Below are 56,364 nucleotides of genomic sequence, written 5' to 3' on the forward strand. Positions count from 1 at the left end.
GAGTGGCGTTCCTAGACAGCTCGCACTTCACTCGGAGGTCTTCGTCATGTCACCACGCCACGCCGTCACCAACGTCCGTGGTCAGTACACCTAGTCCGCCTCCACCAGGCTGGCGATGATGTCGGCCGCCGGCCCGGCCTGGGCCTCTTTGAACGACGTTCCTGCCCACAGGGGTATGCCGTTGGGGTCCTCCAGGGCGGCGGCCGCCTCCCGGATCGGCGAGGTCATCTGGTTGACCTCCGGGTAGCCCAGCGGCGCCACGTTGTCGAGCAGTCGGGTGAAGTTGTTCTCCAGGCCGCGCGCGTACCGGCCCGAGAAGGCGCGCGTGACGACGGTGGTGCCGAAGACCGGATTCTTCAGGGCGGTGCGGTGCGCGGTGCTGGTGCCCGCCTCGTCGCTGAGCAGCAGCGCGGTGCCGACCTGGGCGGCCACCGCGCCCCGGTGCAGCACGGCGGCGACGTCCCGCGCGTTGCCCAGGCCACCGGCGGCCACGACCGGAACGTCATGCGCGTGGCGGATGCGGTCGATCAGGTGGTGTAGCGACTCGCCGCTAGGCTCCATGTCGGGCGCGAAGGTGCCCCGGTGCCCACCCGCGTCGGGACCCTGCGCGATCAGGCTGTCCGCGCCGGCGGCGACGGCCACCCCCGCCTCGTACGCCGAGGTCACCGTGACCATCACCAGCAGGCCCAGCGCCCCCAGGCGCCGGATGACATCGGGCGGCGGGACGCCGAAGGTGAACGACACCAGCTCGGGCCGCATGTCGGCCACCACCTCGAGCTTGCGCTCCCAGTCGTCGTCGTCACCGTATTCCGGATGGCCGACCTCGACCTGGTAGTAGTCGGCGATCTCTTCGAGTTCTTCGGCGTAGTAGTCCAGCGCCACCCAGTCGGCGACGCTGGGTTGCGGGACGAACAGGTTGACGCCCAGCGGGCCGGTGGTCGCGGCGCGGGCGGCGGCGATGTCCTCGGCGAACCGCTCCGCGCTGCGGTGGCCGCCCGGGACGAAGCCCAGCCCACCCGCGTTGGACACCGCCGCGGCGAGCTCCGGCGTGCCCGGTCCGCCGGCCATCGGCGCACCCACGATGGGCACCATGATGTCCCAAAAGCCCAGTACCATCGGGCTAATTCGCTGACGGCGAGCGCCGGCACGGCGCGAGTGAGGAGGCGAACATGCGGGTTAAGATACCATCGCCCGAAGTTGTTGGGGCAGTGACCGTTTGGAGGCGTACGGGCCCAGCACGGCGGCGCCGTACGGCTGGCTGAGCAGCCGGCGGGCCACCGCGTTGACCTCCTCGACGGTCACCTGGTCGATCTGGCGCAGGGTGTGTTCGATGCTGCGGTGCTCGCCGTAGTTCAATTCGTTGCGGCCCAACCGGCTCATCCGGGAGCTGGAATCCTCCAGGCCCAGGACGAGCCCGCCCCTCAACGAACCCTTGGCGATGCGGCACTCCGCCTCGGTGATGCCGTCGCGGGCAACCGATTCGAGGACCTCGTTGGTCACCCGCATCACCTCGGCGAACCGCTCCGGCTGGCACGCGGCGTAGACGGACAGCGCGCCGCTGTCGGCAAAGATGTCCACCGTCGAGTAGACCGAGTAGGCCAGCCCGCGCAGCTCGCGAACCTCTTGGAACAGGCGGGAACTCAGGCCGCCGCCGAGTGCGCTGTGCAGCACCGACAGCGCCCAGCGATGCCGCCAGCTACGCCCCGGCGTGCGCACACCCAGTGAGAGATGCGTCTGCTCGGCGTCGCGATTGCCCAGCATCAGACGGGGCCGTCCGGTCACCCGCCCGGCACCCTTGCGCGGGGCGATCGGCCGGCGGCCGCGGACCAGGTGCGGCCTGAAGTGCTCGCGCACCAACGCGACCACCTCGTCGTGGTCGACGTTGCCGGCCACCGCGACCACCATGCGTTCGGGCGTGTAGCGCCGCACATGAAACGAGTGCAGCTGGGTCCGGGTCATCGCCGACACCGACCGCGCGGTGCCGATCACCGGCCGGCCCACCGGGTGGTCACCGAACATCGCGCCCAGGAACATGTCCCCCAGCGCGTCCTCGGGGTCGTCGTCGCGCATCGCGATCTCTTCGAGCACCACGTCGCGCTCCAGCTCGACGTCCTCGGCGGCGCACCGGCCGTTGAGCACCACATCGGCCACCAGGTCGACCGCCAGCTCGAGGTCGCTGTCGAGCACGTGCGCGTAGTAGCAGGTGTGCTCCTTGGCGGTGAAGGCGTTCAGCTCCCCGCCGACGGCGTCCATCGCCTGCGCGATGTCCACGGCGCTGCGGGTCGGCGTCGACTTGAACAGCAGATGCTCGAGGAAGTGCGCCGCCCCCGCCACGGTGGCGCCCTCGTCGCGCGATCCGACGCCTACCCACACCCCGACGGAGGCCGACCGCACCGCCGGCAGGTACTCGGTGACGACCCGCAGCCCGCCCGGAAGCGTGCTGCGCCGCAAGGCGGTCGAGGGTTGCGCCTCGAGGGTCTGCTCGCCGCGGCGCAGGGCCGCGGCGCGGTCAGCTGCTGGTGGTCGCGGCATCGGCAGGGGCGGCCGCCGGGGCATCGGCCGGGGCCGAGCTGTCTTCCTCCACCAACACCAGCGAGATCTTGCCCCGCTTGTCGATGTCGGCGATCTCGACCCGCAGTTTGTCGCCGACGTTCACCACGTCCTCGACCTTCGCGATGCGCTTGCCCTTGCCCAGCTTGGAGATGTGGACCAGGCCGTCGCGACCCGGCAGCAGCGACACGAACGCACCGAAATCCGTTGTCTTGACCACGGTTCCGAGGAACCGCTCGCCCACGGTCGGCAGCTGCGGGTTGGCGATGGCGTTGATCCGGTCGATCGCGGCCTGCGCCGACGGCCCGTCGGTGGCGCCGACGAACACGGTGCCGTCGTCCTCGATGGAGATCTGCGCGCCGGTCTCCTCGGTGATGGCGTTGATGACCTTGCCCTTGGGGCCGATGACCTCGCCGATCTTGTCCACCGGGACCTTGATCGTGGTGACCCGCGGCGCGTACGGGCTCATCTCGTCGGGCCCGTCGATCGCCTCGGCCATCACCTCGAGGATGGTCAGCCGCGCGTCCTTGGCCTGCGCGAGCGCGCCCGCGAGCACCTGCGAGGGAATGCCGTCGAGCTTGGTGTCCAGCTGCAGGGCGGTGACGTAGTCCTTGGTGCCGGCGCACTTGAAGTCCATGTCGCCGAACGCGTCCTCGGCGCCCAGGATGTCGGTCAGGGTGACGAAGCGGCGCTCGGTCTTGCCGTCCACCTCGACGTCGTCGGAGACCAGGCCCATCGCGATGCCGGCCACCGGCGCCTTGAGCGGCACGCCGGCGTTCAGCAGCGCCAGCGTGGAGGCGCACACCGAGCCCATCGACGTCGAGCCGTTGGAGCCCAACGCCTCGGACACCTGACGGATGGCGTAGGGGAACTCCTCGACGCTGGGCAGCACCGGGATCAGGGCCCGCTCGGCGAGCGCGCCGTGCCCGATCTCGCGCCGCTTGGGCGAACCGACCCGGCCGGTCTCGCCGGTGGAGAACGGCGGGAAGTTGTAGTGGTGCATGTAGCGCTTGGAGGTCTCGGGCCCCAGCGAGTCGATCTGCTGGGCCATCTTGACCATGTCGAGCGTGGTGACGCCCAGGATCTGGGTTTCGCCGCGCTCGAACAGCGCGCTGCCGTGCGCCCGCGGCACCACGGCGACCTCGGCGCTCAGCGCGCGGATGTCGGTGATGCCGCGGCCGTCGATGCGGAAGTGGTCGGTGAGGATGCGCTGGCGGACCAGCTTCTTGGTCAGCGAGCGGAACGCGGCGCTGACCTCTTTCTCGCGGCCCTCGTAGGTCTCGGCGAGCCGCTGGGCCACCTCGGCCTTCAGCTCGTCGGTGCGCGCGTCGCGCTCGGCCTTGCCGCCGATGGTCAGCGCCTTGGCCAGCTCGTCGGTGGCCACCGAGGCCACCGAGTAGTACACGTCGTCGCCGTAATCGGGGAACGTCGGGTAGTCGCTGGTGGGTTTGGCGGCCGCGCCGGCCAGCTCCTCCTGCGCGGTGCACAGGACGGCGATGAACGGCTTGGCGGCCTCCAGGCCTTCGGCCACAACGGTTTCCGTCGGCGCCTGGGCGCCGCCCTGGACCAGCTCGATGACCTTCTCGGTGGCCTCGGCCTCGACCATCATGATCGCGACGTCACCGTCGACCTTTCGGCCGGCGACCACCATGTCGAAGACGGCGCGCTCGAGCTGCTCGACGGTGGGGAACGCGACCCATTGGCCGTCGATCAGCGCGACCCGCACACCACCGACGGGGCCGGAGAACGGCAGGCCGGCCAGCTGCGTGGAGGCGGACGCGGCGTTGATCGCGACCACGTCGTACAGGTCGTTGGGGTCCAGGCTGAGGATCGTCACCACCACCTGGATCTCGTTGCGCAGCCCGTTGACGAACGACGGGCGCAGCGGCCGGTCGATGAGCCGGCAGGTCAGGATCGCGTCGGTGGAGGGCCGGCCCTCGCGACGGAAGAACGAGCCGGGGATGCGGCCCGCGGCGTACATCCGCTCCTCGACGTCCACGGTCAGCGGGAAGAAGTCGAAGTGTTCCTTGGGGTTCTTGCTGGCGGTGGTCGCCGACAGCAGCATGTTCTCGTCGTCGAGGTAGGCGACGACGGCGCCGGCGGCCTGCTGGGCCAGCCGGCCGGTCTCGAAGCGGATGGTGCGGGTGCCGAAGCTCCCGTTGTCGATGGTGGCGGTGGACTCGAAGACGCCTTCTTCAATTTCAGCGACAGACATAGGTGTCCGTACAGCCTCTCTGGGTATTCAGCTTTTTCGCGTCGTCACGCGCAGGTAACCCGAGAGCTTCCTAAGAGCGGAAAGAGCCTGAATGCGGCTACGGCCATCGATCGAAGCGGCCGAGAAGCCCCAGATCCGGAGAGCCCGGCAGCCACTACCGAAGACCGCCCGATACAGACTGGGCTGCTCCCGTGTGACGTGCACAATGACACGCTGGAACGGCACACGCGGATCTGCGTAGCCGCACCGTTTGCTCGGGCCGAACCGGCCCAGAACGCTCCCACTCTACACTGGCGGGCTCAGCCCGCCAGCAGGGCGGAAGGATTGCGATTGCGGGCGTCAGCGGCGCAGGCCGAGGCGCTCGACCAGCGAGCGGTACCGCTCCACGTCGATCTGCGCGACGTACTTGAGCAGCCTGCGGCGGCGCCCGACCAGCAGGAGCAGCCCTCGCCGGGAGTGGTGATCGTGCTTGTGCACCTTGAGGTGCTCGGTCAGGTCGGCGATCCGCTTGGTCAGCAGCGCGACCTGCGCCTCCGGCGAACCGGTGTCGGTTTCATGCAGGCCGTACGTGCCCAGGATTTCTTTTTTCTGCTCGGCGGTCAGCGCCACGAAAACATCTCCATCAATCGGTGCCGCGAAAGGTGTCGAAACGAAAGGTGGCCGCCGCGGACTGCAGCACACGTCGGGCGAGTCTATCAGCGGCTGTCATGTCCGCTGAAATCGCAGGCCAGCGGCCGCCCGCTTGACAACATACAACCAATTGGTTGTATGTTGTCCCGGTGACCGTAGACGAGGAGGACCGGGTAGACGCCCTGTTTCACGCGCTCGCCGACCGAACCCGACGCGACATCATGCGCCGGACGCTGGCCGGGGAGCACTCGGTTTCCAGGCTCGCGTGCAAGTACGACATGAGTTTTGCGGCGGTCCAGAAGCACGTCGTCGTGCTCGAAAAGGCCGGCCTGATAACCAAACGCCGCAGCGGCCGCGAGCAGCTGGCCAGCGGTGACGTGGCCGCCGTGCGCTCGGTGGCGGCCATGCTCACCGAGCTCGAACTCGTGTGGCGCGGTCGCATCGCTCGCATCGACGAGCTCATCTCATCCGACCCCAATTCGTCCGAACCCAAGGAGGACTGAACCATGCCCGTGACCGGTGTCCAGCACGATCCCGAGAGCCTGACGCTGACCATCACCGCGGAGTTCGCCGCACCGGTGGAGCGCATCTGGCAGGTCTACGCCGATCCCCGCCAGCTGGAGAAGGTGTGGGGACCGCCGTCCTGCCCGGCGACCGTCGTCGACCACAGCCTCACGCCCGGAAGCCGCACGACGTACTTCATGACCGGCCCGGATGGCGAGAAATACGCCGGGTACTGGCAGATCACCGCCGTCGACGCGCCTAGGAGCTTCTCCTTCGACGACGGCTTCGCCGACTCGGACTTCAACCCGAACCCGGGGCTGCCGGTCTCCAAGCACGTGTACACCTTCGCCGCGCACAACGGCGGCACTCGCGCGACCTACGTGAGCACGTATGAGTCCGCCGAGGCGCTGCAGCAGGTGCTGGACATGGGCGTGGTCGAGGGCGCCACGTCGGCCATCAACCAGATCGACGATCTGGTCGCCGCCTGAGCCGCGGGTCAGTCGGCGAGCAGTCCGCGGGCGCGGTCGGTGTCCTTGCCCATCGCGTCGATCAGGTCCTTCACCGAGTCGAACCGCTTCTGCCCGCGGATGCGTGCGACGAAGTCCAGCGCAACGTATTGGCCGTACAGGTCGGCGTCGGTGTCCAGGACGAACGCCTCGACGGTGCGGGTGCGGCCGGAGAAGGTGGGGTTGGTGCCGACGGACACCGCGGCCTGGTAGCGCTCGCCGGGGACGACGGTGCCGGTCACCGGCCCGTGCCCGAGCAGGGTGAACCAGGCGGCGTACACGCCGTCGGCCGGGATGGCCGAGTACATCGGCGGCGCCACGTTGGCGGTCGGGAAGCCCAGCTCCATGCCCCGGCCCTCGCCCCGCACGACCACACCCTCGACGCGGTGCGGGCGGCCCAGCGCGTCGGCGGCCGCCACCACGTCGCCGGCGTCGACGCAGGACCGGATGTAGGTGGAGGAGAATGTCACCGTCTCGTTGCTGTGGTGTTCGGACAGCAGCGACATCGACTCCACGGCGAACCCGAAGCGTTCACCGGCGCGCCGCAGGGTCTCGACGTTGCCGGCGGCCTTCTTGCCGAAGGTGAAGTTCTCCCCCACCACCACTTCGACCACGTGCAGGTGCTCCACCAGCAGCTCGTGGACGTAGCGCTCCGGGGTGAGCTTCATGAAATCGCTGGTGAACGGCATCACCAGGAAGACGTCGATGCCCAGCTCCTCGACCAGCTCGGCGCGCCGCGTCAGCGTCGTCAGCTGCGCCGGGTGGCTGCCCGGGTAGACCACTTCCATCGGGTGCGGGTCGAACGTCATCAGCACGGTCGGCACGTTGCGCGCGCGGCCGGCCTTAACCGCATGCGCGATGAGCTCCGCGTGGCCCCGGTGCACGCCATCGAATACGCCGATGGTGAGCACGCATCTGCCCCAGTCCGTGGGAATCTCATCCTGGCCGCGCCACCGCTGCACGATGGTTAGCCTACGGCGCCCGGCGATCCGCCGGGAGATCCGTACGGACGAGGGTGGCGAGGAGCACACGACCAGGCCCGGGTTGCCTAAACTTTCTCGTTGTGAAGGCTGACGAAGAGCGTGGCGGTCTCACCGCGGTCGGCCAGGACTACCTCAAAGCGATCTGGAACGCCCAGGAGTGGTCGGTGGAGAAGGTCAGCACCAAGATGCTGGCCGAGAAGATCGGGGTGTCGGCCAGCACCGCGTCGGAGTCGATTCGCAAACTCGCCGAGCAGGGCCTGGTCGACCACGAGAAGTACGGCGCCGTGAGCCTGACCGAGGCCGGCCGGCGGGCGGCGCTGGCGATGGTGCGCCGGCATCGACTGCTGGAAACGTTCCTGGTCAACGAGCTCGGCTACGGCTGGGACGAGGTGCACGACGAGGCCGAGGTGCTCGAGCACGCGGTGTCCGACCGGCTGGTCGCCCGCATCGACGCCAAGCTGGGGTTCCCGCAACGCGACCCGCACGGCGACCCGATCCCGGCCTCGGACGGGCAGGTGCCCACGCCGCCGGCCCGCCAGCTGTGGGCGTGCGACGAGGGGGACGCCGGTACGGTCGCCCGCATCTCCGACGCCGACCCGCAGATGCTGCGCTACTTCGCCGACGTCGGGATCAACCTGGACTCGCGGCTACGGGTGCTGACCCGGCGCGAGTTCGCCGGGATGATCTCGGTGGCCATCTCCGCCGGCGACGGCGCGGAGACGACCGTCGATCTGGGCAGCCCGGCCGCGCGGGCGATCTGGGTGGTCTAGCTAGCGGCGATCGCAAGCGCGGCGAAGCCGGGCGCTGCGGGTCGCCGCCATTGGGCTAGCTCGTCAGCGGTCGGCGCGCTGATACGCGGTGACAACGGCCGCGCCGCCCAGCCCGATGTTGTGCTGCAGCGCGGCGTTGACGCCCTCGACCTGGCGCTTGTCGGCGGCGCCGCGCAGCTGCCACGTCAGCTCGGCGCACTGCGCCAGCCCGGTCGCGCCCAGCGGGTGACCCTTCGAGATCAAACCGCCCGAGGGGTTGACCACCCAGCGCCCGCCGTAGGTGGTGTCGCCGTTGTCGATCAGCTTGGGCGCCTCCCCCGGGGCGCACAGCCCCAGCGCCTCGTACAGCAGCAGCTCGTTGGCCGAGAAGCAGTCGTGCAGCTCGATCACTCCGAAGTCCTCGGGGCCCAGCCCGGATTGTTCGTAAACCTGTTGCGCGGCTTGGACATTCATGTCGTAGCCGATCAGGTTCTTGGCACTGCCGTCGAAGGTGGAGGCGAAGTCGGTGGTCATGGCCTGCCCGACGATCTCCACCGCGCGGCCGGCCAGCCCGTGGCGATCGACGAAGCCCTCCGAGGCCAGGATCGCCGCGCCGGAGCCGTCGGAGGTGGGCGAGCACTGCAGCTTGGTCAGCGGGTCGGAGATCATCCGCGCCGCCAGGATGTCGTCGAGCGTGTAGGACTCCTGGAACTGCGCGAACGGGTTGTTGACCGAGTGCTTGTGGTTCTTGTAGCCGATCTTGGCGAAATGCTCTGCGGTGCTGCCGTATTGGCGCATGTGCTCACGGCCGGCCGCGCCGAACATCCACGGCGCGACGGGCATGGCGAACTCGTCGATCTCGGCCATGGCCTTGACGTGGCGGCCCATCGGCGACTCGCGGTCCTGGGCGCCCCCGCTGAGCGGGCCGGGCTGCATCTTCTCGAAGCCGAGCGCGATGGCGCAGTCGACGATGCCGCCGCGGATGGCCTGCGCCGCCAGGAACAGCGCGGTCGAACCGGTCGAGCAATTGTTGTTGACGTTGACGATCGGGATGCCGGTCATGCCCAGCTCGTAGAGCGCCCGCTGCCCGGACGTGGAATCGCCGGCGACGTAGCCGACGTAGCCCTGCTGCACCTCGCGGTAATCGATCCCCGCGTCGGCCAGCGCGTTGGTGCCGGACTCGCGCGCCATGTCGGGGTAGTCCCAGCCTTCCCGGCGGCCCGGTTTCTCGAACTTCGTCATGCCGACGCCGACGACGTAAACCTTGTTAGACATCTTTGTCCCTTTCCACAGGCCGCGACTTCCGGTCAGCCTATTCCTCGAGCGTCGCCGGGCGGATCACCACCACCGACTTGGTCTTCGCACCCTCATCGCGCAGCAGCGCGATCACCTTGCCGTCGGCGTCGCAGGCGGCGTAGACGCCGGCGACGCCCGCCGGCGCGAGCGGCCGGCCGTTCGCCGTCGCCTCGGCCTCCTCGGCGGTCAGGTCGCGCCGCGGGAAGATCAGCAAGCACGCCTCGTCCAGCGTCAGGGACAGCCCGGGCGCCTCGGCCAGCTCGTCGAGCGTGCGGGCCCGCTCCAGGGTGAAGCGGCCGACCCGGGTGCGCCGCAACGCCGTCAGGTGCCCACCCACCCCGAGCGCGGCGCCGACGTCGCGGGCGAGCGCCCGAATGTAGGTGCCCGACGAGCAGTCGACCTCCACGTCGACGTCGACCAACCGACCGTCGGATCGGACGTCGCAGACCTCGAACCGGTCGATACGCACCGGCCGGGCCTCGAGTTCGACGGCCTGTCCCTCGCGCACCAGCCGGTAGGCGCGCCGGCCGGCCACCTTGATCGCGCTGACCGCCGACGGCACCTGCTCGATGTCACCGCGCAGGGCGGCGACCGCTTCGGTGATCGCCTCGCGCGTCAGGTGCGCGGCCGAAACACTCTGCAGCACTTCCCCTTCGGCGTCCTCGGTGGACGTGGTCTGGCCGAGCCGGATGGTGGCGGCATAGGACTTGGAGGCCGCCGTCAACAGGCCCAGGATCTTGGTGGCGCGGTCGACACCGACCACCAACACGCCGGTGGCCATCGGATCCAGCGTCCCCGCGTGGCCCACCCGGCGGGTGGCGAAGATGCGACGGCAGCGACCCACCACGTCGTGACTGGTCATCCCGGCCGGCTTGTCAACGACGACCAGCCCAGGACCGGGCGCCGGACCGCTCGGGCTCGGGGTCATAGCACGATGGCGGTCAGCACCAGTCCCCGCTCGACCGACCACCGGCCTCGCAGCGCGGTCAGCGGTTCGCCATCGAGGGCCTGGCCGTCGATCAAAATCTTGGACACGAACACCCCGGTGGTCGCGCCGTCGGGCGGGTCGAGGTCGAACACGATGTGGGCATCCTCGAAACCCAGCCAGCGCTTGGTCAACGGGAACCAGGCCTTGTACGTTGCCTCCTTGGCGCAGAACAGGATTCGATCCCAATGTAGGCCTACGGGCAACGACGCCAGCTCGTGGCGCTCCTCCGGCAGGCTGATCGCGTTCAGCACGCCGTCGGGCAACACGTCGTGCGGTTCGGCGTCGATGCCCACCGAGCGCACCGCTTCGGTGCGGCCCACGACCGCACCGCGGTAGCCGGTGCAATGGGTCAGGCTGCCCACCACTCCGTCGGGCCAGCACGGTTCGCCCTTCTCGCCCTTGAGGATCGGCACCGGCGGCAGGCCGAGCTCGCCCATCGCGACGCGTGCGCAGTGCCTGACGGTGATGAACTCGCTGCGCCGCTTGGCGACCGACCTGGCGATCAGCGGCTCCTCTTCGGGCAGCGGGGCCAGCTCGGGCGGATCGGAATACAGCTCGGAATAAGCCAATTCGTCCACGTCCGGGAGCACCGAGGAGACCAGCTTTTCCTCGGTCATCGGGATTGCCGCTGCCGCAACCGTTCCCGGAACTGCGCGGCCTGCTGCCGCATCTCGGGAGTGATCTCGAAGTGGCCGCCGAAGTCGTTGAGGTAACCCGGCGCGTATTGCGGGTCGGGCAGCACCTGGCGCAGCCAGCTGTGCGGCTTGCGGCGCCGCCACTCGCGCGGGTAGCCCACCGACACCTCCTCGAAGCGCACGTCGTCGTACCAGGTGGTGCGCGGGATGTGCAGATGACCGTAGACCGAGCAGACGGCGTTGTAACGGGTGTGCCAGTCGGCGGTCTTGGTGGTTCCGCACCACAGCGAGAACTCCGGGTAGAACAGCGCGTCGCAGGGCTCGCGGACCAACGGGAAATGGTTGACCAGGACGGTCGGCGTCATCCAGTCGAGTTGCTCGAGCCGGGCCCGCGTGCTGGCGAGCCGCTCCCGGCACCAGGCCTCCCGCGTCGGATAGGGCTCCGACGAGAGCAGGAATTCGTCGGTGGCCACCACGTTGCGCTCCCGCGCGATGGTCAGGCCCTCGGCTTTGCTGGTCGCCCCCTCGGGCAAGAAGCTGTAGTCGTAGAGCAAGAACATCGGCACGATCGTCGCCGGGCCGCCCCGCTCGGTCCACACCGGGAACGGATGCTCGGGCGTGACGACGCCCATCTCGTCGCACATGTGGACGAGGTAGTCGTAGCGGGCCTTGCCGAAGATCTGCACCGGGTCCCGCGTCGTGGTCCACAACTCGTGGTTGCCGGGCACCCAGATCACCTTGGCGAATCGCCGGCGCAGCAGGTCAAGGGCCCACCGGATCTCGTCGGTGCGTTCAGCGACGTCGCCGGCGACGATCAGCCAGTCGTCGGGCGAGGACGGGTGCAGCGATTCGGTGACCGGCTTGTTGCCCAGGTGGCCGGTGTGCAGGTCGGAGACGGCCCACAGCGTCGGTTGCCCCCCGTTGGGCGATTCGTGCCCCGCATTTTGACCAGCCACGATTAACCAGACTAATAACCCGCGACCGCGGGCCGGTCGGGACGGGGCCTTGCCCGCGGCATTAGAACGTGTTCTTGTTTCCCTGTGACCGTGCCAACCCGACTTGTACACTCCCGGCAAGGAGCGCCGAGCCGTCAGGGGGTGTCGTGTTCGCCAAGGTGCGTCTGATCGGGGCGGTCGGTGCCCTGATCGCAGCGGCCGTCGCAGGCACCGTGGGGTGGCACGGCGCCGCCCCGGCGAGCGGCGGGCCGGTCGAGCTGCGCTCGACCGCGGCTCCGATGGAAACCACGATGAAGAGCCCGATCGTGGCCACCACCGACCCGCGCCCCTTCGACGCGTGCGAGGACATCCCGTTCGATGCGCTGCAGCGGCTCGGGCTGGCGTTTACCCCGCCGGAACACGAAGACGGCCTGCGCTGCCACTTCGATGCGGGCAACTATCAGGTGGCGGTCGAACCCATCATCTGGCGCACCTACGAGGAGACGCTGCCCCCCGACGCCGTCGAGACCACCATCGCCGGCCACCGCGCCGCCCAGTACTGGGTGCTCAAGCCGACCTATCACAACAGCTACTGGTATTACTCCTGCATGGTCGTGTTCAAGACCAGCTACGGCGTGCTGCAGCAGGCGCTCTACTACTCGACCGTCTACTCCAACCCCGAGGTGGACTGCATGTCCACCAACCTGCAGCGCGCCAACGACCTGGCGCCGTACTACAAGTTCTGACGGCCGGCCGGGCCTTAGCCTGGGCACCGTGAGTATCACCTCGACGCGACCCGCCCAGCCCGCGCTGCACGCCCTGCGCCACGTCGGCGGCAAGGCCCTCGGCCGGCTGCTGGGCCTGCCGCCCGCCACGACCGACTACACCGTGCAACGCCTCCGGGTGCCCATGCGCGACGGGGTCGACCTGGTGGCCGACCACTACGCGCCGAACACCGCGTCGCCCGCCGGCACCCTGCTGGTCCGCGGGCCCTACGGACGCGCGTTCCCGTTCTCCCTGGTGTACGGCGCGCTGTACGCGGCGCGCGGCTACCACGTGGTGCTGCAGAGCGTGCGCGGCACGTTCGGATCGGGCGGGGAATTCGAGCCGATGGCCAACGAGGTCGCCGACGGCGCCGACACCGCGGCCTGGCTCCGCGAGCAGACCTGGTTCACCGGGCGCTTCGCCACCATCGGGCTGTCGTACCTCGGCTACACCCAGTGGGCGCTGCTGACCGATCCACCGCCGGAGCTGGCCGCGGCCGTCATCACCGTGGGGCCGCACGACTTCAACGAATCCACTTGGGGCACCGGCTCGTTCGCGATCAACGACTTCCTGGGCTGGAGCGACATGGTTGCCCACCAGGAGGACCCGGTGCGCGTCCGGTCGGCGCTGCGCCAGCTGCGCGTCCGGCGCGACGTGGCGCGGGCGGCCCTAGGGCTGCCGGTGGGCGAGTCGGCCCGGGCGCTGCTCGGGGCGGGTGCGCCGTGGTTCGAGTCGTGGCTCGAGCACACCGACCGCGACGATCCGTTCTGGGACGCGCTGCGCTGCGGCGACGCGCTGGACCGCGTCGACGTGCCGGTGCTGCTGATCAGCGGCTGGCAGGACATCTTCGTGCGGCAGACGCTGCAGCAGTACCGCCGGCTGCGGGCCCGCGGCGTGGACGTCGCGCTCACCATGGGCCCGTGGACCCACGCCCAGATGCTCACCAGCGGGCTGAGCACCGGCGCGCGGGAGACGCTCGATTGGCTGGGCACCCACCTGGGCGGGGCACCCGCCCGGCGCCCGAGCCGGGTGCATGTCTGTGTCACCGGCCAGGGTTGGCGCAACGTCGCCGACTGGCCGCCCGCCACCACCGAGCGCGCGCTTTACCTGCGGCCCGGCGGCCACCTGGGCGAGACGGCGCCGACGGGCCTGCCGCGGCTGGCGCCGGCGACCTTCCGCTACGACCCCGCCGACCCGACGCCCACCACGGGCGGCCCGTTGCTGTCGCCGGACGGCGGTTACCGCGACGACAGCCGGCTCGCGACGCGCGACGACGTGCTGGCCTTCACCAGCCTCACCCTCACCCACGACCTGTGCGTCTACGGCAGCCCGGTCGTCGAGCTGGTGCACGGCGCCGACACGCCCCACGTCGACCTGTTCGTCCGGGTGAGCGAGGTCGACGCCAACGGCCGGTCCAAGAACGTCAGCGAGGGCTACCGGCGGCTGGACAACGCCGTCAAGAGCTCGAAGAAATCCGTCCGGGTCGAACTCGACGGCACCGCCCACCGCTTCCGCGCCGGGTCGCGCATCCGCGTGCTGATCGCCGGTGCCTGGTTTCCCCGCTACACGCGCAACCTGGGCACCGACGAGCCGATCCTGACCGGCCGGCAGTCCAGGCCGGCCACCCACACCGTGCGCTACGGCCGTTCCCGGCTGCTGCTGCCCGTCGGCCCGCCGGACCTGTCAGCCAACGGCTCCGCGGACGCGGGCGGCGACCTCGGTTAGGGCCGCGCCGTCGCACACCGGCGGCGCCAGCGGCGGCCGCACCGGCAGCTCCACCCAGCTCTTGCAGCCGCCGTATTCGGGTGTGCGGGAGATCGTCACCGGCTCGGCGAAGGGGTGAACGGACACCACCAGCACGGCGAGCTTGTGCTTCGGGCGGAAGTCGAGCCGGTCGGCGCGCACCGATTCGGCCGTCCAGATGTGCAGGTCCTCTATCGAGCCAAGGCCGTCGGGCCGGTTAACCGCCACGGCCGCAACGACTTTCGCGGCCGCCCTGAGCACGAGACGATCCTCGGTGCTGTCGGCGGCGGCCGCCTCCAGCAGGTCGCGATGCTCGGGCCGCACCCGCTCGAAGTGGCTGTGCGCGACCGTCGGGAACAGCAGGAACTCGCTGGCGGCCAGTCCCCCGCGAGCGGGCGGTACCCCCACGAAGCGCTTCTCCCCGATTCCGCCCTTGCGCAGCAGCACCTTCTGGCGACCGTCCAGCAGGGCGTGCACGACGGCGCTCCACTCCTTGAGCGCGGGCGTCGTGGTTCCGGTGGTGGCCGTTCGGGTCATTGCGCCCCGGCCAGCCGGGCGATAACCTCCGGCCGGCGCAGCGGCGGAACGGTCTTCGGCGGCTGGCGCCGCGGGGGCAGCGCCGCCAACAACCGCGTCGTCGTCTCGGTGACCTCGGCGACGGCGGCCTCGAACGCTTCGGCGTTCGTCGCGGTGGGTCGGGTGATCCCGCTGACCTTGCGCACGTATTGGCGCGCGGCGGCCGCGATCTCCTCCGCGGTGGCCGCCGGATCCAGCCCGCGCAGCTCGGTGATGTTCCTGCACATGGGATCCACGATAGGCGCCGCGAGCCACCCTCTACGGTGAACGCATGACCGATGACATCCTGCTGATCGAAACCGACGAGCGGGTGCGCACGCTGACCCTGAACCGGCCGCAGGCCCGCAACGCGCTGTCCTCGGCGCTGCGGGACCGGTTCTTCGGGGCCCTGGCCGACGCGGAAACCGATGACGACGTCGACGTCGTCATCGTCACCGGCACAGATCCCGTGTTCTGCGCGGGACTGGATCTCAAGGAGCTGGGCGGGTCCTCGGCGCTGCCGGACATCTCCCCGCGGTGGCCACCGCTGAGCAAGCCGGTGATCGGTGCGATCAACGGCGCCGCGGTCACCGGCGGCCTGGAGCTGGCGCTCTACTGCGACATCCTGATCGCCTCGGAGAACGCCCGATTCGCCGACACGCACGCCCGCGTCGGCCTGTTGCCCACATGGGGGCTCAGCGTGCGGCTGCCCCAGAAGGTGGGCGTCGGCCTGGCCCGCCGGATGAGCATGACCGGGGACTACCTGTCCGCCGCCGACGCGCTGCGCGCCGGGCTGGTGACCGAGGTGGTGGCGCACGAGGCGCTGTTGAGCACGGCCCGCCAGGTGGCCGCCTCCATCGTCGGCAACAACCAGGACGCGGTGCGCGCGCTGTTGTCGTCCTATCACCGGATCGACGACGCGCAGACCAGCGGCGGGCTGTGGCTCGAGGCGATGGCCGCCCGCCAGTTCCGGACCAGCGGAGACGACATCGCGGCCAACCGCGAGGCGGTGCTGCAGCGCGGCCGGGCCCAGGTGCGTTGACCGGCCGAACCGATGACGCAATTCCCGCCGACCCAGCGGCGCGGACGAGCGACCGCGGACACCGTCGCGACCGTGCTGCTCTTCGTCGTGCAGCTGGTGGTCAGTGCCGGGGCATTCGCCTTGGCATTGTTGTCCTCGATGTGGTTGATGCTGCCGATATGCAGCGATAACTGCGACAGCCCCGGCGTCACCCACTTCGTCCACCGCACCTTCGCCGGGACGGTCGTCATCGTCGCCGGGATCGCCGTGGGGCTGGTTGCGTCATGCGTCGGGGCGCTGGTCGCGGGCGCTCGCCGGCGCCCCGGGATGTGGAAGTGGCCGGCATTAGGCCTGCTCACGGCCCTCGGGTCGGTTTTTATCGCCGCTGGTTTATGGGCGAACTGAGGGCAACCCATACGATCAGCTGATGCGTGCGGTCGTCGACGTCAGCGTGAGGGTCCTGGTGGGCGCTCTGGCGTTCGCGTTCGCGGCCGTGGGGCCGGCGTTGCCCCGCGCGGCCGCGCTGCCACCGCCGGGCTTTCCCAGCCTGGACGGTTTCGCCCCCGTCCCGGCGGACGGCTACGTGACCAGCTCCGGGCCGGACACCCCGCCCCGAATCAGCTTCTCCACCCCGTACTCCCTGGCCTGCGACTTCTATGGCGGGCCGGCGCCCGCGCCGCAGCCGTCGCAGGACATCAAGTGCAAGGGCGACATGCCCGGCATCGACGACATCCCGGTCCTCGGCGGGCGCCCGCACCCGGGCGATTGCCTGGTGGGCTCCGCCGACTTCAAGGGACCCGGCTACCAGCTGAGCCGCATGTCCTTCGGCGGCTGCGACGGCAACCCAACCGCGCTGGCGCCCGGCGGCAAGTTGCTCGGCGCCGGCCAGAAGTTGACCCACCTGAACGTCACGTGCGCCGTCGGGGCCGACAACCTGGTCGCCTGCCTGGACACCACCAGTGGGGACCACGGGTTCGTGCTGCAGCGCTCGGGCAGCTGGGCGTTCTAGCCCAGGGCAATCAGCCCAGCGCGCCGAGCAACGACGCCACCGCCTCGTCGATCGGGCCGCTCGTCGAGTAGCCGGCGGCCAGCCGGTGGCCGCCGCCGCCGAAGGCGGACGCGACCGCCGCCAGGTCCACGTCGGCCTTGGCACGCATCGACACCGACCACTGCTGCGGGTCGACCTCCTTGAACACCGCGGCCACCTCGGCCTGCTGCGTGGTGCGCACGATGTCGACGATGCTTTCCACTTCCTCGGCCCGCGAGGTGACCCAATCCTGGTGCCCCACAACGGCATACACCAGGCCGCGGCCGCCGACCGCGTCGGGCAGCAGGTGCGCCGAGCCCAGCACGCGGGACAGCAGCGGCAGCCAGGTGAACGGGTGGCTGTCCATCAGCGTTCGGCTGATCTCGGCGTTGTCGACGCCGGTATCCACCAGCCGGGCCGCCAGCCGAAGCGCGCGGGCGCTGGCCCAGCGGAAGGATCCGGTGTCGGTCGTCAGGCCGGCGTAGATGCAGTGCGCCACGTCCGGGTCGATCGGCTTGTCCCACGCGTCGAGGATGTCGGCGATCATCATCGTGGTCGAATCAGCCGACACGTCAACGAAGTTGGCGGTGCCGAACAGTTGGTTGCTGGCGTGGTGGTCGATCACCAGCACCTCGCGGCCGGGGCCGGCCAGATCGCTCAGCGCGCCCAACCGCTTGACGCTCGGAACGTCAACGGTGACAACCAGATCCACGTCGCGCCGCATCGCCTCCGCGCCGACCAGCAGCGAGCACCCGGGCAGGGACGCCAGGGAGTCGGGCAGCAGCGCGGGCTCGGCGAAACCGACCTCGACGCTCTTGCCGCACTTGTCCAGGACCAAAGCCAGGGCCAAACCCGCGCCGATGGTGTCGGCGTCGGGGTGCACGTGGGCGACCACCGCGACGGTCTCGGCGCCGGAGAGCAATTCGACCGCGCCGTGGGCGTCGACGCGTGCCCCGGCTCCCGCGGCGCGGGACAGCTCAGTCTTCGCGTCGGTCGTCGTCACCGTTGTCCTTATACACCTCGCTTGGCCCGCTGTCGCGGTATGGGTCGGCCTCCCCGGCCGGCTTGGCCCCCGAGCGAACCCGCGCCAGGTCGGCGTCCGCCGCGCGGGCGCGCGCCAGCAGCTCGTCCATCCGCTGCACGGTGTCCAGCGTGGTGTCGCGGGTGAAGGTCAGCGTGGGCGTGAAGCGCACACCGGTGCCCGCCCCCACCATCGTGCGCAGCGCACCCTTGGCGCGTTCCAGCGCAGCCGACGCGGCGGCGTAGTCCGGCTCGTCGTCCAGGGTGCGACCCATCACGGTGTAGAACACCGTCGCATCGTGCAGGTCCGCGGTGACCTTCGTGTCGACGATGGTCACCCCGTCCAGCCCGGGATCCTTGATCTCGAACTCGATCGCCGAGGCGACGATCGTGTTGATGCGTTTGGCCAGACGGCGCGCCCGGGCGGGGTCAGGCATGCCGACCGCCCATCAGGAGCGCTCCTTCTCGACGAGCTCGTAGGACTCGATGATGTCGCCTTCCTTGATGTCGGAATAGCCCAGCGTCATACCGCACTCGAAGCCCTCGCGGACCTCAGTCACGTCGTCCTTCTCCCGCCGCAGCGAGGTGATCGTCAAGTTGTCGGCGACCACGATGTTGTCCCGCAGCAGCCGGGCCTTCGCATTGCGGCGCACCACACCCGAGCTGATCATGCAGCCGGCGATGATGCCGACCTTCGAGGACCGGAAAATCGCGCGGATCTCGGCGCGCCCCAGCTGGCTCTCCTCGTAGATGGGCTTGAGCATGCCGCGCAGGGCCTTCTCGATGTCGTCGATCGCCTGGTAGATCACCGAGTAGTAGCGGATCTCGACACCCTCGCGGTTGGCCAGCTCCGTCGCCTTGCCCTCGGCGCGCACGTTGAAGCCGATGATCACCGCGTCCGACGCCGACGCCAGGTTGACGTTGGTTTCGGTGATGCCACCGACACCGCGGTCGATGACGCGCAGCTCCACCTCGTCGTCGACCTGGATGCCCATCAGGGCCTCCTCGAGCGCCTCGACCGTACCGGCGTTGTCGCCCTTGAGGATCAAGTTCAGCTGGCTGGTTTCCTTCAGCGCCGAGTCCAGGTCCTCCAGGCTGATCCGCTTGCGGGACCGGGCCGCCAGCGCGTTGCGCTTGCGGGCGCTGCGCCGGTCGGCGATCTGGCGGGCGATGCGGTCCTCGTCGACGACCAGGAAGTTGTCGCCGGCGCCGGGCACCGAGGTGAAGCCGATGACCTGCACCGGCCGCGACGGCAGCGCCTCCTCGACGTCTTCGCCGTGCTCGTCGACCATGCGGCGGACGCGGCCGTACGCGTCGCCGGCCACCACGGAGTCACCGACGCGCAGCGTGCCGCGCTGCACCAGCACGGTGGCCACCGGGCCGCGACCGCGGTCCAGGTGCGCCTCGATCGCCACACCCTGGGCCTCCATGTCGGGGTTGGCCCGCAGGTCGAGGGCGGCGTCGGCGGTCAGCAATACCGCCTCTTCGAGTGCGGAGATGTTGGTGCCCTCCTTGGCGGAGATGTCGACGAACATCGTGTCGCCACCGAAATCCTCTGCCACCAAACCGTATTCGGTGAGCTGGCCGCGGATCTTGGCCGGGTCGGCGCCCTCCTTGTCGATCTTGTTGACGGCCACCACGATCGGCACGTCGGCCGCCTGCGCGTGGTTGATGGCCTCCACCGTCTGCGGCATGACGCCGTCGTCGGCGGCGACCACCAGGATCGCGATGTCGGTGGCCTTCGCGCCGCGGGCACGCATGGCGGTGAACGCCTCGTGACCCGGGGTGTCGATGAAGGTGATCGGCCGCTCTTCGCCGTCGAGCTCGACCGACACCTGGTAGGCGCCGATGTGCTGGGTGATGCCACCCGCCTCGGCCTCGCGCACGCTGGCGTTCCGGATGGTGTCCAGCAGCCGGGTCTTACCGTGGTCGACGTGACCCATGACGGTCACCACCGGCGGCCGGGTCTGCAGGTCTTCCTCGGTGCCCTCGTCCTCGCCATAGGTGAGGTCGAAGGATTCCAGCAGCTCGCGGTCCTCGTCCTCCGGGCTGACGACCTGGACGACGTAGTTCATCTCGCTGCCCAGCAGCTCGAGCGTCTCGTCGCCGACCGACTGGGTGGCCGTCACCATCTCGCCGAGGTTGAACAGGGCCTGCACCAGCGAGGCCGGGTTGGCGTTGATCTTGTCGGCGAAGTCCGACAGCGACGCGCCGCGGGCCAGCCGGATGGTCTCGCCGTTGCCGTGCGGCAACCGCACGCCGCCGACAACCGGCGCCTGCATGTTCTCGTACTCGGCGCGTTTCGCCCGCTTGGACTTGCGCCCGCGCCGGGGCGCACCACCGGGACGGCCGAACGCGCCGGCCGCGCCGCCGCGCTGACCGGGACGGCCACCGCCGCCACCACCGCCGGGGCGACCGCGGAAACCGCCCGCACCGCCGCCGCCACCGGGCGGGGCCCCGACTCCACCGCCGCCGCGGTAGTTGCCGCCGCCGCCGTCACGACCGCCGGGCCCGCCGGGTCGGCCGCCGCCGGGCCGCGGGGCGCCGGGCCGGGCCGGGCGGCCCTGACCAGCGGCGCCGCCCGGACGGGGCGGCATGTTGCCGGGCGAGGCGCCCGGACGCGCGCCGCCGGGGCGGGGCGCCCCGGGGCGGGGCACCGGACGCGGGATCGGCCGGTCGACGGGCTGGGCGGAAGAGAACGGGTTGTTGCCGACGCGCGGGGTGCGCACGCCGGGCTTCGGCGCCGGGCCGGGCCGCGGACCGGGCGTCATGCCGGGCTGGGGGCCGGGCTGGGCGGCCGGCTGCCCGGGCGCGGGCGGCTTCGGCTGTCCGGGCGCGGGGCGTCCGGGGACCGGGCCGGGGCGCGCGGGGGCTTCCGTCGATCCGGACGGCGGCGCGGCGGCGGTCGCCGTCGCGGCGGGCGCGGCGGTCGCCTCGCCGTTACCGATGGCCTTGTCGAGCGCCTGGTCGAGCGATTTGTCCGGGCCCTTGGCGGGCGCCTTGGCCGCCTTGGCCGCGGTCTTCTCCGGGGCGGCCTTGCCGCCGCCGAAGGATTCGCGCAGCCGGCGAGCGACGGGGGCCTCCACCGTCGACGATGCGGATTTTACGAATTCGCCCTGTTCATTCAGTCGGGCGAGGACTTCCTTGCTGGTGACACCGAGTTCCTTAGCCAACTCGTGTACGCGGGCCTTACCTGCCACTACATCTCCTGTCTATGAGGCGACAGTCGTGGGGCCGCGCCTCGGTTTAGCTATGACACATGGTCATCGGGACTTCACGGTGTGCTCATGTTCTTTGCTGCCTCTTCTGTTGGTGCCGAGAGGATCGGGTGCGCCTAGTGACTCTAGGTGCTCGACCACCGCGGACACGTCCGGGGAACCGGCGATGCGCAGCGCTCTGGTGAAAGCCCGCCGCCGAATCGCCTGTTGCACGCACTGCGGTTCGGGGTGCAGCCACGCACCCCGCCCCGGCAGGCTACTCCTAGTGTCGACGATCACGGCATATCCGCCGTTCCCGTCCGACACAGCCGCTACGCGAAGCAGTTCGACGGCCAACCCTCGCTTCCGGCACCCGACGCACGTGCGGACTGGTCCGTCCACACATTTGTGCGCCCTGGTTTCGGGTGCCGAAGGTTCGCGCTGGATCACGGCTCAGTCTAGCGTCACTTACCCGATGGTCAGAACCGCCCGAGGGTGCGGGCCGCTCTCCCCCGCCGCGCGGCCGTTCGGTCGGCTTGCCGCGCTAGCGGTCGTGCGCCACCGGATGGGTGGCGCCGCGCTCGGGGTGGGCCTGTGAATGCGCGTCGGATGCACCCGGCGTATCGCCGCGGATGTCGATGCGCCACCCGGTGAGCCGGGCCGCCAACCGCGCGTTCTGGCCCTCCTTGCCGATGGCCAGGGAAAGCTGGAAATCGGGCACCACCACGCGGGCGGCCCGGGCGTTCTGGTCGATGATCGACACGGACACCACCTTGGCCGGCGACAACGCGTTGGCGACGAAGCGGGACGGGTCTTCGTCGTAGTCGATGATGTCGATCTTCTCCCCCGAGAGCTCGCTCATCACGTTGCGGACCCGCTGGCCCATCGGGCCGATGCAGGCCCCTTTCGCGTTCAGGCCGGAGACGTTGGATTTCACCGCGATCTTGGAGCGATGGCCGGCCTCGCGGGCCACCGCCACGATCTCGACCGAACCGTCGGCGATCTCGGGGACCTCCAGGGAGAACAACTTGCGTACCAGGTTGGGGTGCGTCCGCGACAGCGTGATCAGCGGCTCGCGCGATCCGCGGGTCACCCCGATCACGTAGCAACGCACCCGGTTGCCATGCTCGTAGCTTTCGCCGGGCACCTGTTCGGCGGCCGGGATGACGCCCTCGGACGCCTTGGTCTCGGTGCCCATCCGGACCACGACCAGCCCGCGGGCGTTGGCGCGGCTGTCGCGCTGGATGACGCCCGCGACGATCTCGCCCTCGCGGGTCGAGAACTCGCCATAGGTGCGCTCGTTTTCGGCGTCCCGAAACCGCTGCAGCATGACCTGACGCGCGGTGGTCGCGGCGATGCGGCCGAAACCCTCGGGGGTGTCGTCCCATTCGCTGATCACGTTGCCGTCGTCGTCGGTCTCGCGGGCGACGACGCGCACCACACCGGTCTTGCGGTCGATCTCGATGCGCGCGTCGTTCTGGTGGCCCTCGGTGTGCCGGTAGGCGGTGAGCAGCGCCGATTTGATCGTCTCGAGCAGCTCGTTGACCGAGATGCCCCGATCCACCTCGATGGCGTGCAGCGCGGCCATGTCGATATTCATCAGCGCCGCTCCTCCGTCCTGTCGGCCCGGCCCGCCAGCTCCAACTCCGCTTGGGCCGGCGGCGAAAACTCCACCTGGACAACGGCTTTGGCGATGTCGGCGAGCGGAATCTCGCGCACCGTGTAGTCGCGGCCCTGGCGAACCACGAGCGTGACGGCGTGGTCGCGGGTCTCCCCGACCCGGCCGGTCAGGCGGGAACCGTCCGCCAGGTCGACGTCCACCTTGCGGCCGTGGGCGCGGCGAAAGTGCTTTTCGCTGGTCAGCGGGCGTTCCACGCCCGGGGAACTCACCTCGAGCACGTAGCGGTCCCGGATGCCGTCGAGGCCGTCCAGCAAAGTCGACGCGGAGCGTGACAGGTCCGCGATGGTGTCCAGGTCAAGGGCTTTGTCACCGTCGGCGACGACCATGATCCGCGGCGGGCGCGTGCGGGCGTCGATGACCACGTCTTCGATCTCATATCCCGCGCGCGCGAACTCTCCACCGAGTAGCTCGATCACCTGCGTCTGCGAAGGTAGCCCGGTGGTCACGGCGAGCTCCTCATCTTGAGTTGTCCGGTCAGCTGGAGGGCGTCGCCGCCCCGCTGGCTTGCGGGCGGCTCCAGTGTCCCGGCGGAACGCGAGGGCTGCCGTTCCGCGAGAGCCAGCTATCAACGATACGCCAGGATTCGCGTCTGACGGCCGGATCGCGTCCTGGCTTCGTACCCACCGCCGCACCGATGGCAGGATGTGTTTGTGTCTAGCGCAGTTCCCGTCGTCAACCGGCGGGGTGTGCTCGCCGGCGGCGCGGCTCTGGCTGCGCTCGGGGTGGTCACCTCCGCCTGCGGCGAGTCCCCGCCCAAGCCCCCGGCCGTCGAAGAGTTGCTGGGCCCGTTGGATCAGGCCCGCAAGGACAGCGCGCTGGCCGGCGCCGCCGCGGCGGCCGTCGGCAATCCGCCGCAGATCGCCGCCGCGCTGACGGTGGTCGCCAGCCAGCGCGCCGCGCACGCCCGCGCCCTGTCCACGGAGATCTCGCGGGCCGCCGGCAAGATCACCAGCTCGTCGACCAGCGAGACCGCCACCCCGAGCCCGAGCGCCGCCGAACCGGCGGGCCCGCCGCCGCCCCCGCCGCCGGTGTCCGACGTGATCAACGCGTTGCGCGCCTCGGCGGACAGCGCCAGCCGCCTGGTGGCGGGCGAATCCGGCTACCGCGCGGGGCTGCTCGCGTCGATCATCGCGTCGTGCACGGCGTCGTACACGGTCGCCCTGGTGCCCGGGGGTCCGTCGATATGAGCTCCGGCAAGGACGCCGACAACGCGGCGTTGTGCGACGCGCTGGCCATCGAACACTCGACGATCTACGGCTACGGCATGGTCTCGGCACTGTCGCCGCCCAGCGTGAACGGCATGGTGGTGGAGGCCCTGTTGCAGCACCGCCAGCGCCGCGACGACGTGATCGCGATGCTGACCGCCCGCAAGGTCAACGCCCCGGTCGCCGCCCCCGGCTACCAGCTGCCGATGCTGATCGGCAGCGCCGCGGACGCGGCGCGCCTGGCCGCCCGGATGGAGAACGACTGCGCGTCGGCCTGGCGGGTGGTGATCGAGCACGCCGAGACGGCCGACGACCGCGCGTTCGCCGCGACGGCGCTGACGCAGAGCGCCGTGATGGCCGCCCGCTGGAACCGCGTGCTGGGCGCCTGGCCCATCACGACGAGCTTCCCGGGCGGAAACGACTAGCGCCGCAGGGGTTTGGAGCGCTACCCGGTCAGCGCGGCCGCGACGTCGGCGGCCAGCGACGGCCCGGTGGCCAGCTCACGCGTCTCGCCGCTGAAGCGGTCGCGCAGCTCGACCACGCCGTTGCCCCAGCCGCGGCCCACCACCAGGATCCAGGGCACGCCCAGCAACTCGGCGTCCTTGAACTTGACCCCCGGCGAGGCCTGCCGGTCGTCGAGCAGCACCTCGACGCCCAGCCGGTCCAGGTCGGCGGCCAGCGCGGTCGCCCCGGTGCGGGCGTCCGCGTCCTTGTTGGCGATCACCAGGTGCACGTCGAACGGCGCGACCGACGCCGGCCAGCGCAGGCCCAGCTCGTCGTGGTGCTGCTCGGCGATGACGGCCACCATGCGCGACACCCCGAGCCCGTAGGAGCCCATGGTCAGCCGCACCGGCTTGCCGTCCTCACCGAGCACGTCGGCGGCGAAGGCGTCGGTGTATTTGCGCCCGAGCTGGAAGATGTGCGCGACCTCGATGCCCCGCGCCGACACCAGCGGGCCGGCGCCGTCGGGCGACGGATCGCCGTCGCGCACCTCGGCGGCCTCGATGGTGCCGTCGGCGGTGAAATCCCGGCCGGCCACCAGGCCGACGACGTGGCGGCCCTTCTCGTCCGCCCCGGTGATCCAGCTGGTGCCGTCCACCACCCGCGGGTCGACGAGATAGCGAACACCGTTGTCGCGCAACGCCTTAGGACCGATATAACCCTTCACCAGGAACGGGTACTTGGCGAAGTCGGCGTCGTCGAGCAACGCGTACTCGGCCGGATCCAGCGCCGCGCCCAGCCTCTTGTCGTCGACCTCGCGGTCGCCGGGCAACCCGATGGCCAGCAGCTCCGGGTCCCCACCGGGCTGGCGCACCTTGAGCAGGACGTTCTTCAGGGTGTCGGCGGCGGTGACGGTGCGGCCGAGGTCGGCCGTGTTGGCCCACTCGACCAGCGTGGCGATGGTCGGGGTGTCGCCGGTGTCGTGGACCACGGCCTCGGGCAGCCCCTCGATGGGCCGGGCCTCCGGGCGGGCGGTGACGACGGCCTCGACGTTGGCCGCATACCCGGACTCCAGGCAGCGCACGAAAGTGTCTTCACCGACCGGACTTTCGGCCAAAAACTCCTCGGAGGCGCTGCCACCCATCGCCCCCGACACCGCGGAGACGATCACGTAGCGCACCTGGAGCCGATTGAAGATGCGCTGATACGCCTCCCGGTGCGCGTGATAGGCGGCCTTGAGCCCGGCGTCGTCGATGTCGAAGGAGTAGGAGTCCTTCATCACGAACTCGCGCACCCGCAGGATGCCCGCCCGGGGCCGCGCCTCGTCGCGGTACTTGTTCTGGATCTGATAGAGCAGCACCGGAAAGTCTTTGTAGGAGCTGTATTCGCCCTTGACGGTCAGGGTGAACAGTTCCTCGTGCGTCGGCCCCAGCAGGTAGTCGTTGCCGCGACGGTCCTTGACCCGGAACACGCCGTCGCCGTATTCGGTCCACCGGTTCGTGGTCTCGTAGGGCGCGCGGGGCAGCAGGGCGGGGAACAGGATCTCCTGCCCGCCGATGGCGTTCATCTCCTCGCGGACGATGCTTTCGATCCTGCGCAGCACCCGCAGGCCGAGCGGCAGCCAGCTGTACAACCCGGGCGCGACGGGCCGGACGTAGCCGGCCCGGATCAGCAGTTTGTGGCTGGGCACTTCCGCGTCGGCGGGGTCGTCGCGCAATGTGCGCAAGAACAACTCGGACATCCGGGTGATCACAGCGGGCCAGCCTAGCGGTGATCGCATGCGCGGCGGAGCCGGGCGCTGGGGTCACCGCCATCCAGGCCCTCGGTGGAGGCAAAGCGACACGAGCCGAGGGATTGTGGTCGCGTGGATTTTGATATAGCCAGACCTCTCGAATCCGGCGCAAGAACATTGGACTCTGGGCCTTGCTCACCGTCCCAAACTTGGCGACGCCGAGGTTGACGTTCCAGCCGCCGTCGCGGCTTACACGGACGCAGCGACGAAGACAGCCCTGGCCGCCGATCAGCCAGGCAGCGCCTCACTGCAGCAAGTGGCCGCACTCGTTGTGCAGCAGGTCGACCGCGGATTCCAACTATAGTAGCAATACTCACACTATAGTAGGTATACTCAAACTTTAGTTGGAGATGGGAGGTGGTTGCGTTGCAGCTTAACCGGCCGTTTGCAACGGTGACGCCGACGTTAGATGGGGACGTTCTTGCCGTACTGGCACTCGGCGAGATGACGTTCACGATTAGCCAGATACAACGCGTTCTCACTAACGCGTCCGTCGAAGGCATCCGCAAAGTCTTGGCCCGCCTGACGGTCCAGGGTGTGGTGTTGCACGATCAAGTGAGCAGAACTCACACCTACCGCCTTAACACCGAACATCTTGCAGCAGAGCCGATCCAGGCGCTATCACGCCTGACTGCGACATTTCTGGAGCGGCTCGAAATGCAACTGGAAGGGTGGGCAGAGGCGCCCAAGTATGCCGCGGTGTTCGGATCGGCCGCAACGGGCCTCATGACACTCGACAGTGACATCGATCTGTTCCTGGTGCGGGCTGCATCAGCCGAACACGCTGACGATGAAGGTGAATCGGAAGCATGGGAACAGCAGGTGGCCGAACTTGCACGGTCGATCACCGCCTGGACTGGCAACGATGGCCGCATTGTCGAATACACCGAGAACGATCTTCGGACCGCGGCTGCCGCCGGTGAACCGCTGCTGAATGAGGTCGCCAAGCAGGGCTTGACTGTCGCCGGGACACGGTCATGGCTAAATAGGCAGATCCCGAGGAGGTCCTGATGGCCGGGACACGGAACTGCAACGCCGCTGTCATCGCGGGACGCATGTCTAAGGCGGTCGAGTTCTTGGAAGGTGCCGAGCATCTGGAAGACGAAATGCCCAACGCTGCGGGCGATCTTTTCATCGACGCCGGCATCGCGGCCTCCGATGTCATCTGCTGCATCCGCCTTGGCATGCACTCGAACAGCGGCACCCACAGTGACGCGGTCACATTGCTGGAGCGGGCGAGCAAGGGAACCGAAAAACACCTCAATACGCTGCTCGGCTTGAAAAACAAGGCGGCATACACCCATCAACCGCTATCCCCCGCCGAGTGCAAGAAGATGAACAGAGCCGCCTCCCATCTCGTCGAGGCGGCCAGGCGGGCCGTAGCGTCAGTCGGCAAGTGACGAAGATCCACGGCATCCGACCAGCTGAGCTTCACGCGCGCAAAAATTCCGGTGGACATGCGTAACCAGCCGCTCCAAAGCTTTGAAGACAAAAGCCGGGGTGGGCGGGGCTCGAACCCGCGACCAATTGAGCGGGCTGCCAATCGGCGGCCCGCGAGACCTACAGCTCGCCGGCGTCGATCGCTTCCTTGACCTCTTGCGCGTGGGCCACCTGCTCCGGCGTGTAGCCGATCAACAGGGCCGCACCGCCGACGATGACGGCCACGCCGGCCACCCACAACAGGCCGTAGGTATAGCCCTGATCGAGCGCGTGCAACTGGAGGTCGTTCATGATCTTCACCGGGCCGGTCGTGCCGCCCAGGTACAGCGTGCGCGACGTGATCACGGCCTGGATGACGGCCAGCACCAGCGGTCCGCCGAGGCTCTGCAGCATCAACGCGATCGCCGACACCGGGCCGATCTGATCGAAACCCACCCCCGCGATGGCCGACAGCGTCAGCGGAACGACGCAGATGCCGATGCCGATACCGCCGACGATGATCGGCAACACCAGGTTGGGGAAATAGGGCACGCCGCGGTGCATGAAGGCCCAGCCGTAGAGCATCGCCCAGAACAGCAGGACGCCACCGCCGATGGTCAGCACCCGCGGCGAGAACCGCGACACCAGCTGGGAGGAGACGCCCAGGCCGATCCCCATCGCGATGACGAACGGAATGAAGCCGACGCCCGCGCGCAGCGCGCTGTAGCCCAGGATGTCCTGCACGTACAGGCCGATGCAGACGGTCAGGCTGAACATCAGCCCGCCGGCCAGGAAGATCGCGGCGAAGGTGACCAGCCGGTTGCGGTCGCGGAAGAGACTGAATGGGACGACCGGGTTTTCGGCCGTGCGCTCCACGATGACGAAGGCCAGCGCGGCGGCCAGCGCGACGACACCCGAGGCGATGGTGGTGATCGACACCCAGCCCTTCTCCGGCCCCATCGAGAAGGCGTAGACGGCGGCGGTGCACGCCAGGGTGGCGAGCATGGCGCCGGTGGCGTCGAGCTTCATCCGCTCGCGGTTGGTCTCGCGCAGCGCGGTGCGGGCCAGGTAGATCATCACCAGCCCGATCGGCACGTTCACCAGGAAGGCCAGCCGCCAGGACACCTCGGTCAGCGCTCCGCCGACCACCAGGCCCATCACCGAACCGATGGCCGTCATCGCGGCGAACACCGCCGTCGCGAAGTTACGCGCCGGGCCCTTGGGGAACGTGGTCGCCACCAGCGCCAAGCCCGTCGGCGAGGCGATGGCCGACCCGACGCCCTGGGAGAGCCGCGCGATGACCATCGTGGCCTCGTCCCAGGCGACCGCGCACAGCACCGAGGAAATGGTGAACAGCGCGACGCCGACGATGAAGGTGCGCTTGCGTCCGATGGTGTCGCCCAGCCGGCCGCCCAACAGCATCAGGCCGCCGAAGGTGAGCACATACGCGGTGATCACCCAGCTGCGGCCGGCGTCCGAGAGGCTCAGCTCGTTCTGGATCCTCGGCAGCGCCACGATGGCGACGGTGCTGTCCATGGTCGCCAGCAACTGCATACCGCCGATGGCGATCACGGCCGCGATGAAGCGACGCGAAGGCAGCCAGGCCGGGTAGTACTTGCTGAGGCGCGTGGAGGCGGTCTCCGCCGGGCGCTCGGCGCGCACCGGGGCCGGACGATCGGGGCGCGCGGACGCGAATTTCCGCACCGCGCGCTCACTGTCGTTGAGGGCCGTCATAAAGGGTTACCTTACAGTAATCTTAAGATCCGTTTAAAGCCCGAAGGCCGCCACCGGACCGATCACGATGATCGCGGGAGGTCGGATGCCCTCGGCGCGGATCTTTTCGGGCGTGTCGGCGAGGGTGGCCCGCAAAGTCCGCTGTTCGGCCGTCGTGCCGTGCTGGACCACCAACACCGGCGTATCCGCAGGTCGACCGCCTTTTATCAGCGCGTCGGCGAAAAGCTCGATGCGTTCGACGGCCATCAGCAAAACGATGGTGCCCGACAATGCGGCCAGCGCATTCCAATTCACTAACGATTCGGGGTGATCGGGCGCCAGATGACCGCTGACCACGACGAATTCGTGATTTATCGCCCGATGCGTCACCGGAACACCCGCCAGGGCGGGCACTCCTATGGCACTTGTCACACCCGGGACCACGATCACCGGGATCCCGGCGTCCACGCACGCCTGCACTTCCTCGTAGCCGCGGGCGAAGACGAACGGGTCCCCGCCCTTGAGCCGGACGACGAACTTTCCGGATCGGGCCCGCTCGATCATGACGTCGTTGATCGCGTCCTGGGCCATCGCCCGCCCGTAGGGGATCTTGGCCGCGTCGATCACCTCCACGTGCGGCGGCAGCTCGGCCAGCAGCTCCGGCGGCGCGAGCCGGTCGGCGACCACGACGTCGGCGTGGGCCAGCAGGCGCCGCCCGCGCACGGTGATCAGTTCGGGGTCGCCGGGGCCGCCGCCGACGAGCGCCACCCCGCCGCGCACGACGTCGGAGCTCACCGCGCTGTCCACGGTGATGACCCCGGTCTGCAACGCCTCCCGGATGGCCGAGCGGATTGCCGCGGAGCGGCGGTGCTCGCCGCCGGCCAACACCCCCACCGATAACCCCTCATAACGGAAGGACGCCGGGGTCACCGCGGTCCCCTCCACGGCGATGTCGGCGCGGACGCAGAACAGGTGGCGGCGTTCGGCCTCGGCGACGACGGCCGCGTTCACTTCCGGGTCGTTGGTGGCGGCGATCGCGTACCAGGCCCCGTCGAGGTCACCGTCGCGGTATTCGCGCAGGGACAACGTGATTCCGGTCATCGCCTCGACCGACCTGGTGGCGCTGCGGGAGATGACGTGGACGTCCGCGCCGCTGGCGATCAGCAGGGGTAGCCGGCGTTGGGCGACCGAGCCGCCGCCGACCACGACGACCTTCTTGCCGGCCAGCCGCAGTCCGGCGAGGTAGGCGTTCTCGGTCACCGGGCAAGCCTAGTGGCGATCGCGAGCGCGGCGGGACGCCGGGCGCTGCGGGTCGCCACCATCGGGTCAGTGGCGATCGCGAGCGCGGCGGGCGGCGGCGTGCGCGACGAACCGCGCGACCGCTTCCGGCGCGGCCGCCGGGTGGGTGTGCAGATACGACGCGTGCACGCCGGCGTGCACCACGCCGTCGCGCACGGCGTCCACCCCGGCACCCCGGTACACCCACGCGGGCTGGTGGCTGTCGGTGAAAGTGACTGCGGTGCGGTGGAATTCGTGCCCCACCGCGCGCTGCCCGGCGCGATACAATGGCGAATCGGCGACGGCCACGGCGTCGCGATAGGCCAGCGTCAGGTGCAGCGTGAACCGCGCCGACCCGGCCAGCACGCCGCACATCGGGTAGCCGTCGAGTTCGGTGGCCAGGTAGATGAGGCCGGCGCATTCGGCGTGAATGGGCGCGCCGGCGGCGGCCAGCTCGTTGATCTGCCGGCGCACAAGGTCGTTGGCCGAGAGCTCCGCGGTGAACTGTTCCGGGAAGCCACCGGGCAGCAGCACCGCGTCCGTGCCGTCCGGCAACGGGTCGGCCAACGGGTCGAATTCGACCACCTCGGCGCCCGCGGCCTCGAGCAACTCGGCATGCTCGGCGTAGCCGAAGCTGAACGCCTTTCCCGCCGCCATCGCCACGGTGGCCCGCGCGCCGGGAGCCCCGCCCGCCGCCGTCGCCGGGTCCCACGCCGGGCCGGCGCGGCTCGCGGCCACCGCCGCCACGGCAGCCAGGTCGACGTGGCGCGCCACCAGGTCGGTCATCGCCTCGACCGCGAGCCGCGCCCGCCGCCCGTACTCCACCGCGGTCACCAGGCCCAAATACCTTGTCGGGAGCTCCAATTCGGCGGTGCGCGGAATGGCGCCCAGCACCGGGACGCCCGCCTGCTCGCAGGCCTGCCGCAGCACCTGCTCGTGCCGGGCCGAGCCGACGCGGTTGAGGATCACGCCGCGGACCCGCGTCCCGGCATCGAACGTCGAAAAGCCGTGCAGCAGTGCGGCGATGCTGTGGCTCTGACCGCGCGCGTCGACCACCAGGATGACCGGCGCGCCCAACAGGCCGGCCACGTGTGCGGTGGACCCGTCCGCCGGGCCGGCGACGGCGGGACCGATCCGCCCGTCGAAGAGGCCCATCACGCCTTCGATCACCGCGATGTCCGCACCGTCGGCGCCGTGCGCGTACAGCGGGCCGACGAGGCTCTCGCCGACCAGCACCGGGTCCAGGTTGCGGCCGGGACGCCCGGCGGCCAGGCCGTGATAACCGGGGTCGATGAAATCCGGGCCGACCTTGAACGGCGCTACGGCATGACCGGCGCGCCGCAGGGCACCGATCAAACCCGTTGCGACGGTGGTCTTTCCGCTGCCAGATGCCGGCGCGGCGACGACCACCGCGGGGACGCTCACCACTCGATGCCCTTCTGCCCCTTGCGGCCCGCGTCCATCGGGTGCTTGATCTTCGTCATCTCGGTCACCAAGTCAGCCGCCTCGATCAACCGCTGCGGGGCATCGCGCCCGGTGATGACCACGTGCTGGTGGCCGGGCCGCGCCAGCAGCACGTCCACCACCTCGTCGACGTCCACCCATCCCCACTTCAGCGGGTAGGTGAACTCGTCGAGCACGTAGAAGTCGTGGCGCTGCTCGGCCAGCCGGCGCGAGATCTCGGCCCACCCGTCGGCGGCCGCCGCCGCGTGGTCGAGTTCGCTGCCCGCCTTGCGCGACCAGGACCACCCCGCGCCCATCTTGTGCCATTCGACGGGCCCACCGATCCGGTGCTCGTCGTGCACGCGGCCGAGTTGCGCGAAGGCCGACTCCTCACCCACCTTCCACTTGGCGCTCTTGACGAACTGGAAGACGGCGACGGAAAGCCCGACGTTCCACGCCCGCAACGCCATTCCGAAGGCGGCCGTCGATTTCCCCTTGCCGGGGCCGGTGTGCACCGCCAGCACCGGGGTGTTGCGCCGGGCCTTGGTGCTCAACCCGTCGTCGGGCACCTGAAGGGGGCGGCCTTGTGGCATCGGCGAATACCTTCCTCAGGCCGCGCCGCGCACCGCGCGCGTCAGGGAGTCCGCGTGCAGCTGCTCGAGCCGCACCGCCGGCGCGCCCAGCCGGCGGGCCAGCTGCTCGGCCAAACCCAGCCGCACATAGGACGTCTCGCAGTCCACGACCACCGCGGCGGTGCCTTCGGACACCAGCCGCGCCGCCGCGATGTTGCTGCGGCGCAACGGGTCCGGCCCCGCGGTGGCCCGGCCGTCGGTCAGCACCACCACCAGGGCGCGCCTTGCCCGGTCGCGGGCCTTCTCGCGGACGATCAGCTCACGCGCGGCCAACAGCCCTTCGGCCAGTGGGGTCTTGCCGCCGGTGTCGAATCGGGCCAGTCGCCGCCCGGCGATGTGCGCCGACGACGTCGGCGGCAGCAGCAACCGCGCCTCCTGCTGGCGGAACGTGATAACGGCGACCTTGTCGCGGCGCTGGTACGCGTCGCGCAGCAGTGACAACGTCGCGCCGCTCACCGCGGCCATGCGGTCGCGCGCCGCCATCGACCCCGACGCGTCCACGACGAAGATGACCAGGTTGCCCTCGCGACCCTCACGGATCGCGCGGCGCACGTCGTCCGGCCCCGGCCGCAGCGGCCCGGCGCCGGCGCGCTCGGCCGCCGAGAGCACGGTGGCGAACAGGTGCAGCCCGTGCGCGCCGGAACCCGTGTCGTCGCCGTCGGCGGCCGCGATCACGCGGCCGGTCGCGTTGCGGGCCCGCGACCGCCGCCCGGGCGCACCCGCGCCGACCCCGGGCACCGTCAGGGCCCGGGCGCGGAAGGTCCGCGACGGCGGCGCGCTGGGGCGCGGCGGCTGCGGCTTGGACGCCGGTCGCGAATCACCTTGCGGCGCAATGTCCTCGGCGGCCCCTCCCCCGCCCGGCGGGTCGGGCTCGGGATCCGGATCGTCGTCGCCGGCTTGCGCCAGCGCCTCGTCGAGCTGATCGCGGTCGATGCCCGGGTCGTCGAACGGGTCGCGGCGGCGCCGATGCGGCAACGCCAGCTCGGCGGCCACCCGGACGTCCTGCTCTTCGACGGACTTCACCCCGCGCCAGGCGGCATGCGCGGCGGCGGTGCGGGCCACCACCAGATCGGCCCGCATCCCGTCCACGTCGAACGCCGCGCAGACCGCGGCGATGCGCCGTAACTCGTTGTCGGGCAACGCCACGTCGGCGACCAGGGCCCGCGCGTCGGCGATGCGCCGGGCCAACGCCGCCTCGGCGTCGGCGTACCGCTCGGCGAACCCGTCCGGGTCGGCCTCGTAGGCCATCCGCTGCCGGATCACCTCCACCCGCACGTCGACATCGCGCGACGCGTGCACGTCGACGGTCAGACCGAACCGGTCCAGCAGCTGCGGACGCAGCTCGCCCTCCTCCGGATTCATGGTGCCGATCAGCACGAAGCGCGCCTCATGCGAATGGGAGATGCCGTCGCGTTCGATGTGCACCCGGCCCATGGCCGCGGCGTCGAGCAGCACGTCCACCAGATGGTCGTGCAGCAGGTTGACCTCGTCGACGTAGAGCACGCCGCCGTGCGCGCGGGCCAGCAGCCCCGGCGAGAACGCGTGCTCGCCGTCGCGCAGCACCCGCTGCAGGTCCAGCGAACCGATCACCCGGTCTTCGGTTGCGCCGAGCGGCATTTCGACCAGGCCGGCGCCCTCGCCGCCGGTGGCCGCCGAGAGCAGCGCCGCCAGGCCGCGCACCGCCGTCGACTTGGCCGTGCCCTTCTCGCCGCGGATGAGCGCGCCGCCGATCTCCGGGCGCACCGCGCACAACAGCAGCGCCAGGCGCAGCTGGTCGTGCCCGACGATCGCGCTGAACGGGTAGGGCTTCACGGCAGCTCCGTCAGGCCGGAGCCGGGGCGTGAAGGCTTGAGCATCGGCACGTGCGGAATCCCGTCGTCGACGAAATCCTCCCCGGCGCGGACGAACCCGTGCTGGGCGTACATGTCGGCCAGGTAGGTTTGCGCGTCGATCCGGCACGGGTAGTCGCCCACCTCGGCCAGGGCGGCGCGCAGCAGCCGCGTGGTGTGTCCCTGCCCGCGCGCGCTGCGCTTGGTGCACAACCGGCCGATCCGGAACGCCTTCTGGCCGCCGGCGTGCTCCTCCATCAACCGCAGCGTGCAGATCACCTCGCCGTCGGGCGTCTCCAGCCAGAAGTGCCGCGTCTCGGCGAGCAGGTCACGCCCGTCCAGCTCCGGGTACGGGCAGGCCTGCTCCACCACGAACACCTCAACCCGTAGCTTGAGCAGCTCGTAAAGGGTCCGGGCGCCAAGGTCTTTGGCCCAAGACCGACGCAACGCCTCACTCATGACCGAACCCCCGAATCGGACTTCAACCGCAACACCTCGGTGCCCCAGGACCACACCTCGTCGTACAGCGCCGGTTCGCGGGACAGCGCGACCCCCAGCGACGGCACCATCTCCTTGAGCGCGGGCAGCCAGGACGGGTAGCGGCCGGCGAAGCAGCGCGCAAGCACCTCGAGCATGGCCGCCACCGCCGTCGACGCCCCCGGGGAGCCCCCCAGCAGCCCGGCGATGGTGCCATCGGCATCCGCCAGCACGGTGTTGCTGAAGTCCAGCACGCCCCCCTTGCGGCGGTCCCGCCGAATCACCTGCACGCGTTGACCGGCCACGGTCAACTCCCAATCCGAATCGGTTGCGCTGGGCGCGAATTCGCGCAGCGCGTCGATCCGATCCGGTTCGGACAGCCGCAGCTGGCCGATCAGGTACCTCACCAGTGTCAGCTGGGTGAGGCCGACACCGAGCATGGACACCGCGTTGTCCGGTTTCACCGAGCGGGCCAGGTCCGAAAGGCGGCCGTGTTTCAAGAACTTCGGTGACCAACCGGCGAAGGGCCCGAACACCAGCCACGACTTGCCGTTGACGAACCGGAGGTCGAGGTGCAGCGCGCCGAGCGGCGGGGCGCCCGCCGCCGGCATCCCGTACACCTTGGCCCGGTGCGCGGCGATGCGCGCCGGGTTGTCGGTTCGCAGGAACCGCCCGCCGATGGGGAATCCGGCGAAGCCCCTGACCTCCTTGATGCCCGACTTCTGCAACAGCGGCAGCGCGTCGCCGCCGGCCCCGACGAAGACGAATTTGGCTTCCAGCCGGTGCTTTTCGCCGGTGCGGCGATTGCGGAGCTGCAGGGTCCAGCCGCCGTCCGGCCGGCGGGTCAGATCGCGGACCTCGTGGCCGAACAGCGCGGTCGCGCCGCCCTGCACGCAGAAGCCGACGAGCTGGCGGGCCAGCGCGCCGAAGTCGACGTCGGTGCCGTGGGGCGCCCAGTTGAGCGCGGTCGGTTCGGTGAAGTCGCGCTTGGCGGCCATGAACGGCAGCCGGCGGGCGAACTCTTGCGGGTCGTCGACGAATTCGGTGCCGGCGAAGAGCGGGTTGGCCGCGAGGGCCCGCTGCCGGCGCCGCAGAAAGTCGACGCCCCGCGCCCCGCGCACGAAACTCACGTGTGGGATCCGGTTGAGGAAGTTGGTGTCGGTCAGGATCCCGTTCTCGACGGCGTAGGCCCAGAACTGCCGGCTCACCTGGAACTGCTCGTTGATGCGCACCGCTTTGGTGATGTCGATAGAGCCGTCCGGGTTTTTCGGGGTGTAGTTGAGCTCGCACAGCGCGGAGTGCCCGGTGCCGGCGTTGTTCCAGGGGCTGCTGCTTTCGGCGGCGACCGCGTCCAGCCGTTCGACGATCGTCATCGACCAGTCGGGCTGCAGCCGCCGCAGCAACGCGCCCAGGGTGGCGCTCATGATGCCCGCGCCCACCAGCACGACGTCCGTCCGTGCGGTTCGGGCTAGCGACGACACCTGCTCCCGGTCCTTTCCTCGACTGTGCCGGTCCCCAGGCTATCCCGAGGCGAACCGGGCACGACCGGCATGCGCCTCCCCGCGACCAGCAAAACCTCTAAGCTGGCCTCGTGACTGGCTGGGTGCCCGATGTCCTGCCCGGTTATTGGCAGCGCACCATCCCGCTCGGGCCCGACCCGGTCGGCGAGGGCGAGATCGTCGCGACGCTGATCCGGCGCGGCGAGCCCACCGGTCCCCACGGGACCGGCCATGCGGTGCTCGCCGTGCACGGCTACACCGACTACTTCTTCCACACGGCGCTGGCCGATCACTTCGCCGACCGCGGCTTCGCCTTCTACGCGCTGGACCTACAGAAATGCGGGCGGTCGCGCCGCGACGGCCAGACGCCGCACTTCATCACCAACCTCGACGACTACGACGCCGAACTCGGGCAAGCGCTGGCGGTCATCCGCGAACAGGAGCGGCCCGCCAAGGTCCTGGTGTACGGCCATTCCGCCGGCGGGCTCATCGTGTCGCTGTGGCTGGACCGGCTTCGCCGGCGCGACGCCGCGGCCCACGCCGGCGTCGGGGGCTTGGTGCTCAACAGCCCCTTCCTGGACCTGCACGGGCCGGCGGTGCTGCGCCACTCCGTGACCTCGGCGCTGATCGCGGGGCTGTCCCGGGTGCGGTCCAAGAGTGTGGTGCGCTCGCCCACCGACGGCGGCTACGGCGCCACCCTGCACCGCGACTATCACGGCGAGTTCGATTACAACCTGCAGTGGAAACCGGTGGGCGGCTTTCCCATCACGCTCGGTTGGCTGCACGCCATCCGCCGCGGCCAGGTCCGGCTGCACCGCGGGCTGGACGTCGGGGTGCCCAACCTGATCCTGCGTTCGGATCACACCGTGCGAGAAACCAGCGACGCGGCGTCCATGCAAAGCGGCGACGCGGTTCTCGATGTCAGCCAGATCGCCCGGTGGGCCGGGTGCATCGGGAATCGCAGCACGATGGTCCCGATCGGCGACGCGAAACACGATGTCTTCCTTTCGCTGCCGGGGCCGCGGGAGGCTGCCTATCGCCAGCTCGACCGCTGGCTGGACGACTACCTCAACGCCGATCGCACCCAGCCATCGAAGCGGGGGTGAGGAGATGGAGACATACGACCTCGCGATCATCGGGACCGGTTCGGGCAACAGCATTTTCGACGATAGATTCAAGGAGATGCGAACGGCGCTGTGCGAGCACGGCACCTTCGGCGGCACCTGCCTCAACGTGGGCTGCATCCCGACCAAGATGTTCGTCTACGCCGCCGAAGTCGCCACGACGATCCGCGACGCGGCGCGCTACGGGGTCGACGCGCACATCGACGGGGTGCGCTGGGACGACATCGTCTCGCGCATCTTCGGACGCATCGATCCGATCTCGATGAGCGGCGAAGACTACCGCCGCTCATCACCCAACGTCGACCTGTACAGCCAGCACACCCGGTTCGGGCCGGTTCAGCCCGACGGGCGCTACCTGTTGCGCACCGACGCCGGTGACGAATTCACCGCCGACCGGGTGGTGATCGCCGCGGGATCGCGGCCGGTGATCCCGCCCGCGATCCTCGACTGCGGCGTCGCTTATCACACCAGCGACACAATCATGCGCATCCCCGAGCTGCCCGGGCACCTCGTCATCGTCGGAAGCGGCTACGTGGCAGCAGAATTCGCTCACGTGTTCTCCTCTCTGGGCGTGCGCGTCACGCTGGTGTGCAGAGGCGCCACCATGCTGCGGAATTCCGACGACACCATCTGCAAACGCTTCACCCGCATCGCCGCCGCCAAATGGGAGCTGCGCATGCACCGCAACGTCGTGGGCGGCAGCAACGAAGGCTCCGGCGTCGCGCTGCGACTCGACGACGGGTCAACGCTGCACGCCGACCTGTTGCTGGTCGCGACCGGCCGGTTGTCCAACGCCGACCTGCTGGACGCCGAACAGGCCGGTGTCGACGTCGAGGACGGCCGGGTGGTGGTCGACGAATACCAACGCACCTCGGCCCGTGGCGTTTTCGCGCTCGGCGACGTCAGCTCGCCCTACCAGCTCAAGCACGTCGCCAACCATGAGGCCCGCGTCGTTGCGCACAACCTGTTCTGCGACTGGGACGACACCGAATCGATGGTGCGGACCGATCACCGCTACGTGCCGTCGGCGGTATTCACCGATCCGCAGCTGGCGGCCGTCGGGCTAACCGAAACACAGGCCATGGCAAAAGGATTCGACATTTCGGTCGCGATCCACGATTACGGCGACGTCGCCTACGGCTGGGCGATGGAGGACACCACCGGGATAGTGAAGCTCATCGCCGAGCGCAACACCGGCTGCTTGCTCGGCGCGCACATCATGGGCCCGCAGGCATCCTCGATCATCCAGCCGCTGATTCAGGCGATGAGCTTCGGGTTGACCGCCCCGGAGATGGCCCGCGGCCAGTACTGGATCCACCCGGCGCTGCCCGAAGTGGTCGAGAACGCGCTCTTGGATCTGGGTCGCAACCGGTAGACCGAGCTCAGCGCCGCTGGCACTGCGGGCACAGGCCGTGCAGCGTCAGGCCCGCCGCCTCGGACAGCGCAAAGGAACTGCCCGCCATCGCGTGTTCGAGCGCCGAACTGAGCTGGCGGGCGGGCACCTCGATGATCGCGCCGCATTCGGTGCAGACGGCGTGGTGGTGCGGCGCGGTGGCCATCCCGTAAGTGGTGACACCACCGTCGACGGTCAAGGCGTGCAGCACTTTCTGCTCGACCAGGGTGGTCACCGTGCGATAGATGGTCGCCACGTCGGGGCGTGGGCGCCGTGCGGCAGGCAGGCCCGCACCCGCTTGTGGATCTCCGCCACCGGCAGGTGCCCGTCGACCGGCTCGAGCACGGCCAGCACCTGGATCCGCGACGACATCCGCCGCAGCCCCCGCGCGCGCAGCAGATCGCCGATCCGGGCGGTGACCGACGGGTCGAGTGCCGCTGGCTTGGGCGTCACCCGTTCAGTGTCGCGCCGCCCCACCGGCCGCGCCAGTTTTCGGCCGAATTCGCCGGCACCCCCGTCGCGATTCCTGCGACCCGCTTGCATCTGGCCGAGGGCGGCACATACAGTCGTGCCATCGGTTCCCCCGCCCGACGCTGGAAGGAATCCAGTGGCCAGCACCGAGCTCGACGGGCGCCCGTCATGGACGGCCAAGCTTCGCAACGCGTTGACGCCGGCGGAGTGGTGGCGGCTCGCGGCGATGGCGGCGGTCATCGTCGCGCTCCACGTGATCGGCTGGTTCACCTTGGTGGCCCTGGTGACCCCCGCGCAATTCAGCCTCGGCGGCAAGGCATTTGGCGTCGGCGTCGGGCTGACGGCCTACGCCCTTGGCCTGCGGCACGCGTTCGACGCCGACCACATCGCCGCCATCGACAACACCACGCGCAAGCTGATGAACGACGGGCAACGACCCCTGGCGGTGGGATTCTTCTTCTCGCTGGGCCATTCCACCGTGGTCTTCGGGCTGGCGGTCCTGCTGGCGTCCGGGGTCAAGACGATCGTCGGAGGAGTGCGCGACGACTCGTCCGCGCTGCACCACTACACGGGGCTGATCGGCACCGGCGTCTCCGGGGTCTTCCTCTACGTGATCGCCCTCCTCAACGTGGTCGTGCTGGTCGGCATCCTGCGGGTGTTCGCCCGGCTGCGTCGCGGTGACTACGACCCCGACGCCGACGGGGCCGAACTCGAGCGGCAGCTCAACGACCGCGGTCTGATGAACCGATTCCTCGGCCGCTTCACCACATCGATCACCAAGTCGTGGCACTCCTATCCGGTCGGGGTGCTGTTCGGGCTCGGCTTCGACACCGCCACCGAGATCGCGCTGCTGGTCCTGGCCGGCAGCAGCGCGGCCGCCGGGTTGCCGTGGTACGCGATCGTGTGCCTGCCGGTGCTGTTCACCGCCGGCATGTGCCTGCTGGACACCATCGACGGCTCGTTCATGAACTTCGCGTACGGCTGGGCCTTTTCCAACCCGGTGCGCAAGATCTACTACAACATCACCATCACCGCGCTGTCGGTCCTCGTCGCGCTGGTGATCGGCAGCGTCGAACTACTCGCCCTGTTCGCCGAGCAGTTCGGCTGGCGGGGCGCGTTCTGGAGCTGGATCGGCGGGCTGGACCTCAACACCGTCGGCTATTTCGTGGTGGGCGCCTTCGTCGTCACCTGGGCGGTGGCGGTGCTGGTCTGGCGCTGCGGTCGCCTCGAACAGAAGTGGGCTCCCTCGTGACACCGCTGCGTTGCGGGGCCGTTCGGGTGTAGAACAGTGCTCATGCATGAGCTGTCGCTGTGCGAAGCGATCGCCGGTGTGGCCAAGACGCACGCCGACGGTCGACACGTCGACGTGGTGCGCGTGCGGATCGGGGCGCTCCGCCAGGTGGTGCCCGAGTCGCTGTCGTTCTGCTGGACGCTGGTGCGCGACGCCGAGAACATGCCGGAGGCCGAGCTGGAACTCGAGTGCGTGGGGGCCGAGGTGCGCTGCCGCGCGTGCGGCCGGCGATCGGAGATCACGTCGGCCTGGTCCATCTGGTGCCCGCGGTGCGACAGCTCCGACGTCGAGGTGTTGCAGGGCAACGAGTTCTTGGTGACGTCCCTGGACGTCTCGTGAAAAGCGACCGTTCCGAACGGATTTGACCATGGGCAGATTTCACCGGCACGACGACGGAACCGTGCACACCCACGACCACGATGATCCGGATCACCAGCACGGCGACCACGGCGGCTACCGGACCGGCAGGCAACGCGTCGACGTGCTGGAGGCCATCTTCGCCGAGAACGACCTCCTCGCCGATGCCAACCGGACGGCATTCGAGGCCAATGGGGTGCGCACCCTCAACCTGATGAGCTCGCCGGGATCGGGCAAGACGACCGTCCTGCAGGCCACGCTCGACGAGCTCGCCGGGGAACTGGCCATCGGGGTGATCGAGGGTGACATCGCCACCGATCTGGACGCGGCCAAGCTCAGCGGTCGCGGCGCCCAGGTGTCACTGCTCAACACCAGCAACGGTTTTGGCGGTGAATGCCACCTCGACGCGCCGATGGTCAACCGCGCGCTTCCCGGCCTCGAACTGGCCGCGCTCGACCTGGTGATCATCGAGAACGTCGGCAACCTGGTCTGCCCGGCGGAGTTCGACGTCGGCGAGCACGCCAAGGCCATGGTGTACTCCGTGACCGAGGGCGAGGACAAGCCACTGAAGTATCCGGTGATGTTCCGGTCGGTGGACGTGGTGCTGCTCAACAAGATTGACTTGGTCCCCCACCTCGACGTCGACGTCGACACGTACATCGAGCACGTGCGCAAGGTCAACGCGAACGCGACCATCCTGCCGCTCAGCGCGCGCACCGGCGCCGGGATGGGCGCGTGGTTCGGGTGGCTGCGACGCTTCGCCGCGGAGCCGCCCGCCTAACGCCTCGTCTTGCAATACGCCTCGTCTTGCCACGATTTTGCATGACGCCGTCCCGTCCGCGGGCCGCCGATCGCCGTCGCCGGCGCCCCCTCGGCAATGCAACGGTTGTCTAAGTACTTTGTGCCGCAGAACCGTTGACACGCCTGGCGGTGAGGAGTAGACCCGGAAATTAGCGCTGCGCAAGTGGGCCGACGGTCGACTCCGGCGGCGCAGGGGCCCCAGCCCGGCCCCGGAAAGCTGCAGCATGCCAACAGAAGCAGCAGTCAAAGCGGAAGAAACGTTGATCCACGTTCTATGGATCAATGCCGGGCTCAGTTGTGATGGCGATTCGGTGGCGCTGACTGCCGCCACCCAACCCACCGTCGAGGAGATCGCCCTGGGGGCTTTGCCGGGGCTTCCGAAGGTCGCCGTGCACTGGCCACTGATCGACTTCGAGTGCGGACCCAGCGGGGGGGCGGACGACTTTCTGTCCTGGTTCTTCAAAGCCGACCGGGGCGAGTTGGAACCCTTCGTGCTCGTAGTCGAGGGGTCGATCCCCAACGAGAAGATCAAGGACGAGGGCTACTGGTGCGGGTTCGGCAACGATCCGGCCACCGGCCAGCCGATGACCACCAGCGAGTGGCTCGACCGGTTGGCGCCCAAGGCCACCGCGGTCGTCGCTGTCGGGACCTGCGCCACCTACGGCGGCATCCACGCCATGGCCGGGAACCCGACCGGTGCCATGGGGGTGCCCGACTATCTGGGGTGGGAGTGGAAGAGCAAGGCCGGCATTCCGATCGTGTGCGTGCCCGGTTGCCCCATCCATCCCGACAACCTGTCGGAGACGCTGACCTATCTGCTCTACATGGCGACCGGTCAGGCGCCGATGATTCCGCTCGACGACGCGCTGCGTCCTGCGTGGTTGTTCGGCAACACCGTCCACGAGGGCTGCGACCGGGCCGGCTACTACGAGCAGGGCGACTTCGCCACGGAATACGGATCGCCGAAATGCATTGTGAAGCTGGGCTGTTGGGGCCCGGTAGTCAAATGCAACGTGCCCAAGCGGGGATGGATCAACGGCGTCGGCGGGTGCCCGAACGTGGGCGGGATCTGCATCGGCTGCACCATGCCGGGCTTCCCCGACAAGTTCATGCCCTTCATGGACGAGCCGCCGGGCGGCAAGGTTTCCACCACCGCGTCGGGCCTGTACGGCACCGTGATTCGCAACTTGAGGGGTATCACGGCGCGCACCGTCGACAAGGAACCGCGGTGGCGCCACAACGGTAACCAACTCACCACCGGGGCGCGCCGGACCTGGTAGGTCACCTACCGGGTCGGCGCGCTTCGTTCTCACCACCGAAAGCCTTCGGAACTGACGAGCCCACAGCGGGAAGAAGAACTGCGATGACAACCATCATTCCGGAACCCACCCACGCCAAGCGGGAGCCCGGCCAGCTGGTCGACATGGCGTGGGACCCGATCACCAGGATCGTGGGCAGCCTGGGCATCTACACGAAGATCGACTTCGAGAACCGCGAAGTCGTCGAGTGCCACAGCACCTCGTCGATCTTCCGTGGCTACTCGATCTTCATGAAGGGCAAGGATCCGCGCGACGCCCACTTCATCACCAGCCGCATCTGCGGCATCTGCGGCGACAACCACGCCACCTGCTCGTGCTACGCGCAGAACATGGCCTACGGCGTCAAGCCGCCGCACCTCGGTGAGTGGATCGTCAACCTGGGCGAGGCCGCGGAATACATGTTCGACCACAACATCTTCCAGGAGAACCTGGTCGGCGTGGACTTCTGCGAGAAGATGGTCTCCGAGACCAATCCGAGCGTGCTCTCCCTGGCGGAGAAGACCCCGGCCCCGCAGGCCGGCGCGCACGGCTACCGGACGATCGCCGACATCATGCGCTCGCTCAACCCGTTCACCGGCGAGTTCTACCGCGAGGCGCTGGCGGTCAGTCGCTGGACGCGAGAGATGTTCTGCCTCATGGAGGGCCGCCACGTGCACCCGTCCACCCTGTACCCCGGCGGGGTGGGCACGGTCGCGACCATCCAGTTGATGACCGACTACATGACCCGGCTGATGCGTTATGTGGAGTTCATGAAGAAGGTCGTGCCCATGCACGACGACCTGTTCGACTTCTTCTATGAGGCGCTGCCCGGTTACGAGAAGGTCGGGCTGCGCCGCACCCTGCTCGGCTGCTGGGGCTCGTTCCAGGACCCCGAGGTGTGCAACTTCGAGTACAAGGACATGGAACGCTGGGGCAACGCGATGTTCGTGACCCCGGGCGTGGTGGTGGACGGCAAGCTGGTCACCCACTCGCTGGTGGACATCAACCTGGGCATCCGAATCCTTTTGGGCAGTTCGTATTACGACGACTGGACCGATCAGGAGATGTTCGTCAAGACCGACCCGCTGGGCAACGCGGTGGACCGGCGCCACCCGTGGAACCAGCACACCAACCCGCACCCGCAGAAGCGGGACATGGACGGCGGCAAGTACAGCTGGGTGATGTCGCCGCGCTGGTTCGACGGCACGGACCACCTGGCCCTGGACACCGGCGGCGGGCCGCTGGCCCGGTTGTGGGCGACGGCGCTGGCCGGGCTCGTCGACATCGGCTACGTCAAGGCGACCGGCAACAGCGTGAAGATCAACCTGCCCAAGACGGCGCTCAAACCCCCGGTGGAGTTCGAGTGGAAGATCCCGCAGCACGGCAGCAACACGATCGAACGCGACCGCGCGCGCACCTACTTCCAGGCGTACGCGGCCGCGTGCGCGCTGCACTTCGCCGAGAAGGCGCTCGAGGAGATCCGCGCCGGACGCACCAAGACGTGGGAGAAATTCGAGGTGCCCGACGAGGCCATCGGGTGCGGGTTCACCGAGGCGGTGCGCGGCGTGCTCAGCCACCACCTGGTGATCCGGGACGGCAAGATCGCCAACTACCACCCGTACCCGCCCACCCCATGGAACGCCAACCCCCGCGACAGCTACGGCACCCCGGGCCCGTATGAGGACGCGGTGCAGGGCCAGCCGATCTTCGAGGAGAACGACCGGGAGAACTTCAAGGGCATCGACGTGATGCGCACGGTGCGCAGCTTCGATCCGTGCCTGCCCTGCGGTGTGCACATGTACTTGGGTAAGGGCAAGACCCTCGACAGACTGCACACACCAACCCAGTCGCCCGTCGGGGAGTAGGCGATGGTGGATCGCCCGGAGACCGTTGACGACAGCGAGGCGCGGTGGCGCACAGCGGGCGATCGGATCCAGACCCTGCTGGATTCCTGCGCGGCGGGTGGGGCCGCCGCGCGGGAACGCGCCCAACAATTGGTCCGCGAGGTGGTCGGGCTCTACGGGGCCGGCCTGGAACGGATCATGATGTTGGCCCAGCAGGCGCAGGATCCCACCCTGGCCGAGCGGCTGGCCACCGACGACCTGGTGGCCAGCCTGCTCCTGGTTCACGGCCTGCACCCGCACGACGTGCGCCGTCGGGTGTCCGACGCGCTCGACCGGGTGCGGCCGTATCTGGGCTCGCACGGCGGGGACGTCGACCTGCTCGGAATCGACGGTGGCACCGTGCGGTTGGCGTTCAAGGGCAGCTGCAAGAGCTGCCCGTCGTCGGCGGTTACGCTCGAGTTGGCCGTCCAGGACGCCGTGCTCGCCGCGGCGCCCGAGGTGTCGTCGATCGAGGTGGTGGCCGCCGACCCGGGCGGCGCGAGCGTCATCCCCGCCGAATCCCTACTGGCGCACGTGCATTCGACCGGCAGCTGGCACCCGGTTCCCGAGCTGGGCGGGCTGGCGCCCGGGGAGGTCGGCGGCTTTCGGGTCGACGGTACGACGCTACTGGCCTGCCGTGTCGACGACCGGTCGTTCGCGTACTCCGACCACTGCCCCGTGTGTGACGACACCCTCGCCGGCGCCGCGCTGCTGGGGCCGCTGCTCGAATGTCCCCGCTGCGGCTCCCGTTTCGACGTCGTGCACGCCGGCGCCGGGCCCGACGGCGCGCACCTGGATCCGCTGCCCCTGCTGCCGCGCGACGGCGTGCTGTCGGTGGCGCTGCCGGACCGCAGGCCGACGCAAGCGATGGGCGCCCCGGCATGACGACCCCCTACGAGGTGCTCACCCGCATCCGCAGCGCCAGGCCGGCCCCCGAGCCGGCGGGCGAGCGGTGCGAGATGTGTTCGGAGTCGATCGCCGACTCTCACCAGCACGTGGTCAACGTCGCCGATCGGCAGCTCATGTGCGTGTGCCGCGCCTGCTACCTGCTGTTCACCGATGCACGGGCCGAACTGCGCTACCGCGCCGTGCCCGAGAAATACCTGTCCTTCCCGGACTTCGCGCTGGACCGCCGCGCCTGGGAGGCGCTGCAGATCCCCGTCGGCGTCGCCTTCTTCTTCGCCAACTCCGCCCTCGGACGCACCGTCGCCTTCTACCCGGGGCCGGCCGGCGCCTGCGAATCCGAACTGGCACTGGACGTTTGGGACGCGATCGCCGGCGCCGACGCGCGGGTGGGCCTGCTGGCCGACGACGTCGAGGCGCTGCTGGTCCGGGTTCCCGAATCCGGCCCGCCGCAGAGCTACCTCGTCCCGATCGACGCCTGCTACGAATTCGTCGGGCGGCTGCGCCTGCTGTGGCGCGGGTTCGACGGGGGGCAGGAGGCCCGCGAATTCATCGCCGGCTTCTTTGCCGACATCGAAGCCCGGGCCCAGAAAATGCCCGTGACGCCGCCATGATCGACCTCGACTTCGCGGTCCTCGACGTGGCGCCCGAACCGTACACCGTCAGCCCGGTGCTGACCGCCCGCATCGCCGTGGCCGCCGGGGACGACCCGGTGCACGCGATCGCCCTGCGCTGCCAGGTCCGCATCGAACCGCTGCGCCGGCCGTACTCCGACGACGAAGCCGCCGGGTTGACCGATTTGTTCGGCCCGCGTGAGCGCTGGGCGAGCACCCAGCGGACCTTCCTGTGGCAGCACTGCTCCGCGATGGTGCCGGGGTTCACCGGCACGACGACGGCGGCGCTCACGCTGGACTGCACCTACGACTTCGAGGTCGCCGCTTCCAAATACCTGCACGCGTTGCGCGACGGCGCGCTGCCGCTGCAGTTCCTGTTCAGCGGAACGATTTTCGTCAAATCCGATCGCGGGTTTTCCGTCCAACAGGTCCCCTGGGACTGCGAAAGCCGCTACGACATGCCGGTCGAGGTCTGGCGGCAGTTGATCGCCCAGCACTACCCGAACGCCGGCTGGCTGCGGCTGAGCCACGAGACCATCCGCGCGCTGGCCGCCTACAAGTCCGCGCACGGGCTGCTCGACCTAGACCACGCGATCACCGCCCTGCTGGCCGCGGACCGGGAGGCGGCGCGGTGACCGAGGATCGGGACCGGGCCCGCGCCGTCGCCGACGCGGTGCTCTACGAGGGCTACCTGCTCTACCCGTACCGCGGGACGTCGAGCAAGAACCAATCCCGCTGGCAATTCGGCGTTTTGGGCCCGCCCGGGGCCGCCGCGGCGGGCCTGGGCGAGGACGACTCGCTGGCGGCGCAGTTCCTCGTCGAGGGGGCGCGGGAGTTGCGCCTGGTGGTGCGGTTCCTGCAGTTGCAGCACCGCCGGGCCGAGCGCGAAGTGGGCATGGGCGAATACGAGCCCGTCGACGAGCTGACGACCCCGACCGGGTCGTGGCTCACCTGGGACGAGGCGGTCGAATGCGAGAGGTCCTTCGGCCCTGTCGCGCTGGACGGCCGGCCGTGGACACTGGCCGTGACGGCGGATGCGGGCATCGACATCGAATTCCTCGATGGCGGGCGCCTCGTGCGCCAACGACGGGAGGTACGTGGCGTGCTCACGGTCGCCAGCGAGGCGGATGGCGACCTGTGCCGGGTGTCGGTGCGGGTCAGCAACGTCGGCGATGGCGCCGTGGACAAGAACGACTCGATCGCGCGGTCCATGATCGGAACGCACCTGATCGCCGAACTCGAGACCGGACAGTTCGTCTCGTTGCTCGAGCCGCCCCGGGCGGCGGCCGATGCGGCCTCCCGCTGCAGCCACCACCGCTGCTTCCCGGTGCTGGCCGGTCCGCCCGGCACGCGGGATCTGCTGCTGATCTCGCCGATCATCCTCTACGACCATCCCGAGGTTGCCGAACAGAGCGACACCGCACTGTACGACTGCACGGAGATCGACGAGATCCTCACCCTGCGCGTGATGACCATGACCGAGGAGGAGAAGGCGCAGGCCCGGGCCACGGATCCGCGGGCGGCGCGCATCATCGACCAGTGCGACGCCATGTCCCCCGAGGCGATGGCGCGCCTGCACGGCGTGCTGCGCGACCCGCATGAGATCCGGGGCCTGGTCCCCGAGATACCGGAGGGCGTCGACTGGTGGGATCCGCTGGCCGACAACGCCGTCCGACCGGAAATCGACGCGGTACTGGTGAACGGGGTTCGGGTGGCCCGCGGCAGCCGGGTGCGGCTGCGGCCGAGGCGCAACGCCGACGCGCAGGACATCTTCGTCGCCGGCAAGACCGCGCGCGTCACCTCGGTGCACTCGGACGTCGAGGGCAACAAGCACGTCGGCGTCGTGGTCGACGACGACCCGGCCGCCGATTTGCACGACTGGTACGGCCGCTATTTGTACTTCTCCCCCGACGAAATCGAGCCGTTGGAAGCGCAACGCAGCCCGGCAAACTCGTGAAAGGAGCCGAGATGGAGATCATGGGTTGGATATTCGTCGCGATCATCGCGCTGGTGCTCGTGGTCGGATTGGCCCTGGGATTGGTGTCCCTGCCCGACGCGCGCCGGTACCTGAAACTGAGGCGGATGTAACTTGCTCGGACAGCGGAGATGACAGCGCGCATCCTGGTCGCCGGCATCGGCAACATCTTCCTGGGCGATGACGGATTCGGATCCGAAGTGATCCGCAACGCCGACATCGCGCAGGACGACGCGACCGTTCGCGTCACCGACTACGGCATCAGCGGCATGCACCTGGCCTACGACCTGCTCGAGGACTGGGACACGCTGGTCCTCATCGACGCGGTCCCCAGCCGCGGCAACCCCGGCACCTTGCACGTCTTCCAGGCGGATCACGAATCGGATTCGGCCGCAGCCGGTTTCGACGGGCACGGCATGGACCCGGGCGCGGTGTTCGCCAGCCTGCGGGCGCTGGGCGGCAACCCGCCCTACACCGTCGTCGTCGGGTGCGAGGCGGGCAGCGTCGAGGAGGGCATCGGCCTCACCGAGCCCGTGGCCAAGGCGGTCCCCCGCGCCGCGCGCGCCGTCGAGGAGATCGTCGCGGCGTTGCAGGCGCACCCGGTCGCGACCAGCCGAGGGGACGCCGAGCCATGTGCCTAGGGATTCCCGGCCAAGTGATCCGGATGTTGGACGGCTTCGAGGGGCAGCTCGCGCTGGTCGACGTCACCGGCCAACAGCGCAAGATCAACGTCGGCATGCTGCCGGACGAGACGTTCGCCCCCGGCGATTGGATCATCATCCACATGGGTTTCGCCGTCGAGAAGACGGACCGCGCGGGCGCCGAGCAGGCGATGGCCGGCCTGGAGCTGATGGGCCGTGGCGGCCCGGACCCGACGGACTCCCCGGAGGCCGGCTGAGATGACCCCCGCCCCCCTGCTGCTTCGACACGCCGAGGTACGGCAGCGCCTTACCGTGACCGGTGTCGTGCAGGGGGTTGGCTTCCGGCCCTTCGTCCACCGCCTCGCGACCGAGCTCGGCCTGTCCGGCTTCGTCGGCAACGATTCGGGCGCCGTCTTCCTCGAGGTGCAGGGCGAGCGCGAACGCGTGCACGAATTCGGCCGGCGCCTGCGCGCCGAGGCGCCCCCGCTGGCCCGAATCGTCGACGTCGCAATCAGCGAGCTGTCGGCCGGCGCCGCCCGCCAACGCGGATTCCGGATAGTGACCAGCCGCGCCGTCCCCGGCGTCGCCACGCCGATCCCGCCGGACATCGCGGTGTGCGACGACTGCGTCGCCGAGCTGTTCGACCCGGGCGACCGGCGCTACCGCCACCCCTTCGTCACGTGCACCAACTGCGGGCCGCGGTTCACCATCATCCGCGAGCTGCCCTATGACCGCCCGGCGACCACGATGTCGGGGTTCGGAATGTGCGCGCGCTGCGCCGCCGAATACCACGACCCCGCCGATCGCCGGTTCCACGCGCAGCCCATCGCCTGCCCCGATTGCGGGCCGTCGCTGTGGTTCCGGTCGGCGGCCGGGCGCGTCGGCGGGGCGGACGCCGCGCTGGCGGCCACCCAACGCGCGCTGGCCGCGGGGGCGGTGGTCGCCATTAAGGGTGTCGGCGGCTACCACCTGGCCTGCGCCGCCGCCGACGGCACGGCGGTGGCCGCGGTGCGGGCGCGAAAGGCCCGCGGTGGCAAGCCGTTTGCCATGCTGGTCCGCGACCTCGCCGTGGCCCGCCGCTACGCCTACGTCGACGAGAGCGAGGCCGCGGTGCTGCTGAGCCCCGCCCGCCCCATCGTGCTGCTCAGGCGCCGGCCGGACGCGCCCGTCGCCGACGGCGTCGCGCCCGGCAGCCCGCTGCTCGGACTGATGCTGCCCTACTCCCCCATCCATCACCTGCTGCTGGCGCCCGTGCCCGGCGCCACCGCGCCGGCCCCGAGCGCGCTGGTGCTCACCAGCGCCAACCGGTCCGACGAACCCATCTGCTTCACCGAAGACGATGCGGCACAACGACTCCCGGCGCTCTGCGACGCGGTGCTCGACCACGACCGCCCCATCCACGTCCCGTGCGACGACTCGGTGGTGCGCGTCGTCGACGGGGGTGAACTGCCGATCCGCCGGTCCCGGGGCTATGCGCCGCTCCCGGTCGGCCTGAACGTCGCCGGGCCGGCAGTGCTGGCCGTCGGCGGGGAACTGAAGAACGCCTTCTGCCTCACCGACGGCCCGCGCGCCTACCTGTCCGGGCACATCGGCGACATGGCCAGCTGGGAGACGCTGCGCGCGTTCGAGCGGGCGGTGAGCCAGCTCGGCGAAATACGTGGCGAGCCCGCGCGGTTGGCCGCCGACCTGCATCCGGGATACCACACCCGCGGCTGGGCGGAGCGCCGCGCGGACGACCGGCCGCTGGACCTCGTTCAGCACCACCACGCGCACGTGGTGTCGCTGCTCGCCGAGCATGGGCGCATCGGCGAACCCGTCGTCGGGGTCTCGTTCGACGGCACCGGGTACGGATGCGACCAGACCATCTGGGGCGGGGAGATCCTCCGGCTCGGCCGCGACACCCACCGATTCGTCCGGGCCGGTCACCTGTTACCCGTGCCGCTGCCCGGCGGCGACGCGGCGGTGCGCAACCCGTGGCGCATGGCGCTGTCGCAGCTGTGGTCGGCCGGCATCGCCTGGACCCCCGATTTGGCGCCGGTCGCGGCGGCAAGCAGGGACGAATTGCGCTTCACCCGTTCGCAATTGGAGACGGGGTTCGGATGCGTGCCCTGTTCGAGCATGGGCCGCCTGTTCGACGCGGTCGCCTCCCTGCTCGGCGTGCGGCACCGCATCGACTACGAGGGCCAGGCCGCGATCGAGCTCGAGGCGCTGGCGGAATCGGCCGGCGGCGAAGCCGGTCCGTCGCTGACCCTGATGGTGGGCGCCGACGGCGTGATCGATCCCGCCCCGATGGTGCAGGACCTGGTGTCCGCGCTGTACGCCGGGGCCCAACCCGCGACGCTGGCCCTGGCGTTCCACGACGCCGTCGCAGACGCCGTCGCCAGGGTGGTCGCGCAGGCGGCCGGTACCACCCGGCTGGTGGGCCTCACCGGCGGGGTGTTCCAAAACGTGTTGTTGCTCAAGGCATGTCGGCAGCGATTGCGGCGCGCCGGATTCGAGGTGCTGACCCACCGCACCGTTCCGCCGAACGACGGCGGGCTCGCCCTGGGTCAGGCCGTGGTCAGCATGCTGACCGCGCGGGAGGGAGGCTGAACGATGACCACCACTGCCATCGATCGCGGGTTGAGCGCCGAACTGGCCGAAGACCTCGCGGCCACGGCGTTCACGCTCGCCAAGCGGTTCGCCGCGGGCGCGACCATGTGGTCCCTCGCGCCGTCGTGGGAACCGCACGCGCTGCACATCGCGGTCGAATTCGTACACCCGGTGATCATGGGGAAACGGGCCCTGCCCGCGGTGGCGCTGACCGGACCGGACCTGGTGGACCTGGCGCGGGTGTCCGTGCGACCCGGTGACATCGTGGTCGCGGTGTCCGGCGCCGATGACACGCAGGTCCGCTCGGTGATGCGGCGCGCCCCCGCATGGGGCGCCGCCACGATCTGGATCGGCAGCGGCGAGCGACCCGAGGCGGGGATGGCCGATCACGTGCTGTGGCTCGACGATCCCGATCCGCGCGTGCCCGCGACGGGAGGATTCGTGCTGTTCTATCACCTGCTGTGGGAGCTGACCCACGTGTGTTTTGAGCACCCCGGGCTGCTCAAACCCGAAGTCGCCGAGTCGGTTTGCGTCACCTGCAGCGACGAGGGTCGCCCGGGCGAAGTGGTGACGGCCTCGGCCGACGGACACGGCACGGTGCGCACCGCCCGGGGCGTCGAGACCGTGGTGACCACGCTGATCGACCCGGTCGAAGCCGGGGATCTCATCCTGGTGCACGCCGGCATGGCGATCGGCAGGCTGGAAGCGGAGGAGGGCCGATGAGTCGCGCCGACGAACCCACCAACTTCCTGTACCCCTTCATCGACGCGCAGGAAGACGATCCCGCGTCGCTGCTGGCCGACCTGGCGGCCTCGGCGCAGGCGAAGGCGGCCGAAAGCCTGGCGCTGCGGCGCTCGACGCTGGAGGCCAACGCCGCGCTGCTGGGCCAGGCCGCCGCCGAGGTGGCGCGGCGCTTCACGGCGGGCGGGCGCATGTTCACCTTCGGAAACGGCGGCAGCTGCACCGATTCCACCACCCTCGCGCGGCTGTTCGCCCGGCCGCCGGTCGGCAAACCGTTGCCGGCGTGGCCGTTGACCACCGATCAGGCCATCCTGACCGCCCTGGGCAACGACGTCGGTTTCGAACTGGTCTTCGCCCGGCAGTTGATCGCACGCGCCACCACCGGTGACATCGCCATCGCGATGTCGACCAGCGGCGGCTCGCCGAACCTGCTCGCCGCGCTGGCCGAGGCGCGCCAGCGCGGCCTGTACACCATCGGATTCGCCGGCTATGACGGCGGCGCCTTCGCCGGCAACCCAAATGTGGACGCCTGCTTCGTCGTTCGTTCGCAAAGCGTGCACCGGATCCAGGAATCGCAGGCGCTGCTCGGTTATCAGCTGTGGCTGAGCGTGCATCAATGCCTCGGCGGCGACCAAGGTTTGGGGGCGGCATGAGCACGGGTGAATACCTTTCGTCGGGGCCGCGGTTCGCCGAGGGCGAGGTGATCGAACGCATCGAATCGTTCCGCAGGCGCCGCCCCCGCCTCCTCGACGACCACGTGACACTGGCGCACGGCGCGGGCGGCAAGGCCTCGGCCGCGCTGGTGGACGCGGTGTTCATGGAGGCGCTGCGCAACCCGCTGCTGGAGTCGCTCGGCGATAGCGCGGTTTTGACGCTGCCCGGCGGCCAACGCCTGGCGATGTCCACCGACTCGTTCGTGGTGCAGCCCAGGCGCTTTCCCGGCGGTTCCATCGGCTCGCTGGCCGTGCACGGCACCTGCAACGACCTCGCGATGGCCGGGGCCGTGCCGTCGTGGATCTCCGCGGCGTTCGTGCTCGAAGAGGGCTTCGGAATCGCCGAGTTGAAGGAGATCGTCGCCGACATGGCGGCGGCCGCCGCCGCCGCGGGGGTGCGGGTGGTCACCGGCGACACCAAGGTGGTGCCCAAGGGCGCCGCCGACGGCCTGTTCGTCACCACCACCGGCACGGGGGTCATCCCGGCGGGGCGCGCGCTGTCCGCGGCGTCGGTGCGACCGGGTGACCGGGTGCTGCTGTCGGGTTCGATGGGCGATCACGGGATGGCGGTCATGCTCGCGCGGGGCGATCTGGCCATCGAGGCCGACATCGCCTCCGACACCGCGTCGGTCAGCCCGCTGGTGGAGCTGTTGCTGACGGCCGCGCCGTCGACCCGCTGGTTGCGCGACGCGACCCGCGGCGGGGTCGGCACCGTCTGCAACGAGCTGGCTCAGGCGTGCGGCCTGGGGGTGCTGCTCTCCGAGGAGCGACTTCCGGTGCGGCCCATGGTCAATGGCGCGTGCGAGCTGCTCGGCATCGACCCCTTGTACGTGGCCAACGAGGGCAAGTTCGTCGCGGTCGTCGCGCCGGAGGAGGCCGACGCGGGGCTGGCCGCGCTGCGGTCGCACCCGTTGGGCGCCGACGCGGCCGAGGTCGGGGAGATCGTCGCCGAACCCGCCGAAACCGTGGTGCTGCGCACCGGATTCGGCGGAACCCGGATCGTCGACATGCTCGTCGGTGACCCGCTGCCGAGGATTTGCTAAGGGAGGACCGAAGATGTGTCTGGGGATTCCGGGTCGGATCGTCGAGATCACCGATCCGGCAAACTATTTGGCGAAGGTCGACGTCAGCGGCGTGCAGCGCACCATCAGCGTCCGGCTGCTCGAGGACGACATGCCCGCACCGGACGATTGGGTGCTGGTTCACGTCGGGTTCGCGATGGCCAAGATCGACGAGACCGAGGCGCTGCTCACCCTGGCCGCCGTCCAGAAGCTCGGGGACGCCTACGCCACCGAGCTGGAAGCCTTCGACTCGTCGGCCATTATCTAAAAGGGGGCACGAGCATGAAATTCGTTGACGAGTTCCGGGATCCGGCCGCGGCCCGCAAGCTGCTGGGCGCCATCGGGCGGCTGGCCGGCCCCGGCGAACAGTTCAAGTTCATGGAGGTGTGCGGCGGGCACACCCACACGATCTACCGGCATGGCATCGAGCACCTGTTGCCCGACAACGTCGAACTGGTGCACGGGCCCGGCTGCCCGGTCTGCGTGATCCCGATGGGTCGCATCGACGACGCGATGTGGCTGGCCGACCAGCCCGACGTGATCTTCACCTGCTTCGGCGACATGATGCGGGTGCCGGGCTCGGCCGGCAGCCTACTGGACGCCAAGGCGCGCGGCGCCGACGTGCGATTCGTCTACTCCCCGCTGGACGCGCTGAAGATCGCGCTCGACAATCCCGACAAGCACGTCGTGTTCTTCGCCATCGGTTTCGAGACCACCGCGCCCTCGACCGCGGTCACCCTGGTGCGCGCCCGGGACATGGGCCTGGCCAATTTCAGCGTCTTCTGCAACCACGTCACGATCGTGCCGCCCATCAAGGCCATCCTCGAGTCGCCGGACCTGCGGCTGTCGGGGTTCATCGGGCCCGGGCACGTGTCGACCGTGGTGGGCAACCGGCCCTACCGGTTCGTGCCGGAGGTGTACCGAAAGCCGTTAGTGGTGGCCGGTTTCGAACCGCTGGACATTCTGGCGGCGGTCGCGATGCTGTTGACCCAGATCCGCGAGGGCCGCTGCGAGGTGGAAAACCAGTACAAGCGCGTGGTGCCCGAGCACGGCAACCCGGCGGCGCTGGCCCTGATGGGCAAGGTGTTCGCGCTGCGCCCGCACTTCGAGTGGCGCGGGCTGGGCTTCATCTCGCAGAGCGCGCTGCGCCTGCACGACGACTTCGCGCAATTCGACGCCGAGCTGCGGTTCGCGATGCCGGGCGTGCGGGTCGCCGACCCGAAGGCGTGTCAGTGCGGCGAGGTGCTCAAGGGTGTGCTCAAGCCTTGGGAGTGCAAGGTTTTCGGCACCGCCTGCACCCCGGAGACCCCGATCGGCACCTGCATGGTGTCCCCGGAGGGGGCCTGCGCGGCCTACTACAACTTCGGCCGCATGCATCGCGACGCGGTCAAGCTCGTGGGGCAGACTTGACCGACGGTGACGCCCGCGGCGTCGAGATGTTCGCGCGCTATGCCCACGCGCCCAACGCGCTGGGCTATTGCGGTCCGCCCCTCGGTGCCACCCTGCGCGACGGCTCGGTCGAAGAGGTGCGCCGCGCGGCGACGAGGTTTTCCGGGGCGTGGCCATACCTGCGGGTGCTCTCGACGCTCACCGGGATCGCCGACCCGCTGGATCATCGCCTCGTCGAGTCGTACTGGCTGGCCGGCGGCGTGGGCGCAGATCTGGACCCGCAAGAATTCTTCGGCGCGTTGCTGGCGATCATCGGCCCGCACGCGGGCCGCTACTGGTCGCACCTCACACCGGAGCTGGCCCCCGAGGCGGCCGCCAATCACTGCTTT

General features: G+C 69.8%; 59 protein-coding genes (1 of these 59 only partly in view). 32 read left to right on the forward strand and 27 right to left on the reverse strand.

The genetic code is table 11. The features are described 5' to 3' along the window. Positions 1–90 precede the first annotated feature (90 nt). The 4 genes from WU80_RS05970 to rpsO form a co-directional block, all read right to left on the reverse strand. Complete coding sequence (locus WU80_RS05970) at positions 91–1,116, reverse strand: nitronate monooxygenase (RefSeq protein WP_055400341.1); 1,026 nt, start codon at positions 1,114–1,116, stop codon at positions 91–93. A 60-nt stretch (positions 1,117–1,176) separates the two neighbouring features. Beyond that, entirely contained in the window at positions 1,177–2,532 is a 1,356-nt protein-coding gene (locus WU80_RS05975) for a pitrilysin family protein (RefSeq protein WP_055400460.1), read from the reverse strand. Continuing rightward, entirely contained in the window at positions 2,510–4,765 is a 2,256-nt protein-coding gene (locus tag WU80_RS05980) for a polyribonucleotide nucleotidyltransferase (RefSeq protein WP_055400343.1), read from the reverse strand. The genes WU80_RS05975 and WU80_RS05980 overlap by 23 nt, the downstream gene beginning before the upstream one ends. A gap of 339 nt (positions 4,766–5,104) precedes the next feature. Beyond that, positions 5,105–5,374 carry a 30S ribosomal protein S15 gene (rpsO, locus tag WU80_RS05985; protein ID WP_055400345.1) on the reverse strand — a complete coding sequence of 90 codons (270 nt, stop codon included), beginning with the start codon at positions 5,372–5,374 and terminating at the stop codon, positions 5,105–5,107. Positions 5,375–5,544: 170 nt separating this feature from the next. On the opposite strand from rpsO, the gene WU80_RS05990 reads away from it, so the two are divergent. Together WU80_RS05990 and WU80_RS05995 are read left to right on the forward strand one after the other, a co-directional pair. Then, positions 5,545–5,898: a helix-turn-helix transcriptional regulator gene (locus tag WU80_RS05990; RefSeq protein ID WP_055400347.1), complete on the forward strand. Its 354-nt coding sequence runs from the start codon at positions 5,545–5,547 to the stop codon at positions 5,896–5,898. Positions 5,899–5,901: 3 nt separating this feature from the next. After that, positions 5,902–6,387 carry an SRPBCC domain-containing protein gene (locus WU80_RS05995; RefSeq protein ID WP_055400350.1) on the forward strand — a complete coding sequence of 162 codons (486 nt, stop codon included), beginning with the start codon at positions 5,902–5,904 and terminating at the stop codon, positions 6,385–6,387. 8 nt (positions 6,388–6,395) lie between these two features. Here the strand turns inward: WU80_RS05995 and WU80_RS06000 are convergent, their stop codons facing one another. Further along, a complete protein-coding gene (locus WU80_RS06000) occupies positions 6,396–7,367 on the reverse strand; it encodes a bifunctional riboflavin kinase/FAD synthetase (protein WP_055400351.1) in 972 nt (323 codons plus the stop codon). 101 nt (positions 7,368–7,468) lie between these two features. Between WU80_RS06000 and mntR the strand changes: the two genes are divergently transcribed. Then, positions 7,469–8,158: a manganese-binding transcriptional regulator MntR gene (gene mntR, locus WU80_RS06005; RefSeq protein ID WP_055400353.1), complete on the forward strand. Its 690-nt coding sequence runs from the start codon at positions 7,469–7,471 to the stop codon at positions 8,156–8,158. A gap of 63 nt (positions 8,159–8,221) precedes the next feature. Here the strand turns inward: mntR and WU80_RS06010 are convergent, their stop codons facing one another. From WU80_RS06010 to WU80_RS06025, 4 genes are read right to left on the reverse strand one after another with little or no spacing between them, the layout of a single operon-like run. Continuing rightward, positions 8,222–9,412: a lipid-transfer protein gene (locus WU80_RS06010; protein ID WP_055400355.1), complete on the reverse strand. Its 1,191-nt coding sequence runs from the start codon at positions 9,410–9,412 to the stop codon at positions 8,222–8,224. 37 nt (positions 9,413–9,449) lie between these two features. Next, the gene (truB, locus tag WU80_RS06015; protein ID WP_055400357.1) at positions 9,450–10,361 is read right to left on the reverse strand and encodes a tRNA pseudouridine(55) synthase TruB; all 912 of its coding nucleotides are present in this window, start codon (positions 10,359–10,361) and stop codon (positions 9,450–9,452) included. Beyond that, a complete protein-coding gene (locus tag WU80_RS06020) occupies positions 10,358–11,038 on the reverse strand; it encodes a 4'-phosphopantetheinyl transferase (protein WP_055400359.1) in 681 nt (226 codons plus the stop codon). Before WU80_RS06020 ends, truB begins: the two co-directional genes overlap by 4 nt. After that, positions 11,035–12,012, reverse strand: a complete 978-nt coding sequence (locus WU80_RS06025; RefSeq protein WP_055400361.1) for a metallophosphoesterase — start codon at positions 12,010–12,012, stop codon at positions 11,035–11,037. The genes WU80_RS06020 and WU80_RS06025 overlap by 4 nt, the downstream gene beginning before the upstream one ends. A gap of 146 nt (positions 12,013–12,158) precedes the next feature. Here WU80_RS06025 and WU80_RS06030 point away from each other — a divergent pair, with 146 nt between their 5' ends. Together WU80_RS06030 and WU80_RS06035 are read left to right on the forward strand one after the other, a co-directional pair. Then, positions 12,159–12,737 (forward strand): hypothetical protein, encoded by a 579-nt coding sequence (locus tag WU80_RS06030; protein ID WP_055400363.1) that lies wholly within the window; start codon positions 12,159–12,161, stop codon positions 12,735–12,737. 28 nt (positions 12,738–12,765) lie between these two features. Continuing rightward, complete coding sequence (locus WU80_RS06035) at positions 12,766–14,481, forward strand: CocE/NonD family hydrolase (protein ID WP_055400365.1); 1,716 nt, start codon at positions 12,766–12,768, stop codon at positions 14,479–14,481. Here the strand turns inward: WU80_RS06035 and WU80_RS06040 are convergent. Beyond that, complete coding sequence (locus tag WU80_RS06040) at positions 14,440–15,036, reverse strand: DUF1802 family protein (protein ID WP_055400368.1); 597 nt, start codon at positions 15,034–15,036, stop codon at positions 14,440–14,442. The two genes, WU80_RS06035 and WU80_RS06040, sit on opposite strands and share 42 nt — an antisense overlap. Next, a complete protein-coding gene (locus WU80_RS06045; RefSeq protein WP_055400370.1) occupies positions 15,033–15,302 on the reverse strand; it encodes a DUF2277 family protein in 270 nt (89 codons plus the stop codon). The genes WU80_RS06040 and WU80_RS06045 overlap by 4 nt, the downstream gene beginning before the upstream one ends. A gap of 44 nt (positions 15,303–15,346) precedes the next feature. Between WU80_RS06045 and WU80_RS06050 the strand changes: the two genes are divergently transcribed. Genes WU80_RS06050 through WU80_RS06060 form a run of 3 tightly spaced genes read left to right on the forward strand, consistent with a single transcriptional unit; the run spans position 15,347 to position 17,084 of the window. Next, entirely contained in the window at positions 15,347–16,096 is a 750-nt protein-coding gene (locus WU80_RS06050) for an enoyl-CoA hydratase (RefSeq protein WP_055400372.1), read from the forward strand. Between the two features lie 12 nt (positions 16,097–16,108). Continuing rightward, complete coding sequence (locus tag WU80_RS06055) at positions 16,109–16,480, forward strand: hypothetical protein (RefSeq protein ID WP_055400374.1); 372 nt, start codon at positions 16,109–16,111, stop codon at positions 16,478–16,480. 22 nt (positions 16,481–16,502) lie between these two features. Then, positions 16,503–17,084 carry a hypothetical protein gene (locus WU80_RS06060; protein ID WP_055400376.1) on the forward strand — a complete coding sequence of 194 codons (582 nt, stop codon included), beginning with the start codon at positions 16,503–16,505 and terminating at the stop codon, positions 17,082–17,084. Positions 17,085–17,094: 10 nt separating this feature from the next. On the opposite strand, the gene WU80_RS06065 is transcribed toward WU80_RS06060, so the two are convergent. From WU80_RS06065 to rimP, 6 genes are all read right to left on the reverse strand, one after another. Next, positions 17,095–18,105, reverse strand: coding sequence for a bifunctional oligoribonuclease/PAP phosphatase NrnA (locus WU80_RS06065; protein ID WP_055400378.1), 1,011 nt, complete (start codon positions 18,103–18,105; stop codon positions 17,095–17,097). After that, positions 18,080–18,559, reverse strand: a complete 480-nt coding sequence (gene rbfA / locus WU80_RS06070) for a 30S ribosome-binding factor RbfA (RefSeq protein ID WP_055400380.1) — start codon at positions 18,557–18,559, stop codon at positions 18,080–18,082. The genes WU80_RS06065 and rbfA overlap by 26 nt, the downstream gene beginning before the upstream one ends. Positions 18,560–18,571: 12 nt before the next feature. Further along, positions 18,572–21,322, reverse strand: a complete 2,751-nt coding sequence (gene infB, locus WU80_RS06075; RefSeq protein WP_055400381.1) for a translation initiation factor IF-2 — start codon at positions 21,320–21,322, stop codon at positions 18,572–18,574. Positions 21,323–21,385: 63 nt separating this feature from the next. Next, a complete protein-coding gene (locus WU80_RS25270; protein WP_197281099.1) occupies positions 21,386–21,769 on the reverse strand; it encodes a YlxR family protein in 384 nt (127 codons plus the stop codon). A gap of 94 nt (positions 21,770–21,863) precedes the next feature. Beyond that, complete coding sequence (nusA, locus tag WU80_RS06080; protein WP_055400383.1) at positions 21,864–22,919, reverse strand: transcription termination factor NusA; 1,056 nt, start codon at positions 22,917–22,919, stop codon at positions 21,864–21,866. Next, the gene (rimP, locus tag WU80_RS06085; RefSeq protein WP_055400386.1) at positions 22,919–23,446 is read right to left on the reverse strand and encodes a ribosome maturation factor RimP; all 528 of its coding nucleotides are present in this window, start codon (positions 23,444–23,446) and stop codon (positions 22,919–22,921) included. The genes nusA and rimP overlap by 1 nt, the downstream gene beginning before the upstream one ends. A 204-nt stretch (positions 23,447–23,650) precedes the next feature. On the opposite strand from rimP, the gene WU80_RS06090 reads away from it, so the two are divergent. Then, positions 23,651–24,187, forward strand: coding sequence for a hypothetical protein (locus WU80_RS06090; RefSeq protein WP_055400461.1), 537 nt, complete (start codon positions 23,651–23,653; stop codon positions 24,185–24,187). Continuing rightward, positions 24,184–24,630 carry a ferritin-like domain-containing protein gene (locus WU80_RS06095; RefSeq protein ID WP_055400388.1) on the forward strand — a complete coding sequence of 149 codons (447 nt, stop codon included), beginning with the start codon at positions 24,184–24,186 and terminating at the stop codon, positions 24,628–24,630. Before WU80_RS06090 ends, WU80_RS06095 begins: the two co-directional genes overlap by 4 nt. 20 nt (positions 24,631–24,650) lie before the next feature. On the opposite strand, the gene WU80_RS06100 is transcribed toward WU80_RS06095, so the two are convergent. Further along, the gene (locus WU80_RS06100) at positions 24,651–26,399 is read right to left on the reverse strand and encodes a proline--tRNA ligase (RefSeq protein WP_055400390.1); all 1,749 of its coding nucleotides are present in this window, start codon (positions 26,397–26,399) and stop codon (positions 24,651–24,653) included. Between the two features lie 405 nt (positions 26,400–26,804). Between WU80_RS06100 and WU80_RS06105 the strand changes: the two genes are divergently transcribed. Continuing rightward, complete coding sequence (locus WU80_RS06105; RefSeq protein ID WP_055400463.1) at positions 26,805–27,449, forward strand: nucleotidyltransferase domain-containing protein; 645 nt, start codon at positions 26,805–26,807, stop codon at positions 27,447–27,449. Then, positions 27,449–27,838 carry a hypothetical protein gene (locus tag WU80_RS06110; protein WP_055400392.1) on the forward strand — a complete coding sequence of 130 codons (390 nt, stop codon included), beginning with the start codon at positions 27,449–27,451 and terminating at the stop codon, positions 27,836–27,838. Before WU80_RS06105 ends, WU80_RS06110 begins: the two co-directional genes overlap by 1 nt. A 160-nt stretch (positions 27,839–27,998) precedes the next feature. Here the strand turns inward: WU80_RS06110 and WU80_RS06115 are convergent, their stop codons facing one another. The 7 genes from WU80_RS06115 to mqo form a co-directional block, all read right to left on the reverse strand. Continuing rightward, complete coding sequence (locus WU80_RS06115) at positions 27,999–29,591, reverse strand: MFS transporter (RefSeq protein ID WP_055400394.1); 1,593 nt, start codon at positions 29,589–29,591, stop codon at positions 27,999–28,001. Positions 29,592–29,624: 33 nt separating this feature from the next. After that, entirely contained in the window at positions 29,625–30,830 is a 1,206-nt protein-coding gene (cobA, locus tag WU80_RS06120; protein WP_055400396.1) for a uroporphyrinogen-III C-methyltransferase, read from the reverse strand. Between the two features lie 66 nt (positions 30,831–30,896). Further along, positions 30,897–32,273, reverse strand: coding sequence for a cobyrinate a,c-diamide synthase (locus WU80_RS06125; RefSeq protein WP_055400398.1), 1,377 nt, complete (start codon positions 32,271–32,273; stop codon positions 30,897–30,899). Then, on the reverse strand, positions 32,270–32,884 hold the full coding sequence (cobO, locus tag WU80_RS06130) for a cob(I)yrinic acid a,c-diamide adenosyltransferase (protein WP_055400400.1): 615 nt from the start codon (positions 32,882–32,884) through the stop codon (positions 32,270–32,272). The genes WU80_RS06125 and cobO overlap by 4 nt, the downstream gene beginning before the upstream one ends. Before the next feature lie 15 nt (positions 32,885–32,899). Beyond that, positions 32,900–34,735 (reverse strand): magnesium chelatase subunit D family protein, encoded by a 1,836-nt coding sequence (locus WU80_RS06135; protein ID WP_055400402.1) that lies wholly within the window; start codon positions 34,733–34,735, stop codon positions 32,900–32,902. Next, a complete protein-coding gene (locus tag WU80_RS06140; RefSeq protein ID WP_055400404.1) occupies positions 34,732–35,211 on the reverse strand; it encodes a GNAT family N-acetyltransferase in 480 nt (159 codons plus the stop codon). Before WU80_RS06140 ends, WU80_RS06135 begins: the two co-directional genes overlap by 4 nt. Continuing rightward, positions 35,208–36,710 (reverse strand): malate dehydrogenase (quinone), encoded by a 1,503-nt coding sequence (gene mqo / locus WU80_RS06145; RefSeq protein WP_082459737.1) that lies wholly within the window; start codon positions 36,708–36,710, stop codon positions 35,208–35,210. Before mqo ends, WU80_RS06140 begins: the two co-directional genes overlap by 4 nt. Positions 36,711–36,820: 110 nt before the next feature. Here mqo and WU80_RS06150 point away from each other — a divergent pair, with 110 nt between their 5' ends. Together WU80_RS06150 and mtr are read left to right on the forward strand one after the other, a co-directional pair. Continuing rightward, on the forward strand, positions 36,821–37,834 hold the full coding sequence (locus WU80_RS06150) for an alpha/beta hydrolase (RefSeq protein ID WP_055400406.1): 1,014 nt from the start codon (positions 36,821–36,823) through the stop codon (positions 37,832–37,834). A gap of 4 nt (positions 37,835–37,838) precedes the next feature. After that, positions 37,839–39,227, forward strand: a complete 1,389-nt coding sequence (mtr, locus tag WU80_RS06155; RefSeq protein WP_055400408.1) for a mycothione reductase — start codon at positions 37,839–37,841, stop codon at positions 39,225–39,227. A 7-nt stretch (positions 39,228–39,234) separates the two neighbouring features. Here mtr and WU80_RS26315 read toward each other — a convergent pair whose 3' ends face one another. Together WU80_RS26315 and WU80_RS26320 are read right to left on the reverse strand one after the other, a co-directional pair. Continuing rightward, positions 39,235–39,480, reverse strand: coding sequence for a Fur family transcriptional regulator (locus WU80_RS26315; RefSeq protein ID WP_231633757.1), 246 nt, complete (start codon positions 39,478–39,480; stop codon positions 39,235–39,237). Beyond that, positions 39,477–39,698, reverse strand: coding sequence for a hypothetical protein (locus WU80_RS26320; protein WP_231633758.1), 222 nt, complete (start codon positions 39,696–39,698; stop codon positions 39,477–39,479). The genes WU80_RS26315 and WU80_RS26320 overlap by 4 nt, the downstream gene beginning before the upstream one ends. A 154-nt stretch (positions 39,699–39,852) precedes the next feature. Here WU80_RS26320 and WU80_RS06165 point away from each other — a divergent pair, with 154 nt between their 5' ends. The 18 genes from WU80_RS06165 to WU80_RS06250 all read left to right on the forward strand — a co-directional run. Next, complete coding sequence (locus tag WU80_RS06165) at positions 39,853–40,968, forward strand: HoxN/HupN/NixA family nickel/cobalt transporter (RefSeq protein WP_055400410.1); 1,116 nt, start codon at positions 39,853–39,855, stop codon at positions 40,966–40,968. A 42-nt stretch (positions 40,969–41,010) separates the two neighbouring features. Continuing rightward, positions 41,011–41,346, forward strand: a complete 336-nt coding sequence (locus WU80_RS06170; RefSeq protein WP_055400412.1) for a hydrogenase maturation nickel metallochaperone HypA — start codon at positions 41,011–41,013, stop codon at positions 41,344–41,346. A 28-nt stretch (positions 41,347–41,374) separates the two neighbouring features. Continuing rightward, positions 41,375–42,145 carry a hydrogenase nickel incorporation protein HypB gene (gene hypB, locus WU80_RS06175; RefSeq protein ID WP_055400414.1) on the forward strand — a complete coding sequence of 257 codons (771 nt, stop codon included), beginning with the start codon at positions 41,375–41,377 and terminating at the stop codon, positions 42,143–42,145. Positions 42,146–42,389: 244 nt separating this feature from the next. Next, positions 42,390–43,445, forward strand: coding sequence for a hydrogenase expression protein HypE (locus WU80_RS06180; protein ID WP_055400416.1), 1,056 nt, complete (start codon positions 42,390–42,392; stop codon positions 43,443–43,445). 83 nt (positions 43,446–43,528) lie between these two features. Beyond that, on the forward strand, positions 43,529–45,328 hold the full coding sequence (locus WU80_RS06185; protein ID WP_055400418.1) for a nickel-dependent hydrogenase large subunit: 1,800 nt from the start codon (positions 43,529–43,531) through the stop codon (positions 45,326–45,328). A 3-nt stretch (positions 45,329–45,331) separates the two neighbouring features. Next, positions 45,332–46,231, forward strand: a complete 900-nt coding sequence (locus tag WU80_RS06190; RefSeq protein WP_055400420.1) for a NifU family protein — start codon at positions 45,332–45,334, stop codon at positions 46,229–46,231. Continuing rightward, positions 46,228–46,863, forward strand: coding sequence for a DUF5947 family protein (locus tag WU80_RS06195; protein WP_055400422.1), 636 nt, complete (start codon positions 46,228–46,230; stop codon positions 46,861–46,863). Before WU80_RS06190 ends, WU80_RS06195 begins: the two co-directional genes overlap by 4 nt. Beyond that, entirely contained in the window at positions 46,860–47,498 is a 639-nt protein-coding gene (locus tag WU80_RS06200; protein WP_055400424.1) for a DUF6084 family protein, read from the forward strand. Before WU80_RS06195 ends, WU80_RS06200 begins: the two co-directional genes overlap by 4 nt. Further along, positions 47,495–48,820, forward strand: a complete 1,326-nt coding sequence (locus WU80_RS06205) for a hypothetical protein (RefSeq protein ID WP_055400426.1) — start codon at positions 47,495–47,497, stop codon at positions 48,818–48,820. The genes WU80_RS06200 and WU80_RS06205 overlap by 4 nt, the downstream gene beginning before the upstream one ends. A 149-nt stretch (positions 48,821–48,969) precedes the next feature. Beyond that, entirely contained in the window at positions 48,970–49,479 is a 510-nt protein-coding gene (locus WU80_RS06210) for a hydrogenase maturation protease (protein ID WP_055400428.1), read from the forward strand. After that, a complete protein-coding gene (locus WU80_RS06215) occupies positions 49,470–49,736 on the forward strand; it encodes a HypC/HybG/HupF family hydrogenase formation chaperone (RefSeq protein ID WP_055400430.1) in 267 nt (88 codons plus the stop codon). The genes WU80_RS06210 and WU80_RS06215 overlap by 10 nt, the downstream gene beginning before the upstream one ends. 1 nt (position 49,737) lies before the next feature. After that, a complete protein-coding gene (gene hypF / locus WU80_RS06220; RefSeq protein WP_055400432.1) occupies positions 49,738–52,071 on the forward strand; it encodes a carbamoyltransferase HypF in 2,334 nt (777 codons plus the stop codon). 3 nt (positions 52,072–52,074) lie between these two features. After that, a complete protein-coding gene (locus WU80_RS06225) occupies positions 52,075–52,794 on the forward strand; it encodes a HypC/HybG/HupF family hydrogenase formation chaperone (RefSeq protein ID WP_055400435.1) in 720 nt (239 codons plus the stop codon). Then, positions 52,791–53,465 (forward strand): SIS domain-containing protein, encoded by a 675-nt coding sequence (locus tag WU80_RS06230; protein WP_055400437.1) that lies wholly within the window; start codon positions 52,791–52,793, stop codon positions 53,463–53,465. The genes WU80_RS06225 and WU80_RS06230 overlap by 4 nt, the downstream gene beginning before the upstream one ends. Further along, entirely contained in the window at positions 53,462–54,568 is a 1,107-nt protein-coding gene (gene hypE, locus WU80_RS06235; protein WP_082459739.1) for a hydrogenase expression/formation protein HypE, read from the forward strand. Before WU80_RS06230 ends, hypE begins: the two co-directional genes overlap by 4 nt. A 13-nt stretch (positions 54,569–54,581) precedes the next feature. Continuing rightward, the gene (locus WU80_RS06240; RefSeq protein WP_055400439.1) at positions 54,582–54,854 is read left to right on the forward strand and encodes a HypC/HybG/HupF family hydrogenase formation chaperone; all 273 of its coding nucleotides are present in this window, start codon (positions 54,582–54,584) and stop codon (positions 54,852–54,854) included. Positions 54,855–54,868: 14 nt separating this feature from the next. Continuing rightward, a complete protein-coding gene (gene hypD / locus WU80_RS06245; RefSeq protein ID WP_055400441.1) occupies positions 54,869–55,996 on the forward strand; it encodes a hydrogenase formation protein HypD in 1,128 nt (375 codons plus the stop codon). Further along, positions 55,993–56,364, forward strand: partial view of a DUF6390 family protein gene (locus tag WU80_RS06250; protein WP_255353596.1) — the 5' portion only. Its footprint extends 369 nt past the window's final position; only the first 372 of its 741 coding nucleotides appear in the window; its start codon is at positions 55,993–55,995; its stop codon lies beyond the right edge, outside the window. Before hypD ends, WU80_RS06250 begins: the two co-directional genes overlap by 4 nt.

The organism is Mycobacterium sp. UM_11 (genome assembly GCF_001414075.1).
Classification (GTDB): Bacteria; Actinomycetota; Actinomycetes; order Mycobacteriales; family Mycobacteriaceae; genus Mycobacterium.

Bases quoted from the DNA above. Each gene is read 5' to 3' on its own strand.
- WU80_RS06020 (WP_055400359.1), bottom strand. From the start codon at position 11,038: ATGACCGAGGAAAAGCTGGTCTCCTCGGTGCTCCCGGACGTGGACGAA.
- nusA (WP_055400383.1), bottom strand. From the start codon at position 22,919: ATGAATATCGACATGGCCGCGCTGCACGCCATCGAGGTGGATCGGGGC.
- WU80_RS06225 (WP_055400435.1), top strand. From the start codon at position 52,075: ATGACCACCACTGCCATCGATCGCGGGTTGAGCGCCGAACTGGCCGAA.
- WU80_RS06040 (WP_055400368.1), bottom strand. From the start codon at position 15,036: ATGACCCGAACGGCCACCACCGGAACCACGACGCCCGCGCTCAAGGAG.
- WU80_RS06060 (WP_055400376.1), top strand. From the start codon at position 16,503: ATGCGTGCGGTCGTCGACGTCAGCGTGAGGGTCCTGGTGGGCGCTCTG.
- WU80_RS06240 (WP_055400439.1), top strand. From the start codon at position 54,582: ATGTGTCTGGGGATTCCGGGTCGGATCGTCGAGATCACCGATCCGGCA.
- WU80_RS06215 (WP_055400430.1), top strand. From the start codon at position 49,470: ATGTGCCTAGGGATTCCCGGCCAAGTGATCCGGATGTTGGACGGCTTC.
- WU80_RS05975 (WP_055400460.1), bottom strand. From the start codon at position 2,532: ATGCCGCGACCACCAGCAGCTGACCGCGCCGCGGCCCTGCGCCGCGGC.
- hypF (WP_055400432.1), top strand. From the start codon at position 49,738: ATGACCCCCGCCCCCCTGCTGCTTCGACACGCCGAGGTACGGCAGCGC.
- WU80_RS06010 (WP_055400355.1), bottom strand. From the start codon at position 9,412: ATGTCTAACAAGGTTTACGTCGTCGGCGTCGGCATGACGAAGTTCGAG.
- WU80_RS06190 (WP_055400420.1), top strand. From the start codon at position 45,332: ATGGTGGATCGCCCGGAGACCGTTGACGACAGCGAGGCGCGGTGGCGC.
- truB (WP_055400357.1), bottom strand. From the start codon at position 10,361: ATGACCCCGAGCCCGAGCGGTCCGGCGCCCGGTCCTGGGCTGGTCGTC.
- cobO (WP_055400400.1), bottom strand. From the start codon at position 32,884: ATGCCACAAGGCCGCCCCCTTCAGGTGCCCGACGACGGGTTGAGCACC.
- WU80_RS06095 (WP_055400388.1), top strand. From the start codon at position 24,184: ATGAGCTCCGGCAAGGACGCCGACAACGCGGCGTTGTGCGACGCGCTG.
- WU80_RS05995 (WP_055400350.1), top strand. From the start codon at position 5,902: ATGCCCGTGACCGGTGTCCAGCACGATCCCGAGAGCCTGACGCTGACC.
- WU80_RS06050 (WP_055400372.1), top strand. From the start codon at position 15,347: ATGACCGATGACATCCTGCTGATCGAAACCGACGAGCGGGTGCGCACG.
- WU80_RS06180 (WP_055400416.1), top strand. From the start codon at position 42,390: ATGCCAACAGAAGCAGCAGTCAAAGCGGAAGAAACGTTGATCCACGTT.
- WU80_RS06055 (WP_055400374.1), top strand. From the start codon at position 16,109: ATGACGCAATTCCCGCCGACCCAGCGGCGCGGACGAGCGACCGCGGAC.
- WU80_RS06210 (WP_055400428.1), top strand. From the start codon at position 48,970: ATGACAGCGCGCATCCTGGTCGCCGGCATCGGCAACATCTTCCTGGGC.
- WU80_RS05980 (WP_055400343.1), bottom strand. From the start codon at position 4,765: ATGTCTGTCGCTGAAATTGAAGAAGGCGTCTTCGAGTCCACCGCCACC.
- WU80_RS06140 (WP_055400404.1), bottom strand. From the start codon at position 35,211: ATGAGTGAGGCGTTGCGTCGGTCTTGGGCCAAAGACCTTGGCGCCCGG.
- WU80_RS06195 (WP_055400422.1), top strand. From the start codon at position 46,228: ATGACGACCCCCTACGAGGTGCTCACCCGCATCCGCAGCGCCAGGCCG.
- WU80_RS06045 (WP_055400370.1), bottom strand. From the start codon at position 15,302: ATGTGCAGGAACATCACCGAGCTGCGCGGGCTGGATCCGGCGGCCACC.
- WU80_RS05970 (WP_055400341.1), bottom strand. From the start codon at position 1,116: ATGGTACTGGGCTTTTGGGACATCATGGTGCCCATCGTGGGTGCGCCG.
- WU80_RS06170 (WP_055400412.1), top strand. From the start codon at position 41,011: ATGCATGAGCTGTCGCTGTGCGAAGCGATCGCCGGTGTGGCCAAGACG.
- hypE (WP_082459739.1), top strand. From the start codon at position 53,462: ATGAGCACGGGTGAATACCTTTCGTCGGGGCCGCGGTTCGCCGAGGGC.
- hypD (WP_055400441.1), top strand. From the start codon at position 54,869: ATGAAATTCGTTGACGAGTTCCGGGATCCGGCCGCGGCCCGCAAGCTG.
- WU80_RS06230 (WP_055400437.1), top strand. From the start codon at position 52,791: ATGAGTCGCGCCGACGAACCCACCAACTTCCTGTACCCCTTCATCGAC.
- mtr (WP_055400408.1), top strand. From the start codon at position 37,839: ATGGAGACATACGACCTCGCGATCATCGGGACCGGTTCGGGCAACAGC.
- rbfA (WP_055400380.1), bottom strand. From the start codon at position 18,559: ATGCCTGACCCCGCCCGGGCGCGCCGTCTGGCCAAACGCATCAACACG.
- hypB (WP_055400414.1), top strand. From the start codon at position 41,375: ATGGGCAGATTTCACCGGCACGACGACGGAACCGTGCACACCCACGAC.
- WU80_RS06110 (WP_055400392.1), top strand. From the start codon at position 27,449: ATGGCCGGGACACGGAACTGCAACGCCGCTGTCATCGCGGGACGCATG.
- WU80_RS06115 (WP_055400394.1), bottom strand. From the start codon at position 29,591: ATGACGGCCCTCAACGACAGTGAGCGCGCGGTGCGGAAATTCGCGTCC.
- WU80_RS06185 (WP_055400418.1), top strand. From the start codon at position 43,529: ATGACAACCATCATTCCGGAACCCACCCACGCCAAGCGGGAGCCCGGC.
- WU80_RS06200 (WP_055400424.1), top strand. From the start codon at position 46,860: ATGATCGACCTCGACTTCGCGGTCCTCGACGTGGCGCCCGAACCGTAC.